Origin of the sequence: Acholeplasma hippikon (genome assembly GCF_900660755.1) — a bacterium.
Lineage (GTDB): Bacteria > Bacillota_I > Bacilli_A > Acholeplasmatales > Acholeplasmataceae > Acholeplasma > Acholeplasma hippikon.
In genome coordinates this window covers 1,095,758-1,153,428 of record NZ_LR215050.1, presented here as the reverse complement: position 1 = coordinate 1,153,428, position 57,671 = coordinate 1,095,758, and the positions used below count along the sequence as shown (strand labels likewise).

The 57,671-nt window shown below is 31.6% G+C and carries 57 protein-coding genes and 1 riboswitch (2 of these 58 running past the window's edge); of the genes, 15 read left to right on the top strand and 42 right to left on the bottom strand.

Annotation, left to right across the window (positions count from 1 at the left end):
• From hprK to EXC59_RS05660, 5 genes are all read right to left on the bottom strand, one after another.
• Positions 1-255, bottom strand: partial view of an HPr(Ser) kinase/phosphatase gene (gene hprK / locus EXC59_RS05680; RefSeq protein WP_051659083.1) — the beginning only. 693 nt of this gene lie to the left of the window's left edge; 255 of the gene's 948 nt are visible here — the first part of the coding sequence; it begins with the start codon at positions 253-255; the stop codon falls past the left edge of the window.
• A 1-nt stretch (position 256) separates the two neighbouring features.
• Complete coding sequence (locus EXC59_RS05675; protein ID WP_035370064.1) at positions 257-748, bottom strand: phage holin family protein; 492 nt, start codon at positions 746-748, stop codon at positions 257-259.
• A gap of 5 nt (positions 749-753) precedes the next feature.
• Positions 754-3,576 carry an excinuclease ABC subunit UvrA gene (gene uvrA, locus EXC59_RS05670; protein ID WP_035370063.1) on the bottom strand — a complete coding sequence of 941 codons (2,823 nt, stop codon included), beginning with the start codon at positions 3,574-3,576 and terminating at the stop codon, positions 754-756.
• On the bottom strand, positions 3,569-5,548 hold the full coding sequence (gene ligA, locus EXC59_RS05665; RefSeq protein WP_035370062.1) for an NAD-dependent DNA ligase LigA: 1,980 nt from the start codon (positions 5,546-5,548) through the stop codon (positions 3,569-3,571). Before ligA ends, uvrA begins: the two co-directional genes overlap by 8 nt.
• A 79-nt stretch (positions 5,549-5,627) precedes the next feature.
• On the bottom strand, positions 5,628-6,764 hold the full coding sequence (locus EXC59_RS05660) for an ATP-dependent helicase (protein ID WP_162164088.1): 1,137 nt from the start codon (positions 6,762-6,764) through the stop codon (positions 5,628-5,630).
• 112 nt (positions 6,765-6,876) lie between these two features.
• On the opposite strand from EXC59_RS05660, the gene EXC59_RS05655 reads away from it, so the two are divergent.
• Positions 6,877-8,274, top strand: a complete 1,398-nt coding sequence (locus tag EXC59_RS05655; protein WP_035370060.1) for a WG repeat-containing protein — start codon at positions 6,877-6,879, stop codon at positions 8,272-8,274.
• A gap of 46 nt (positions 8,275-8,320) precedes the next feature.
• On the opposite strand, the gene EXC59_RS05650 is transcribed toward EXC59_RS05655, so the two are convergent.
• The 9 genes from EXC59_RS05650 to EXC59_RS05610 form a co-directional block, all read right to left on the bottom strand.
• Positions 8,321-10,408, bottom strand: coding sequence for an ATP-dependent helicase (locus EXC59_RS05650; protein WP_035370059.1), 2,088 nt, complete (start codon positions 10,406-10,408; stop codon positions 8,321-8,323).
• Positions 10,409-10,423: 15 nt separating this feature from the next.
• Positions 10,424-12,058 carry a glutamine--tRNA ligase/YqeY domain fusion protein gene (locus EXC59_RS05645; RefSeq protein WP_035370058.1) on the bottom strand — a complete coding sequence of 545 codons (1,635 nt, stop codon included), beginning with the start codon at positions 12,056-12,058 and terminating at the stop codon, positions 10,424-10,426.
• 138 nt (positions 12,059-12,196) lie between these two features.
• The gene (locus tag EXC59_RS05640) at positions 12,197-13,855 is read right to left on the bottom strand and encodes a hypothetical protein (RefSeq protein WP_035370057.1); all 1,659 of its coding nucleotides are present in this window, start codon (positions 13,853-13,855) and stop codon (positions 12,197-12,199) included.
• A gap of 64 nt (positions 13,856-13,919) precedes the next feature.
• The gene (gene tsaD / locus EXC59_RS05635) at positions 13,920-14,933 is read right to left on the bottom strand and encodes a tRNA (adenosine(37)-N6)-threonylcarbamoyltransferase complex transferase subunit TsaD (RefSeq protein WP_035370056.1); all 1,014 of its coding nucleotides are present in this window, start codon (positions 14,931-14,933) and stop codon (positions 13,920-13,922) included.
• Entirely contained in the window at positions 14,933-15,364 is a 432-nt protein-coding gene (gene rimI, locus EXC59_RS05630; protein ID WP_035370055.1) for a ribosomal protein S18-alanine N-acetyltransferase, read from the bottom strand. The genes tsaD and rimI overlap by 1 nt, the downstream gene beginning before the upstream one ends.
• Positions 15,342-15,932: a tRNA (adenosine(37)-N6)-threonylcarbamoyltransferase complex dimerization subunit type 1 TsaB gene (gene tsaB / locus EXC59_RS05625; RefSeq protein ID WP_051659082.1), complete on the bottom strand. Its 591-nt coding sequence runs from the start codon at positions 15,930-15,932 to the stop codon at positions 15,342-15,344. Before tsaB ends, rimI begins: the two co-directional genes overlap by 23 nt.
• Positions 15,929-16,375 carry a tRNA (adenosine(37)-N6)-threonylcarbamoyltransferase complex ATPase subunit type 1 TsaE gene (gene tsaE / locus EXC59_RS05620; protein WP_162164087.1) on the bottom strand — a complete coding sequence of 149 codons (447 nt, stop codon included), beginning with the start codon at positions 16,373-16,375 and terminating at the stop codon, positions 15,929-15,931. Before tsaE ends, tsaB begins: the two co-directional genes overlap by 4 nt.
• Positions 16,372-17,646, bottom strand: a complete 1,275-nt coding sequence (locus EXC59_RS05615; protein ID WP_162164086.1) for a glucose-6-phosphate isomerase — start codon at positions 17,644-17,646, stop codon at positions 16,372-16,374. Before EXC59_RS05615 ends, tsaE begins: the two co-directional genes overlap by 4 nt.
• The gene (locus tag EXC59_RS05610; RefSeq protein WP_162164085.1) at positions 17,643-17,975 is read right to left on the bottom strand and encodes a S1 RNA-binding domain-containing protein; all 333 of its coding nucleotides are present in this window, start codon (positions 17,973-17,975) and stop codon (positions 17,643-17,645) included. The genes EXC59_RS05615 and EXC59_RS05610 overlap by 4 nt, the downstream gene beginning before the upstream one ends.
• Before the next feature lie 245 nt (positions 17,976-18,220).
• Between EXC59_RS05610 and EXC59_RS05605 the strand changes: the two genes are divergently transcribed.
• Complete coding sequence (locus tag EXC59_RS05605) at positions 18,221-18,604, top strand: helix-turn-helix domain-containing protein (protein WP_129614222.1); 384 nt, start codon at positions 18,221-18,223, stop codon at positions 18,602-18,604.
• A gap of 17 nt (positions 18,605-18,621) precedes the next feature.
• Positions 18,622-19,458: an IS3 family transposase gene (locus tag EXC59_RS05600; RefSeq protein ID WP_129614223.1), complete on the top strand. Its 837-nt coding sequence runs from the start codon at positions 18,622-18,624 to the stop codon at positions 19,456-19,458.
• Between the two features lie 46 nt (positions 19,459-19,504).
• On the opposite strand, the gene EXC59_RS05595 is transcribed toward EXC59_RS05600, so the two are convergent.
• From EXC59_RS05595 to cdaA, 9 genes are read right to left on the bottom strand one after another with little or no spacing between them, the layout of a single operon-like run.
• Complete coding sequence (locus EXC59_RS05595; RefSeq protein WP_035368237.1) at positions 19,505-20,035, bottom strand: hypothetical protein; 531 nt, start codon at positions 20,033-20,035, stop codon at positions 19,505-19,507.
• A 2-nt stretch (positions 20,036-20,037) separates the two neighbouring features.
• Entirely contained in the window at positions 20,038-20,838 is an 801-nt protein-coding gene (locus tag EXC59_RS05590) for a DegV family protein (protein ID WP_084145060.1), read from the bottom strand.
• Positions 20,835-21,302 (bottom strand): divergent PAP2 family protein, encoded by a 468-nt coding sequence (locus EXC59_RS05585; protein ID WP_162163873.1) that lies wholly within the window; start codon positions 21,300-21,302, stop codon positions 20,835-20,837. Before EXC59_RS05585 ends, EXC59_RS05590 begins: the two co-directional genes overlap by 4 nt.
• The gene (locus tag EXC59_RS05580) at positions 21,302-21,526 is read right to left on the bottom strand and encodes a NifU family protein (protein WP_035368234.1); all 225 of its coding nucleotides are present in this window, start codon (positions 21,524-21,526) and stop codon (positions 21,302-21,304) included. The genes EXC59_RS05585 and EXC59_RS05580 overlap by 1 nt, the downstream gene beginning before the upstream one ends.
• Positions 21,527-21,547: 21 nt before the next feature.
• Positions 21,548-21,892, bottom strand: a complete 345-nt coding sequence (locus tag EXC59_RS05575; protein ID WP_035368233.1) for a YutD family protein — start codon at positions 21,890-21,892, stop codon at positions 21,548-21,550.
• 12 nt (positions 21,893-21,904) lie between these two features.
• Positions 21,905-22,429 carry a 5-formyltetrahydrofolate cyclo-ligase gene (locus EXC59_RS05570; protein ID WP_035368232.1) on the bottom strand — a complete coding sequence of 175 codons (525 nt, stop codon included), beginning with the start codon at positions 22,427-22,429 and terminating at the stop codon, positions 21,905-21,907.
• On the bottom strand, positions 22,429-24,012 hold the full coding sequence (locus EXC59_RS05565) for a GGDEF domain-containing protein (RefSeq protein WP_035368230.1): 1,584 nt from the start codon (positions 24,010-24,012) through the stop codon (positions 22,429-22,431). The genes EXC59_RS05570 and EXC59_RS05565 overlap by 1 nt, the downstream gene beginning before the upstream one ends.
• A gap of 31 nt (positions 24,013-24,043) precedes the next feature.
• Positions 24,044-24,211 (bottom strand): hypothetical protein, encoded by a 168-nt coding sequence (locus tag EXC59_RS07135; RefSeq protein ID WP_156952784.1) that lies wholly within the window; start codon positions 24,209-24,211, stop codon positions 24,044-24,046.
• Between the two features lie 10 nt (positions 24,212-24,221).
• The gene (gene cdaA / locus EXC59_RS05560; protein ID WP_084145058.1) at positions 24,222-24,959 is read right to left on the bottom strand and encodes a diadenylate cyclase CdaA; all 738 of its coding nucleotides are present in this window, start codon (positions 24,957-24,959) and stop codon (positions 24,222-24,224) included.
• 273 nt (positions 24,960-25,232) lie between these two features.
• Between cdaA and hflX the strand changes: the two genes are divergently transcribed.
• Positions 25,233-26,483: a GTPase HflX gene (gene hflX / locus EXC59_RS05555; protein ID WP_035368228.1), complete on the top strand. Its 1,251-nt coding sequence runs from the start codon at positions 25,233-25,235 to the stop codon at positions 26,481-26,483.
• A gap of 82 nt (positions 26,484-26,565) precedes the next feature.
• A riboswitch (purine riboswitch) is annotated at positions 26,566-26,668 on the top strand.
• Positions 26,669-26,774: 106 nt separating this feature from the next.
• On the top strand, positions 26,775-28,169 hold the full coding sequence (locus tag EXC59_RS05550; RefSeq protein WP_035368227.1) for an NCS2 family permease: 1,395 nt from the start codon (positions 26,775-26,777) through the stop codon (positions 28,167-28,169).
• A 21-nt stretch (positions 28,170-28,190) separates the two neighbouring features.
• On the opposite strand, the gene EXC59_RS05545 is transcribed toward EXC59_RS05550, so the two are convergent.
• Together EXC59_RS05545 and dusB are read right to left on the bottom strand one after the other, a co-directional pair.
• Positions 28,191-29,606 (bottom strand): uracil-xanthine permease family protein, encoded by a 1,416-nt coding sequence (locus EXC59_RS05545; protein ID WP_035368225.1) that lies wholly within the window; start codon positions 29,604-29,606, stop codon positions 28,191-28,193.
• A gap of 163 nt (positions 29,607-29,769) precedes the next feature.
• Complete coding sequence (gene dusB / locus EXC59_RS05540) at positions 29,770-30,771, bottom strand: tRNA dihydrouridine synthase DusB (RefSeq protein ID WP_035368224.1); 1,002 nt, start codon at positions 30,769-30,771, stop codon at positions 29,770-29,772.
• 50 nt (positions 30,772-30,821) lie between these two features.
• Between dusB and hslO the strand changes: the two genes are divergently transcribed.
• Positions 30,822-31,697: an Hsp33 family molecular chaperone HslO gene (gene hslO / locus EXC59_RS05535; RefSeq protein WP_035368222.1), complete on the top strand. Its 876-nt coding sequence runs from the start codon at positions 30,822-30,824 to the stop codon at positions 31,695-31,697.
• 28 nt (positions 31,698-31,725) lie between these two features.
• Here the strand turns inward: hslO and EXC59_RS05530 are convergent, their stop codons facing one another.
• On the bottom strand, positions 31,726-32,283 hold the full coding sequence (locus EXC59_RS05530; RefSeq protein ID WP_162163872.1) for a Maf family protein: 558 nt from the start codon (positions 32,281-32,283) through the stop codon (positions 31,726-31,728).
• A 55-nt stretch (positions 32,284-32,338) separates the two neighbouring features.
• Between EXC59_RS05530 and tilS the strand changes: the two genes are divergently transcribed.
• The 9 genes from tilS (at position 32,339) to EXC59_RS05485 (ending at position 40,758) form a co-directional block, all read left to right on the top strand.
• Positions 32,339-33,559, top strand: a complete 1,221-nt coding sequence (tilS, locus tag EXC59_RS05525; RefSeq protein WP_035368220.1) for a tRNA lysidine(34) synthetase TilS — start codon at positions 32,339-32,341, stop codon at positions 33,557-33,559.
• Positions 33,560-33,564: 5 nt separating this feature from the next.
• Positions 33,565-34,104: a hypoxanthine phosphoribosyltransferase gene (gene hpt, locus EXC59_RS05520; RefSeq protein ID WP_129614260.1), complete on the top strand. Its 540-nt coding sequence runs from the start codon at positions 33,565-33,567 to the stop codon at positions 34,102-34,104.
• Between the two features lie 18 nt (positions 34,105-34,122).
• A complete protein-coding gene (ftsH, locus tag EXC59_RS05515) occupies positions 34,123-36,042 on the top strand; it encodes an ATP-dependent zinc metalloprotease FtsH (RefSeq protein WP_162163871.1) in 1,920 nt (639 codons plus the stop codon).
• Positions 36,032-36,280 carry an RNA-binding S4 domain-containing protein gene (locus tag EXC59_RS05510; RefSeq protein ID WP_162163870.1) on the top strand — a complete coding sequence of 83 codons (249 nt, stop codon included), beginning with the start codon at positions 36,032-36,034 and terminating at the stop codon, positions 36,278-36,280. The genes ftsH and EXC59_RS05510 overlap by 11 nt, the downstream gene beginning before the upstream one ends.
• 54 nt (positions 36,281-36,334) lie before the next feature.
• Entirely contained in the window at positions 36,335-37,822 is a 1,488-nt protein-coding gene (gene lysS, locus EXC59_RS05505) for a lysine--tRNA ligase (protein WP_035368240.1), read from the top strand.
• A 16-nt stretch (positions 37,823-37,838) separates the two neighbouring features.
• Complete coding sequence (locus EXC59_RS05500) at positions 37,839-38,825, top strand: endonuclease (protein ID WP_051658917.1); 987 nt, start codon at positions 37,839-37,841, stop codon at positions 38,823-38,825.
• Between the two features lie 58 nt (positions 38,826-38,883).
• Positions 38,884-39,432, top strand: coding sequence for a DNA-3-methyladenine glycosylase I (locus tag EXC59_RS05495; RefSeq protein ID WP_035368217.1), 549 nt, complete (start codon positions 38,884-38,886; stop codon positions 39,430-39,432).
• Between the two features lie 123 nt (positions 39,433-39,555).
• Complete coding sequence (locus tag EXC59_RS05490; protein WP_035368215.1) at positions 39,556-39,825, top strand: transposase; 270 nt, start codon at positions 39,556-39,558, stop codon at positions 39,823-39,825.
• A 291-nt stretch (positions 39,826-40,116) separates the two neighbouring features.
• A complete protein-coding gene (locus EXC59_RS05485) occupies positions 40,117-40,758 on the top strand; it encodes an IS3 family transposase (protein WP_331865029.1) in 642 nt (213 codons plus the stop codon).
• A gap of 36 nt (positions 40,759-40,794) precedes the next feature.
• Here EXC59_RS05485 and EXC59_RS05480 read toward each other — a convergent pair whose 3' ends face one another.
• The 16 genes from EXC59_RS05480 to EXC59_RS05405 all read right to left on the bottom strand — a co-directional run.
• Positions 40,795-41,259 carry a hypothetical protein gene (locus tag EXC59_RS05480; RefSeq protein ID WP_035369819.1) on the bottom strand — a complete coding sequence of 155 codons (465 nt, stop codon included), beginning with the start codon at positions 41,257-41,259 and terminating at the stop codon, positions 40,795-40,797.
• 135 nt (positions 41,260-41,394) lie between these two features.
• Positions 41,395-41,946, bottom strand: a complete 552-nt coding sequence (locus EXC59_RS05475) for a hypothetical protein (RefSeq protein ID WP_035369821.1) — start codon at positions 41,944-41,946, stop codon at positions 41,395-41,397.
• Between the two features lie 34 nt (positions 41,947-41,980).
• Positions 41,981-42,844, bottom strand: a complete 864-nt coding sequence (gene fba / locus EXC59_RS05470; protein ID WP_035369823.1) for a class II fructose-1,6-bisphosphate aldolase — start codon at positions 42,842-42,844, stop codon at positions 41,981-41,983.
• Positions 42,845-42,926: 82 nt separating this feature from the next.
• The gene (locus EXC59_RS05465) at positions 42,927-44,534 is read right to left on the bottom strand and encodes a CTP synthase (protein WP_035369825.1); all 1,608 of its coding nucleotides are present in this window, start codon (positions 44,532-44,534) and stop codon (positions 42,927-42,929) included.
• A 182-nt stretch (positions 44,535-44,716) separates the two neighbouring features.
• Positions 44,717-45,268: a DNA-directed RNA polymerase subunit delta gene (rpoE, locus tag EXC59_RS05460; RefSeq protein ID WP_035369827.1), complete on the bottom strand. Its 552-nt coding sequence runs from the start codon at positions 45,266-45,268 to the stop codon at positions 44,717-44,719.
• 83 nt (positions 45,269-45,351) lie between these two features.
• Positions 45,352-45,939 (bottom strand): recombination mediator RecR, encoded by a 588-nt coding sequence (gene recR / locus EXC59_RS05455; RefSeq protein ID WP_035369829.1) that lies wholly within the window; start codon positions 45,937-45,939, stop codon positions 45,352-45,354.
• Positions 45,939-46,217 (bottom strand): YbaB/EbfC family nucleoid-associated protein, encoded by a 279-nt coding sequence (locus tag EXC59_RS05450; RefSeq protein WP_232034480.1) that lies wholly within the window; start codon positions 46,215-46,217, stop codon positions 45,939-45,941. The genes recR and EXC59_RS05450 overlap by 1 nt, the downstream gene beginning before the upstream one ends.
• Positions 46,218-46,231: 14 nt before the next feature.
• Positions 46,232-47,920 carry a DNA polymerase III subunit gamma/tau gene (dnaX, locus tag EXC59_RS05445; RefSeq protein ID WP_035369833.1) on the bottom strand — a complete coding sequence of 563 codons (1,689 nt, stop codon included), beginning with the start codon at positions 47,918-47,920 and terminating at the stop codon, positions 46,232-46,234.
• Between the two features lie 58 nt (positions 47,921-47,978).
• Positions 47,979-49,325, bottom strand: coding sequence for a tRNA uridine-5-carboxymethylaminomethyl(34) synthesis GTPase MnmE (gene mnmE / locus EXC59_RS05440; protein WP_035369836.1), 1,347 nt, complete (start codon positions 49,323-49,325; stop codon positions 47,979-47,981).
• The gene (locus EXC59_RS05435; RefSeq protein WP_162164064.1) at positions 49,322-49,894 is read right to left on the bottom strand and encodes an MgtC/SapB family protein; all 573 of its coding nucleotides are present in this window, start codon (positions 49,892-49,894) and stop codon (positions 49,322-49,324) included. Before EXC59_RS05435 ends, mnmE begins: the two co-directional genes overlap by 4 nt.
• Positions 49,895-49,918: 24 nt before the next feature.
• Positions 49,919-50,863, bottom strand: coding sequence for a DHH family phosphoesterase (locus tag EXC59_RS05430; RefSeq protein WP_035369838.1), 945 nt, complete (start codon positions 50,861-50,863; stop codon positions 49,919-49,921).
• The gene (locus EXC59_RS05425; RefSeq protein ID WP_162164065.1) at positions 50,860-51,801 is read right to left on the bottom strand and encodes a DHH family phosphoesterase; all 942 of its coding nucleotides are present in this window, start codon (positions 51,799-51,801) and stop codon (positions 50,860-50,862) included. Before EXC59_RS05425 ends, EXC59_RS05430 begins: the two co-directional genes overlap by 4 nt.
• Positions 51,802-51,892: 91 nt before the next feature.
• A complete protein-coding gene (locus tag EXC59_RS05420) occupies positions 51,893-53,104 on the bottom strand; it encodes a lamin tail domain-containing protein (protein WP_035369842.1) in 1,212 nt (403 codons plus the stop codon).
• Between the two features lies 1 nt (position 53,105).
• Positions 53,106-54,026, bottom strand: coding sequence for a hypothetical protein (locus tag EXC59_RS05415; protein ID WP_035369844.1), 921 nt, complete (start codon positions 54,024-54,026; stop codon positions 53,106-53,108).
• Positions 54,027-54,158: 132 nt separating this feature from the next.
• Positions 54,159-56,912 carry an immunoglobulin-like domain-containing protein gene (locus tag EXC59_RS05410; RefSeq protein ID WP_035369846.1) on the bottom strand — a complete coding sequence of 918 codons (2,754 nt, stop codon included), beginning with the start codon at positions 56,910-56,912 and terminating at the stop codon, positions 54,159-54,161.
• A 55-nt stretch (positions 56,913-56,967) separates the two neighbouring features.
• A protein-coding gene (locus tag EXC59_RS05405; protein ID WP_035369848.1) for an extracellular solute-binding protein crosses the window boundary here: on the bottom strand, positions 56,968-57,671 show its 3' end. Its footprint extends 724 nt past the window's final position; 704 of the gene's 1,428 nt are visible here — the last part of the coding sequence; its start codon lies off the right edge, out of view — the gene reads right to left on this strand; the stop codon is at positions 56,968-56,970.

Genomic DNA, 57,671 nt, shown 5'->3' with positions numbered 1-57,671 from the left:
TTCTTGTTTAATAACGGCTTCAACACGCGATTTTTGAATTACTTCATCAAACAAGCGTAAGAAGTGTGCTTCCTTTGAACCAATTAATAAAATTCTTTCTTTGTCATAAAAGTCTAAGAATCCTGCAAACTCAACTCCTGGTCTCGCTAGCATTTCTACACTGACTCTTCTTGTTATTCCTTCAAACCCTGCAACAACTGCTAACTCCATATGTTTAGCAATCTTTTTTACAGAAATTGATCTTTCAACTGCCATCTTAAGCTCCTCCTTGAATCCACTTTGTTTTTCTTACATAAACAGTGAATAGTGTTCTTACAATCATAAATAAAATCGTAAATGTAAATATATTGAGCGGGTTATTAAAGAATGTAAAATCATGAACGATTAAACTAATAATCCAGAACAATACCATATTAATAACTAAGAAAATAATTCCTAGTGTATGAATGACAACTTTATAAAAGAGACTAATCGTAAGCATCTTTATGGTTGTTTCAAATAGACTATACATGACAACTACAAGGAAAAATCCTTGAATTGATGAAATATCTGCAATTTCAAAAAACTCTTTTGAAAATCCCATCACAATTCCAAAACTAAATAAATTCACTATGACTGTTAAAAGGATGTGAATACTAAAGTTGTTGTGTAAAAAGTATCCTAGTTTATAGGTTCTTTTTTTCTCTCTATCTTCTAACGCCTTATCGATTTCATCGATTATATCTTTATTATCGTTATCATTATTCATATAGATTACCCATTAAGTATTTTCTTTAAATACTGACCTGTATAACTTGCCTCAACTTGTGCCACCTCTTCTGGTGTTCCAGTTGCTACAACATACCCTCCGTTTGCGCCTCCATCCGGACCTAAATCAATGATGTAGTCTGCATTTTTAACAACGTCTAAGTTATGTTCAATGACCACTATTGTTGCTCCTTGATCCACAATTTGATGAAGTACACTCACTAAACGCTTCACATCATCTGTGTGTAATCCTGTTGTTGGTTCATCTAACACATAAAGTGTTGATGGTGTAATACGTTTATATAATTCTGAGGCAAGTTTAACTCTTTGAGCTTCCCCGCCTGATAATGTGTTTGCACTTTGGCCTAATTTAATATAGCCTAATCCCACATCTTTTAAAGTTTTTAATTGTTTGTAAATCTTTGGATGATTTTCAAAGAAATCACATGCATCTTCTACAGTCATATCTAAGACTTCTGCAATGTTTTTACCTTTGAACTTCACTTGAAGTGTTTCGTGATTATATCTTGTACCTCCACATACTTCACATGGTACATATACATCCGGTAAGAAGTGCATTGAAATTTTCTTAACACCATCACCAGAACATGCTTCACATCGTCCACCCTTAACGTTAAATGAGAATCTTCCTTTTAAGTATCCTCTCATTTTTGACTCATTTGTTTGAGCGAAGACATCACGAATATCATCAAATACACCTGTATATGTTGCTGGGTTACTTCTTGGACTATATCCAATCGGTGATTGTGAGATTTCAATAATCTTATCGATTAATCCATAATCCGCAATCATATCATGTGTACCAGCGATATCTTTAGATTTATATATTTTATTTCTTAAGCCTTTCATTAAGACTTCATTTACGAGTGTTGATTTACCAGAGCCTGATACCCCAGTTACTAATGTTAATTTACCCACTGGGAAACTTACATTAATATTTTTTAAGTTGTTTTCTCTAGCACCAATCACTAAGATATCTTTACCTGTACCCTTACGTCTTATTTTGGGTACATCTATCTTTAATTCTCCGTTTAAGTACTTACCTGTTAAACTGTTTGGGTTATTCTTAACTTCTTCAGGTGTACCAGCTGCCATGACGCTACCACCATGAATTCCAGCACCAGGTCCAATATCAATTAAGTAATCTGCACTTTCCATTGTGTCGTGATCATGTTCAACAACAATTAATGTGTTACCTAAATCACGCATCTTTTTCAGTGAGTTAATTAAGCGTTCATTATCTTTTTGATGTAAGCCAATTGATGGCTCATCTAAGACATATAACACGCCTGAAAGTTTAGAACCAATTTGTGTTGCTAAACGAATACGTTGTGCTTCGCCACCAGATAATGTACCTGCTGAACGCGCTAAATCTAAATAGCCTAACCCGACATCATTTAAAAAACTTAGGCGACTATCAATTTCTTGTAGAGCTAAATGTGCAATTTGTTGTTGTTCATTCGTTAATGTTAATTGTTTTAACAGTGGAATTAAATCAACAATTGCATGTTCCATCAGTTCACTAATATTTAAACCATTAATCTTAACAGATAATGCCGCTTGATTTAAACGATGTCCGTGACATACTGGACATGTTGATTCCGTCATGTATGATTCAATCCAAGTTCTAATCCAATCAGATGTAGTTTCTAAGTATCGTCTGTTTAATTGCGTAATGATACCTTCAAATTTTTCATACTTTTCGTGTGAACGACCTGAGTTAGAACGTAATTGGAAATTAATTTTTTCTTTGGTTCCATAAAGAATAATATCAATCTGTTCATCAGATAATTCTCTGATTGGAACATTTGTATCAATACCGTAATGTTTACATACGACTTCAATTTCTTGAAGGTTTAAGTTACCATCATCGGCATATTTAAATGGTAAGATTCCACCATCTAAAATAGCTTTTTCTTTATTTAAAACTAGTTGTTTAGAAACTTCTAGTTTTACACCTAAACCATTACAATGTGGACATGCCCCAATTGGCGTATTAAATGAGAATAAGCGTGGTTCTAATTCTGGAATGGTAAAATCAATACCTTCACAGAAATAGTTTTGTGAGAAGTTTAATATTTGTTCATTATTCACAATAACTCTTGTTCTACCATTCGCATATTTACTTGCAAGTTCCATTGCATCATATACTCTTGAACGCACTTCATCTTTAATAACAACTCTATCAACAATTAATCCGATATCATGGAATTTATTCTTATCTAAATCTTCCATTTCTTCAATTAAGGTTGCCTTACCGTCTACCCAAGCTCTTGTGAAACCATCTTTTAAGAATTGTTGTAATTTGTCTTTATGTGTACCTTTTTGTCTTTCAATTACCGGAGATACAATCATTACTTTACTTCCTTCAGGCAATTGACACACTCTTAATGTCATCTCTTCAATAGTTTGTTTAGTGACTGGTACATCAGTACCTGGGCAATAAGGTGTACCTACTCTTGCATATAAAAGTCTAAAGTAATCATAAATTTCGGTAACTGTACCTACTGTTGAACGTGGGTTATTTGAAGTTGTTCTTTGATCAATTGAAATCGACGGTGATAACCCATCAATTGAATCTACATCAGGTTTTTCATAGTTGCCTAAGAATTGTCTAGCATATGAACTAAGTGATTCCATATATCTTCTTTGACCTTCTTGATAGATCGTATCAAATGCTAAACTCGACTTACCTGAACCAGAAACACCCGTCATTACAACGAGTTTATTTTTAGGAATATCTAAATCAATATTCTTTAAGTTATTCCCTCTGGCTCCCCTTATACTAATAAAATCTTTACTATTCATTGGTCTTTTCCTTAAATTCTTCTTCACTCATAACGTAAACACCAAGGTCTTGTGCTTTTCTAAGTTTTGACCCAGCATCACTACCTGCTAAGAGATAGTTTGTCTTACTTGATACTGATGAAGATACTTTTCCTCCAAGTTTCTCAATGATTGATGATGCTTGGTCTCTTGAAAAACTTTCTAATGTTCCTGTTAGAACAAAAGTCTTTCCACTGAATTCATGATCTTTAGTGGTTTGTACTTGATATGCCATATTGATTCCAAATGATCTTAATTCATTAATCATTTCAATGTTCTTTTCATTACTAAAATATTGAACAACTGAGCTTGCAATTTGTTCACCAATTTCATGAATATCAATTAATGCTTCAAATGATGCATTCATTAAATCATCAATTGTTGGGAAATGCTTTAATAAGAGCTTAGCCACTTTTGCACCCACATGTTTAATACCTAAACCAAAGATGAAGCGATCAAATGTTTGTGTCTTTGATTTTTCAATTGCATCTAATAAGTTTTCTACTTTTTTCTTACCAAATCCAGGCAATTCCATTAACTCATCTTTATATAAATGCAATTTATAGATATCCGGAATGGTTTGTAGATAAGTTAAATCATGGAGTAATAAAACAACTTTTTCACCAAGTGATTCAATATCCATAGCAACTCTACTTGCAAAATGAATAAGTGAAAATACATTTTTACCTGTACAATTTTCATTCATACAGTAATAATCTGCTTCACCTGATTTTCTCTCTAAATGACTTCCACAAACTGGACATGTATCAATCATTTTGAATGGTTCTTGATTTGTTCTTTTATCTAAATTAACACTTAGTACTTCAGGAATAATCTCTCCTGCCTTATGAACTAATACATAGTCATTAATTCTAATATCTTTACCTAAAACATAATCTTCATTATGTAGTGTTGCTCGAGAAACCATTGAACCAGAAATTAAAACTGGTTCTAACTCAGCAACCGGTGTAATAACTCCAGTTCTACCTACTTGAAAGGCAATACCTTTAATTACTGTTTCCTGTTTTTCTGCTTCAAATTTATAAGCGGTTGCAAATTTAGGTGATTTTGCAGTATACCCAATCATTTCATGTAAACTAAGTTCATTAACCTTTACAACAATCCCATCGGTATCATAAGGTAAAGTTTTTCTTAAATCATCATATTCACTAATGTATGAAATTAATTCATCAGCGTTTTTAGCGACTTTAAAATATGGATTCACCGGGAAACCTAAGTGTTTTAAATACTTTAATAATTCTTCTTGAGTCTGAACATATTGTTTTGCATTAACAATTGCATATAGGAAAATAGATAAATCGCGTTTTGCAACAACTTTACTATCTAATTGACGAATCGTACCTGCTGCAGCATTTCTGGGATTTGCAAATAAATCCAATCCTTGTTCTAGACGTTCTACATTTGCTTTTTTAAATGATGCGTGTGACATATAGATTTCTCCACGCACTTCAATATCAATTGGTTCTTTTAAAGTTAAAGGTAATGATTTAATCGTTCTAACGTTTTGTGTCACATCTTCTCCGACTAATCCATTCCCGCGTGTTGCAGCTTTAATAAATTTACCTTGTTCGTAAATTAAAGATACTGCTAGACCATCAATCTTTAATTCAGAAACGATAGAAAAATTATCTACAACTTTATTAACTTTGTTGTAGAATCCTCTTAACTCTTCTTCATTAAAGACATTGCCTAAAGACATCATTGGTGTTGAGTGTGTATGTTTTTGAAATTCATCTAAGATACCACCACCAATTTTTTTAGTTGGTGAATTAGGATCATCATACTCAGGATATTGTTCTTCTAATTCATTTAATTCCTTTAACATCATGTCATATTCAAAATCACTGATTAAAGGTTTATCCTCAGTGTGATATGCAATATTTGCTTCATTTATCATTTTTCTTAGTTCTAAAATTCTATCTTTAATTATCATAATATTCACCTATTTTTTATTATACCACGCAACCGCATGTATCATATTTAATAAAAGTTATTAAATATAAAGGCCAAACTCACTTTGGCCTAATTTTAGTTTCTCTTAAAAACTTTGTTTTATATTTTGAATAAATTAATAGATTTGTCTTCGCTCTAGTCATCCCAACAAAAAGTAATCTTCTTTCTTCCTCTTCTTGAAGATAGGTTCCTTCTTTTTGATAAGGCATAACTTCAGCACCGTAAATAATAACTGTATCAAATTCTAATCCCTTTGACTCATGAAAAGAGTAAAAATTAACATGATAGATATAGTGACTTTCAAGTAGTTTTTTTAGTTCAAACACTTGGTAGTGATTTCTAAATAAGATTGCGATATCTTTATATGTTCTTTTTCTGATTAGATTTAGTATATGATTATTTTGTTCCTCTTCTTTTAAATAATAAATATTAACATTTCCTTCATTTAAATTATTGGTGAATAATGTCTTCTTGAAGCGATTTAAGTTGTGTTTGATTAATTCATTTGATGCAGTAAGTATTTCTTTTTTACTACGATAATTTTCTTCTAGTTTTAAGACTTCAGCATTAAAATCTTTAATATATTGATTAATGATTTCTACCTTTGCACCACGAAACTTATAGATACTTTGGTCCGGGTCTCCAACTGCAAATATCTTACATTTAGCGTGATTAAGTTTCTTAATTAGCTCATACTGTAAAAGGTTTGTATCTTGAAATTCATCAATAAAAATATATTTATATTTCTTATGTCTAATCTTTAGTGCTTCAATGATTAAATCATCAAAATCTAGTAATTCATTATCATTTAAATATTTTTGATATTTTACATATATAACTGGTTTAGCTTTTTGAAATAAACTATTTTTATAGTTTTGAATAGCAAGTATTTCTTCCTCTGTATATTGATCATTATTAAGAAAAATATTTAGTTTTTTCCCTTGACTTAATGCATGATAACAATAACCATGAAAAGTATAAACATTAACATCTTTATTACCTAAACGCTTCTTCATTTCTATACTACTTTTAACTGTAAAAGTAATCGCAAGTATGTTGCTTGGTTTTACTTTAGTAAGTAAATATTTTATTCTTTCTATGATAACTCTTGTCTTACCACTTCCTGCACCAGCAAGTAAGAAGATATGATTGTTATCTTGATAAACCGCTTTTGTTTGTTCATTATTTAACTTCATATAGTTGTACCTCAAACTATATTAGTTAACCTTATAAATTATTACTTTTTTTATGTTTGGTTTTTTTCAATATGTTACAATATATTTGTATTTACAATACGGGGAAAAGTGGATGAAAAGACTATTAATTGTGTTACTCATGATTTTATCTTTAGTAACGCTAATCGGTTGTATAAAAACAAATGAATCTGATGAAAATCCTTTATTTAATAATGGTTTAGCACCAATAAAAACTAAAGAAGGATATGTTTATATTAATAATAAATTTAAGGTTGCATTAAATGATAATTATTTAACTGCTTCTAAATTCTACAAAGGAACTGCTGTTGTTGAAACACTTGAAGGTTATTTTGTAATTGATGAAAAAGGAAATAAGTTATCTGATAATTATCAAATATTAACGCGATATGAATCGATTGATTCAATCATTTATGCCAAGTCAAATAATGAATATGGTTTACTTGATTTAAATGGTAAAGTAATTTTTACAACTAATGAATATCAATTGCATGATGTATTAGATGAATTAATTCTTGGAAGTTCTTCTACTGGGTATGGGGCACTTAATAAAAAAGGAGAAGTTGTTATTGATTTTAAATATAATCCATTCAATGAATTTTCTCATAGTGCAGTCTATTTAACTGATAAATCAAATGAATATCACTATGTGATTGACACAAAAGGGAATATTTTATTTAAAAAATCATTCGATGAGATGGACATTGATAATCTTCGAATTATTGATCAAACAAAGTATATTATTTTTTATGAAGATAAAAATACATATATAAATAATTTGGGTGAGCCTATTTTACCTGTAGGGCACATTCTAACAGGCTATGCAAATAATACACTTATTGTCACTGATTTAACCGCTACCTTACCAATCTCATATCTTGCTGATTTAGATGGTAATATCTTAAATGAAGAGGCTTTTGCACAATCATTGTCACTATCTCCTTCATTTGTTATTGGTCATGATTATATTAATAACTCTGTACAAATATTTGATTATAATGGTAATAAATTATATCCTGAAAAAGTTAGAACGATTCATGATGTTATGCATCCTGATTATTTCTTAGTCGTAAAGTATGAATCAGGTAAGTTTTCTCACTACTACTATCACATTGATGGTACTTTAATATATCATCTTAACGATGTAACTCATGCTGGTAGAATCATCGAAGATAGCATCACAAAGGAACTTTATCTAACAATTCCAGTTGATTCACAATATTCATCATATGTAACTTATAAAATAAAAGGCAAATCTTTAATAATCGCGACTGATATTTTAAAAACACCAATTGAAATCATCTCAAACTTATTTATTTATTATGATGCTCTAAATCAAATAAAAATACGCGATTTAAAAAATGGTGAAAATTTCTTAACTCTAGAAACTATATTAAATTATCAATTATATGATGATGGTTATCTTGTTGTTGAAGGTAAAGCTACATCTGTTATCGATATAAAAAACAATAATAAAATTTATACATTTTAACTCATTAAAAAAACACCTTTCCAAAAAGGTGTTTTCTTTATGTTTATTATATTTTTTTAATACTTGGATGATTTTCTAATAACTTCTTAATACCATGTGGCATCTTGAATGCAATTGTTGCGATACCATCTTCAACACCAACTACAATACCTTCACCAAACACAATGTGATTAACTTTATCACCTGCATTAAGGAATGTTGTATTCTTTTGTGTAGGAGATGATTCAAATTTTCTAGATGTAAAGACTTCTTGAACAGGTCTCATTTCTTTTAAGAAGCGAGATGGGGATGGATTCATCCAGTTACCATAAAGTAGTCTTGATTCAGAACGTGTTAAATATAAACGCTCTTTCGCACGAGTGACACCTACATAGGCGATTCTTCGTTCTTCTTCTAAATCTTTTGGATCAAATGTAGATAATGGTGATGGGAAAATTTCATCTTCCATAACTGTCATAAAGACAACTTTAAACTCTAATCCCTTCACTTGGTGAAAGGTAGAAAGTTTGATTGCGTTTCTATCATCTGCTTTGTCTAAATCGCTATATAAAGCGATTTGGTCAAGTAACTGTTGGAGACGCTCAACGAAATTCCCTTCATAGAATTGTTCACCTTGAACAAAGACTGACTTCAGTTCTTTAATGTTATCTATTCTATCTTCAGAAATATCATCTTTTTCTTCTTCAAGCATTGCGATATAACCTGAATGATATGCAACATACATAACAATTTCTTCAAGAGATTCCATGTAGTTTAGTTTATCTGACATTTCTAGAATTAATGATTTAAACTCATGCAATGCATCTTTTGCTTTACCTGAAAAATCAATATGATCGATTGCCTCAAACATTGAGATTTTTAATTCTTTTGCTTTAGCTTCTAACTTTTGAACTGAAGTTGGACCAATTGCACGTTTAGGTACATTGATAATACGTTTGAAATAAAAATCTAAATTTGGGTTTAACAATACTCTAATATATGCTAAGACATCCTTGATTTCTTTTCTTTGATAGAATGAGATACCTCCATACATAACATATGGAATGTTGTGCTTCATCATGGTATCTTCAAACGTACGAGATAAAGCATTATTTCTATAAAGAATCGCTATGTCTTCATAGTTATAGTGATAGTCACTTACTAATCTTTTAATTTCATTGGCTACCATATTAGCTTCATTAAAATCACTTTGAGCTGACCAAATAACTGGTTCAATACCATCACCTAAATTAGATTTTAAATCCTTTTCAAAAGGACGATTTTGATTTCTTTTAATTAATCTATTTGCATATGAAAGAATATGTGTTGTAGAACGATAGTTTAAATCCAAGACAACTTGATTACCAAAGTCTTTCATGAATTTATTAGCATTATTATAATCAGCACCACGGAAACCATAAATACTTTGATCGGGGTCCCCAACAACAAACACATTTCTATGTTTCATTCCTAGCAACTTAATAATCTCATATTGGATATGGTCTGTATCTTGGAACTCATCAACTAAAATATACTGGAATTTATTTTGATAATACGTTCTAGTTACTTCATCTGTTAATAAAAGTTCATGTGTTAATACTTGTAGGTCATCAAAATCCAATAGGTTGTTTTCAACTAGATTTTTTTGATAAAGTTGATAGATATTTCTTTCATGATAGTCATCAAACTTATCTTCTTTAAAGTATTTATAATCTGAAATCTTATTTCTAATATCATTTACTTTATATTGTTTATTATCCAAGTTTTGACTCTTAATTAAATCTCTAATGATTGCTTTCGCATCATCTTCATCAATAATATTAAAGTTCTTTTTATATCCTTGATTTAATCGGTCAATAAATTCTCTTAAGACTTGCACACCAAAAGCGTGGAATGTATAAATCCATGTTTTTACGGCATGTGGACCCGCCATATCAATGATACGTTCTTTCATTTCTCTTGCAGCTTTATTTGTAAATGTTACCGCAAGAATACTTTCGGGACTAATACCTGCTTGTTCAATTAAATAAGCAACTCTTGTCGTTAATGTTCTTGTCTTACCTGTTCCTGCTCCTGCAACAACAAAAAGCGGACCCTCTACATGGGTCGCAGCTTTTCTTTGTTGGTCATTTAATTTACTTAACCAGTCAGTCATTATAACTCCTTAATCTTACTTATAACTGCTCTTTAAGGCAACAACTTCATTGAAAACATAATGATTTTTATGTTTCTTGTCAAAATAACAGTTAAAGTATCCATTTCTTACGAATTGGAATTTTTCTTGATGTTGAACATCTTTTAATGCACTTTCAATAAAACCATGTTTGATTTCTAATGAATCTTTATTAAAACGTTGTTCAAGTGGTAATGATTGATCATCTAATAATAAGTTCTTATAGAAATTGAATTGTGCAGGAATTGCAGTTGTCGCTTCAACAAAATGGATTGTTCCATCTGGTTTTCTATCTTTGAACCCTGAACCTGATTTTGTTTGTGGGTCATAAGTTGCTAAAACTTCAATAACTTCACCATTTTTATCTTTTATGACATCATAGGCTTTAATGAAGTAAGTGTGGAATAAGCGAACTTCGCCACCTAAACTTAAACGTTTAAATTTATTATCAGGTTTTACTTCAACAAAGTCATCTTTTTCAATGTAGATATTTCTACCAAAGGCAACTTTTCTTCTGCCTAGAATAGATAAATCTGGATTATTTTCAACTTCAACAAATTCTAATTTATCTTCTGGATAGTTAGTGATAGTCACTTTAAGTGGGTTAACTACCGCAAACACTCTCTTCGTTTTAGCTTGTAAGTCTTCTCTAACGAAAGATTCTAACATATCAACAGAAACTTCTGAGTTCACTTTACTTAAACCAGTTGAAAGAATAAATGCACGAATTGCTTCTTTTGTATAACCTTTTCTTCTTAAACCACCAATTGTAGGCATTCTTGGGTCGTCCCATCCGTCTACTAAACCTTGGTCAACTAAGAATTTTAAGTAACGTTTTGACATCACTGTGTTTTCAATACCTAAGCGACCAAATTCAATTTGTCTTGGCACTAAAGGCATTTCAGTTTCTCTAACAACCCAGTCATATAATGGTCTATGGTCTTCGAATTCTAATGAACATAGTGAGTGTGTAATTCCTTCAATCGCATCTTCAATTGGATGTGCATAGTCATACATAGGATAAATCTTCCACATATCACCTGTATTATGGTGATGTGCAAAACTAATTCTATATAAAACTGGGTCACGCATGTTCATGTTAGGGCTAGCCATATCAATTTTAGCTCTTAAAACTTTTTCCCCTTCTTTGAACTTACCTTCCTTCATTGCTTCAAATAGTTCTAAGTTTTCTTCAACTGAACGATTACGATATGGTGAAGGAATACCTGGAGTGACAACGTCTCCTCTAGTTTTTGCGATTTCTTCTGCTGTTTGATCATCAACATAAGCTAAACCTTTTCTAATTAAAAGTTTTGCTCTTTCATACATTTCTGTAAAATAGTTAGACGCAAAATAAACGCCATGTGGTTCATAGCCTAACCATTTAACATCTTCTAAAATACCTTTAACATAAATATCATCTTCTTTAGATGGGTTTGTATCATCATAACGTAAATTAGTATAGCCACCAAATGCTTTAGCTAATTCAAAGTTAGTGATAATTGCACGCGCATGTCCAATATGTAAGAATCCATTTGGTTCTGGTGGGAATCTTGTGATAATGCTACTATGCTTGCCAGTTTTTAAATCTTCTTCCATAATTGACTTAATAAAATTAGATTGATTTTCCATGAATTGCACCTTCTTACTTATAATAAGTTAAACAATTATTCATTAATTGTTTTTTTATAAGAATATCTTATAAATTATCTATTACATTATATCATAGAAAAAAGGACTGAAGATTATATCTTCAACCCTTTTTTTACTTTATGGGATTAAATTGCCTAAATTACTAATATCACCAAGCGAATCTAGTAATTGATCAAATAATAAAGATTGTTGGGTAGGGTCTAAATTATTGATTGCATCTAAAATTCCACTTGTATCATTGCTAGTCGGATTTGCTAAGAAATCTTCAAAGGCATCTAAGACATCTGCATATTCAGGATCTTGTAAAACATCATTTAAAGCATCTGAGATTGCATCTTGGAGTTCCGCTAAGACTGAAGCATTTGTTCCGTTTGGTTCTAATTCAAATACTAAATAACTTCCGTTAACACTGATTTGTTTAACAGTCACACCTTGTGTAGCAAATTCGTTTAAGAAATCTTCTAAAATAATTTGATTTCCTTGGATGATATCTGTTTCGCCTACAAGTTTCAATACTTTTTCAATTGTTGCACTTGATACTGTTTCAGTATCTCCAATACCTACTTCAGTAATTGTAAATACTAAATCTGAAGCATTAACTGAAGGTGTAGTTTTTAAGATAAAACTTGTCTTAAATTGCTTCGTAGGGTCACTTTCCTTAACTATCTTTAAAATAATATTAAAATGAACTTGGTTATTTACAAAGCGAGCAAAGAGTGGCTCTGTTTGAATAAGATAAGCTTCTCCACCTAATTCAATTTTTTCTGAAATATTCATTGAATCTCTTACATAATAATCAAGTAATTGATTAAATGCCATTTCATGCATGTTATATTTTAATGTTGATTCATTTGATAATAAAGTTGATACAAGTAAACTTGATAGTTGACCTGTAAATAATGTTTCAACATCTTGATCATTTTGAAGTTGGCTTGTTAATACATAGCCTGCATCAGTTGATCTTAGTTTACCTAATTCAAGTTTCAATCCACCATGTGTATCCGTAAAGGTTGATTCAATTAATTCTAATTCATCTACCATCGCAAACACAGCATCTAACATTGCGTTTTCATTAGAATTATTAACAAATCCTAAAATATCTTTTGATGTGATAACAACTGTACGTGTGTCTAAGTCAAAGTTACCTAAACCCTGTATAGATTGTTGAATAAATTCATTTATTGATTTTTTGAATATTTGTTTAACTAACCAATTTGCTCCATCATACATCCAAAAGACTGGTAAGTTACCAATATTTACACTTTTAACTGCTAACTTGATAACGGTTTGTGTCGTGCCATCTTCAAGTTCAACTGCATCAATCACTAATCCTAATGTAATTTTTAATGTTGTTTTATAGTATATACCATTAAATCCTGCATCAGCTCCAGCAGTAATTGTTAATTCATCTTCAGCAAATGTAATATTTGCTCCTTTGAAACCACCAAAGTTGCCAAATTTAATTGCATATAACCTGTCTTCTTTCGGAAGAGATTCATCTTCTGACATGAATGAAGGATTATCTTTAGCATATAAAGTCTTCATTGCAGCATTTGCTTCATTTTTAGTGAGCGTGAATTCAAATGATTCTTTACTTGGATCACTTAAAAATAAATCTAAGTTTCTTGCTGCGATATCAGTAAATGATAGTTCCTCTGTGACTAAAAAGTCATCAGCTGGTATTGTATACCCTTTGTACATTATTGCTAATAAAATAAATGGTGATAACGTAATTAGCAATAGTATAATCTTGATTAATCTAAAAATTAATTTCATTTCTCTCCCCCCTACCTTTAATATAATTATAAAGAGTATTTTAACAATACTCTCTATATTTTGCTTAACTATTTATTTTAAAGTGGTCAAAAGCTAAACTTGAGGTACCTTTGATACCGTATTTATTTTCAGCCTGTTGAATTTTGTTTTGATAATATGCAGCAATACCAATCATCGCAGCTTGGTCAGTACAATATTGGAATTCTGGAAATATAACTTCAAAATCGGTAATTGTTGAAACTAATCTATGACGTAAACCTTTATTTGCTGAAACTCCACCAGCAACAATAACTTGTTTAACATTTAATTCTTTTGCTGCTGCATAAGTTTTTTCAACCAATACTTCCGTAACAACATCTTGGAATGATGCACAAACATCTTCAACCTTGAACGTTTCATTTCTTTGTTTCATATTATGTACTAAGTTTAACACGGCACTTTTAAGTCCAGAAAAAGAGAAGTTAAATGGTTCATTTTTTAAATAAGGTTTAGGTAATTTATATTTAATTTCTCCAATATGTGCAAGTTTATCAACAATTGGTCCTGCTGGATAGTTTAATCCTAAGATTCTACCAACTTTATCGTATGCTTCACCTACAGCATCATCTAAAGTTGTACCAAGAATTTCAATATCCATATGATCCTTAATTAATAATAATTCTGTGTGTCCACCACTCACTAATAAGCATAGTGAGGGAAATCTCATTTCGTGATTGATTTGTGATGCATAAATATGTCCAATCAAATGGTTAACACCTATAATTGGTAAGTCATTTGCATAAGCAAAGGTTGCTGCTGCATTAATTCCAACAAGTAATGAACCAATTAATCCTGGCCCCTGTGTCACAGCAACTAAATCAATATCTTTAACTGTTACATTTGCATCTTTCATCGCTTGTTCAAACATGTAAAGCATCATCTCAATATGTGCTCTTGAAGCGATTTCTGGGACAACACCACCAAAACGTTCATGTGTTTTGATTTGTGATAAAACTGCATTTGATAAGACTTCTTTTCCATCTTTAGTAATAGCTACTGAAGTTTCATCGCATGAAGTTTCTACTGATAAAATAATCATTATTTTACCTCCATGATCATCATATAGGCGTCATCATCGCCATAATAATTTTTAAGTGTGCGAATATGTTTTGCACCAAATTGTTCGTATAAATGAATCGCCTTAGTGTTCTTACTTCTTACTTCTAAGACAAGTGACTCAACACCTTCTGACTTCATTTCATACGTAATTGTTTTAAATAATTCTTTGCCAAGACCTAAACCTTGATAAGGCGTGTCAATTAGAAAATTAATAATATCTGCATTTTTATCAATCACACGATATGAAATATATCCAATAATCATATCATCTTTTTCATAAACAAAGATGCGTGAAAATGGATTTTCCAACATCTCTTGACGTAAAAATGAATAACCTAATGAATGGTTAAATATTTTTTCTTCTAATTTAACAATTGTTTCTAGATCTTTAAGATCTGCTTTCCTGATCAAGTTTATTTTCTGCCTCAGTCTTTCTTAAATAGTTTGGTACAATCGCAAACACATCTTTAACTAATATAGCGTTTTTGATGACTCTATTACTATCGATATTAATAGTATCTTCTTTAATGATTAATAATTTATTTTTTTCTTCTTCTGATAAATCATTTAAATTTCTAACGGATTCTTCGCCGATTAATTCACCTTTTTTAAAGACACCTTGGAATCCATCGTTATTTCTAGCGTCATGCCAAATGATTAATTCATCATCATATCCTGAAGCTAAAAATGCTAAACTACTAATTTTCATTAACGGCTTGTTTAAAGTATATGACAACATCTTCGCTGTCATTAATCCAACACGTAATCCGGTATATGAACCTGGTCCAATCCCTATCACAAATTCATCAATTTCTTTAATATCTGTTTTATTTTTCTTTAATAATTCATCAATTAAAGGAACGATAAATGCTTGGTGATCTGATTTACCTTTTCTAAATATTTTGTCGATTAACTTGTTATTTTCGTGTAACATCAACACCATAACATCTGTTGATGTATCAATTAATAAATATTTCATATGTTGGCTTCCCATTCATCGTTTATATGATGTGAGTGAACTTCAATTTCTCGTGTGTCTTCATTAATAAACGTTAACTTCAGTTCGACGTATCTATCTGGTAAGAGTTGATTGACTTGATAAGGCCACTCAATGACTGTAAATCCATCTTCATCATTAATATAATCCTCTAAATCAAAGTCGTTGCCTACTTCATTTAATCTATATAAATCTAAGTGATATAGCGTTACATCCCCAGGATAAGTTTTTAAAATCGTAAAAGTAGGGGAATTGACAATCCCCTTAACTCCTAGTGCTTTAGCGATACCTTTAGTAATTGTTGTTTTACCTGCTGATAAGTTACCATCTAAAAGAATTACTTTTACATCTTTAGGTAAAGCTTTAACAATTTTTTCGCCTAATTCAATTGTTTCTTCTCTTGAGTTTGTTGTAAACTTTCTCATTTCTTCCCTAATAAAGCAAACATGTTCTTCTTATAAGCTTCAACCCCTGGTTGATCAAATGGGTTAACACCTAATAAGTAAGCTGACATCGCACAAGCAATTTCAAAGAAGTATACTAAGTATCCGAAGTGGTAAGCATCCATCTTATCAATTGTTAATAAAATGTTTGGAACATTACCATCTACGTGTGCCATTTGTGTACCAAGTAAAGCCTGTAAGTTAACATAACTTACTTCTTTCCCTGCAATATAATTTAATTTATCTAAATCTGCATCATCAAATGGAATAGCTAATTTATCAGTTTTCTTAACTTGCATAACTGTTTCGAAAATGATTCTTTGTCCATCTTGAATTTGTTGACCTAATGAGTGTAAGTCAGTTGTAAATGATGCTGAGTTAACTAATAAACCTTTACCATTCTTACCTTCTGATTCACCATATAATTGTTTCCACCATTCAGCGAAGAAGCCTAAACGTGGTTCATAGTTTACTAAATATTCAACTGCTTTACCTGATTCATATAAAGCATAACGTGTTGCAGCATATAAGTATGCTGGGTTTTTCTTTAAATCCGGGTCTTGTGCATCATCATAAGCTTTTTGTGCACCAGCTAAAATTTCTTTAACATCAACACCTGCAAAAATAAATGGTAATAAACCTACTGCAGATAATACTGAGAAACGACCGCCAACATTATCTTCAATTACAAATTTTTCATATCCTTCTTGTGTTGCTAGTTGGAATAATGCACCACGTGCTTTATCTGTTGTAGCAAAAATTCTTCTTCTTGCTTCTTCTACACCATATTTAGCTTCAATATGTTGTTTTAAGAATCTAAATGCTACTGCAGGTTCTGTTGTTGTACCAGACTTAGAAATAACATTGATTGCATAGTTTTTCTTGTTTAAGTATTTTAATAAATTCTTTAAGTAATTTGCTGATAAGTGATTTCCAGCAAAGATAATTTCAGGTTTTGATTTCTTGAAAGGTTCTTTAACAAATTCTAAACCAGCTTTAGCTCCTAAATATGAACCACCAATACCAACAACCACTAAAACATCTAAATTCTTAAATTGTTCTTTTAACTTATAGATTCTTTCGACTTCTTCCTTATTATATGCATAAGGTAAATCTAACCATCCTAAAAAATCATTTCCTAGGCCTGTTTTTTCTTTAATCATCTTGTGAACTTCATTTACTCTTGGTTGCAATATTGTGACTTTTTTATCTAAAAATTGTTGCGCTTTTTTGATATCGATTTTTAAACTCATTTTATTTCCTCTTTCTTTTGATTTATCCATTCATTTCTTTTCTTTTCAATGGATCTAAATCCGATTTTTATGTCAACTTGTTGAGAAACACGTTGGTTAACTTGTTGGGCTTGCTTATAAGAAAGTTGCAATTTCTTTGTAGCATCATCAAAATCAATGACTTTGGCATTTACAAAATCACCCACATTAAATAATTTGTTTATATCTGCAACAAAACGATCTGATACTTCTGAAATGTGGATAAGTCCTTGATAATCTTCATATTCAACAAACACACCGTAAGATTGAATACCTGTTATTTTACATGATAAGATAATGCCTTTTTCCATAACCCACTAACCTCTCTTATTTTTCAACTTATTATATCATTTATCATACTCCTTATAAAGGAAAAAAACATGAGAATACACATGAAAACGGTAGAAATTTAGCCTTTTTCTTAATGTTTTCATTATTTTGTGATAAATGCCTTAATTACAAAAAAATACCCACGAATGAAATAGTAAGATGTTAGTAGACACAAAAAACTACTAGCATCTTTTTTTGTATAATTTAAGTAAAAGGAGGCATAACTATGGGAAGACCAAAAGGTGTTAAGAATAAGACTGAATCACGATACTGGAGTAAAGAAGCTAAGTATGAATATGTTAAGCTGGTTCTATCGGGCGAATGTAGTGCACTGGAATTAGGAAGAAAGAATAATATATCTAACGGAATGATTTCAACATGGGTCAGAAAATATAATGAAGGTGGCATAGATGCACTAGAGAATAAGAGAAAGCCAGGGAATCCACTTTCTAAATTTATGCTAAAGAAAAACCTAACAGAATTAGAACAACTCCAATATGAAAACATGAAATTAAGAATAGAGAATGAACGTTTAAAAAAAGGATACACAACCGAGGAGGTGATGGAAATAAAGTTAAGAAGAAAATCCAAAGCGAATACGAAATCATAGCTTTATTAAGTAAAGAAATGAATATTGAAAATTTATGTATATATATGGGTGTATCACGATCAGGATATTATAAATGGATAAAAAGAAAAGGTACCTTAAACAGGTACCAAATTAACAGATTATGGTTAATCGAAGAAATCAAAGAAAGTTATAAGAAGCATAAAGTATGGGGTTATAAACATAGAGCGGAGCATATTAGGAATAAAACAAAACGATACTTTTCAGACCTTTTATGCCATCAGTGCTGTAAATTATTAGGTATTCGTTCAAAAGCAAGAATGAAGCGCCACAAGTCCGGAAAAGAACACGAGATATATCCTAATTTACTACATGATTTTCATACAAGTCGTCCATTTGAGAAAGTATGTACAGATACAACAATACTAACGCATAAAAGTGGTAAATATGACTGGAATCTATATATTGATTTATTTGATCATACGATTATATCTTACGATATTAGACGCAGTAATTATGGTGCAAGTCCTTCAAATCACTATACAGCTGCAAAAAACTTTTTAAGACAAAAACAAAAAAGAGGATATATGAACCTTGACACGATTGTGCATTCTGATCAAGGAGCAATATATACCTCAAGAGGATTCAACTCTTTATTTAATCATACCATAAAAAGATCAATGTCGAGAATAGCAACCCCTACAGATAATCCAATTATTGAATCCCTAAATGGTTGGATCAAAGATGAACTTAAATATGACTATAATTTTTATCACAGTGATAATCCATTAGAGATTATAAAAAAGTATGTTGAGTATTTCAATAATGAAAGATTAGCATACTCATTAAGATATAAAACCCCAATACAGTATAGAACTGAATTGAGGTTTAAATAATTTTTTATGTCTACAAAGTATTGACTACTTCAACGAAGGGTATTATTTAATCAATTCTATTCATTCTTAATGCTGTGTAAGTAATAATTGATACTGGGAAAATTAAATCGATCAATGCGTATGCAAGTATAAATACAGAAGATAAATTAATATTTCCAATAACTGCTCTAAAGATTGATAGGAAATCACTCGCTGTAAAAATTGCTGCCGGAAGTGCCAAGATAATAATCATGTATGTTGTATTATTTTTTCTAAACGAATTACTTAAAAAACTTTGAGCAAATAAATATAGAGCAACATAGAGTACAATTTGAGCAATCCCTGGAAGTGATAGTGCAACACTTGGATTTTGTGCAAACCCTAAAATAATTCTAACAATTAATACAGCTGCCGAAAGTACTAAAACAATTCGACTTCGATCAGTATGATCCATATAAAGTGCCGCAAGGAATAACACTAAGTATAGATTTGAAATAATAAAATCAAAATCTCCAATAAATATTCCAGCATATAATACTGATGCTAATACAATTGCAAACATGACAAACATAATTCTTTGACGTAACGAACGTTCCATCGTTATTCACCATAATTTCCGTATAAAATTCCTACGGACCCTTCTTTTAAATAATACGCTACAACAAGTGGCACAACGCCATAATTTGAAATTTCAACATCTTTATTAAAAGTGTGAATTTCATGTTGTAGGATTTTTGCATCTTCCATTTTATTTGCGGCAAACACTTTAATATATGGTTTATCACCAATCTTAATATTACGATTAATATATTCATTCATAAAATGTAGTGTTTTTGATTTAAATATTGTTTTGTATTTAAAGAATTCACCTTTGAATAAAACGGCTTCATAAAGCGGTAATTTGATTTTAGCAACTCCTAAATTAATAACTTTTTCTTTTAAAAATAAAATGTTTACTTTTTCAATACTTTCATAAATTATTTGAATTAAATCTTTTATTTTTTTGTCTTTATTAAAATTTATAATCTCTAGCAAATATTCAATACCTGGTCCAAATGACTGCGTATCAATAATATAAATATTCGGATCATTTAATATTGTTTTCGCTAAATTTGCTTGATTGATTGTATCTATAAAATATGTAGAACTTGCTAAGTAAATCACAGTCTCATAGCCAAGTGCTTTTTGTTCTTTAAATACTTCTATGAAACTTTCTGTTTTAACTGGAATAGGTTTTAATTGATCCTTCTTATTAATTTTTCTATATTTTTCTTTATTATTTTCAATATAGAGTTTTTCATTCATCATGAAAGAAAGCGATACGATACTCGCATCTTGAAATATTCTTTCCTTGAAATTTAAATTGATAAGTGAATCAACGACTATCCCAAATGTTCTCATATCAGTCTAAAAAGCACAAACCCAAGTACTGCAACTAAGCATCCTAAAAGAATACCCGCTAACACTTCTTTTGGTTTATGTCCTAATGATTCTTTAAATTTTTTTTCTTCAATATCGATATTTTCAATTAAGTTTAATCTAAGTTTAATTTCATTTAATGCTCTAGCATGTTTACTTGCCTCATAACGAATGCCCATTGAATCATGAACAACGACTAAAGCTAAAACAAAACTAATTGCAAACTCTAATCCAATCTTGCCAGTATCATAAATTTGAAATAAACCGATTGCTGTAACTAAAGATGTAACTAATGCACTATGGCTTGATGGCATTCCACCTGTGGAAATTAAAATCGACTCATTAGGTTTTTTGTTAATTGCGAAGTCGATAAAGAATTTTAAGACTTGCGCAATCACCATTGCAGAAATCGTAATAATAATGACAGCGTTTGCTGTTGAAATCATTAAACTGTAACCACGGCAATGATACCTGGTACATTTTCAAGTAACATTGACTCAATTCCCTGTTTTAATGTGACATCAATTGCAGAACATCCATCACATGCTCCACCCATCTTTACATAAACGATGCCGTCTTCAATATTTACTAACTCGATTTCTCCACCATCTCTTTGGATATAAGGTCTTAATTTACTAATGATCTTTTCTACTTGTTCTCTTTGTTCCATGTTTTTTCTCCTACAAATAAATTATTCTGCTTGAACGACTTCTACGATTTTTTCTTCTCCTTCAAGCACCTTTGTTTCTTTCGCTTCTTTAGCGTTTTCTTTTCTGATTCTCTTTAAGACAAAGAATGGACAGTTATGATTACATGATTCATTAATATAATCAGGAATCTTTTTATAACCATTTGTACCTTTGGGATCTTGAGAGAATCCTTTTAATCTTAAGATGTCTGATGCAATATCACCAACGATATATGTATATCTATCAAAAGCTACATCTACATATTTTTCAGTAAACTTTTGAAGATCAAAAGCATCACGATAGTTTTTAATTAATTCAAAGTTACCAAACTCTGTTTCAATAATCATTTTTAGCTCCTCTTAACCCATCAAATAACAATCTAATGCTACATCGTGGTCTTCTTCCTTAAAGTCAATTTCTTCATCTTTATAAATTATACCAATTTTATAAGGATTCGGGCATTTTTTGAAGAATTTATCAAAATATCCTTTTCCAAATCCTAATCTAAAATTTCTTTTATTCATTGCTAATGCTGGAACAATCACTAAGTCTAATTGATTTGAAACATCTACTCTACCTACTGGTTCATATACATTAAAATTACTGCATTCAAAAACTGTATCTTTTGTATACTCAATATAAATCATTTTATCGTCTACAATTTTAGGAAATGCATATTTTTTATTTGGGTATTTTTCAATAATTTCTCTTAAGTCGATTTCTACTGAAAGAGGATAATATAAACCAATAAATCGTGCTTCTATAAACGTTGGATTTTTATCCAATTCAGCCAAAATATGCAGTTTAGCTGCATCGTTTTGTTCATCTAAGTTGCTGTTTCTTTTATTGATAATAATCTTTCTTAAATCGCTTTTTGAAGTCATTATTTTATATCCTTATAGTAACAACCTTGACCTTTAAATTGTGGTAGTTGGGCTGTTTTTAATGCACGCATTGCATTTTGATATAAATCTTGTGCATTGACTGCATCATCATACATCTGTGCAACACCAATGAAGGTTTCAACCTCAGCTGTTATTGCACCATATTCCATCACCATATTTAAGTGATTATCTTCTGCGCGGATTCCGTTATATAGTGATGCCATTTTTCTAGCATCTGTAATTGTTAAAGCAAACTCTAGACCTGATAATCTATAAAGATCAGAGCTTTCTGTTACAAATGATTGTTTAACTTTTGCAATATATTGAGCCATGAGCATGTTACCAACTTCACGGCCATGCATTTCATTAATTTGTGGGATATTTGACAATTTCAAGATTGCAAGTTGGAACGGTCTACCATTTTTAATTAATGATTTCAAATCTGGTAACAAATGATTTTCGTCTTTAATTGTGTCTAGAACTTCAATGCCTGATTTTCTAAAATGACTCGTATTTACAGGACTAATAATCCCCATAATGACTGCATTTTTCTTATCCTCAAATAAACGTTTACCTTTTTCCTTCACCCACATTTGTTGTCCGTTAACATTTAAACGATAACTTACAACATAAATTTGTTTATTCGGTGTTAAATCACTCGTTATTTGAAGATACTTTTGTAAATCTTGTGGCTCTATTAATTTTCTATAATCTGCTAAACTTAATTCGTTTGTAGGTAACTTTAATTGTTCAGTTACACTATCATTTAACCAAATTGTCTTTTCATCTAAATCAATATAGAATAGTCCCTCATCCGATAATTCTAATGTAGCAATAAATTTATGACGAATAGATTCGAGTTCTCTATCTGTTGCTTTCAATTCTTTTTCAACCGCAAGTAACTCTTCTTCTGTGCGTTTTTCACCGATACACATTCTTCCTTTATATTTTCCTAAGACAAATAAAGGTTGCATATTCATATGAAGTATCGTTGTATCGCCTCTGAAATTTTGGAAGTTAAGTTCCATTTCTTCACTTTCATTTGGACTTACTCGCTTTTTATAATCAATGAAATACTTTTCTAACGTTCGGTCGTTAATATCGTCCCCATTCATCTTAGTGAATCTCACTTTTGATGAAAAAACTGACATAAATTTTTTACCACTCACTTCTTCTTTATCTAGATTTAATTCTCTTAATAAAGAAGTTGAAATATCTTTAATTCTTTCTTTTTGATCGACAATATAGTAAACATTCCATTTTGTATTTTTAATACCTTTAACAAACAACTGGTATTGTGAACCTTTTGTGATTGCGTTTTTAAAAGTTTTATAAAGTGCTAATAAGAATGCTCCATAAGTTAAATATAAATACACAATATATGCAATTAAATAATCTTCACTTGTTAGAATTAAAGATTCATAAAAGAATAGTAAGACAACAAATATCGTTAAATTAATAAACGAGAAAGTTAATCTATTTTTAAGTAAATTCTCTTTAAGAATGGATTCAGTTATAACAAGGATGATGATGAAGACCGCGATGATAACTCCAAATACTGGATGTTGAGCAAATACTTCCATAGTTCCCCCCGTTTAGTCTGTTAATATTTTTTTAAATGTAATAAATGATGAAAACAGCTGTTGTAATGACTAGTGCTAATACATAAATTAACCATTTATGTTTATCAAAGAATTTAACAATAACATTTGAAATGTTTCTTGACCCTACGAATCTTACGGGTTCAAAAATGAAGTTTAGAATTTGTTTAATAACTTTCATCATATGCTCCTTACTTCATGAATAATGATAAATACTCATTTAGAGCATTTTCATCTTTCATTTTTGTCATGACCCCATTAATCGCAATGCTAATACTTCCTGTTTCCTCAGAAACAACAACTGTTAATGAGTCTGTAATTTCAGAAATACCCAATGCTGCACGGTGACGAGATCCAGTTGTTTTATCAAAGTTCTCATTGCTTGAAAGAATAAAGTAAGCTCCCGCACACACAATTTTATCGCCTCGAATAATTACAGCACCGTCATGTAATGGTGTGTTTGGTGTAAAGATGTTAATTAGTAATTCACGTGAAACATCTGAGTTTAACTGAATGGCTCTTTGAGAATATTGATCAAGTGTATTATGTTTTTCAATTGTAATCAATCCACCAATACTCTCTTTAGAAAGTGCCATTGCAGCTTTGATTATTTCATTTTTGGTTTTCTCACTACTCATTTGAACAACACCGCTCTTTACAGTTTCTTTCCATAAAGACTCAAGCGTTAATCGAATATCTGGTGCTGCAACAACAACCATAAAGATAAAGAATCCCATTGGAAAAATTTTGAAGAATGTATCAGATACTTCTAAATTTAATAATTTTGCTATTGCTGTTAACACTAAAATTCCTAAGTAGAACATAAACATTGAGAGAATTCTCTTGTTATGTAAAACAAATTTTAAGATTAGTAAAACAAGAATAAATATGATGTAAAAATCTAAAACCATTTGCCAAGTTATTTTCATGTTTAAAACTCACTTTCGTTTACAACTTTAATTAAAGTATAACATATTATGTTATCTTTAGCATAAGAAACTCTAGTCATATGTTATAATTTTCTTAGTGACAACTTGAGAAAGTCTCAATTTGTATTTTCCATAGATAAGGTGATACCCATGAACAATTTAGATCAAAAAATATATCAAATTTAAAATAGAGAATATATCATTCTCAAATCGTTTTTGGCCATAACCAAAATTAGTGTAGTATTAAACTACAAATCGCATGGGGAGTAATTAATGCAGACATTAGATAGAGCTTTACTTGTTGCTCTAAATTACAGAACAAGTTTACAAATTACAAAGGAATCAGTTGATGAACTTGAAGAATTAGCGTTAGCTTGTAATATTAAAACAATCGATAAAGTCATTCAATCAAGTGACTCAATTGATCCAAGATACTATATAGGTAGTGGAAAAGTTGAAGAAATTAAAAAAATGATTGATGTATTAAACATTGATTTAGTTATCTTTGATGATACTTTAGCGGCTGGTCAATTAAGAAACCTAGAAAAATATTTAGATGTACAAGTCATTGACCGTTCATTCTTAATTCTTCAAATCTTTGCAGAACGTGCAAAGACAAAACAGGCAATGATGGAAGTTGCACTCGCACAAAAACTATATATGCTACCAAGACTCGTTGGAATGAGTAATTCATTGTCACGTCAAGGTGGTGGTTCTTTTAACGCTAAAGGGCCTGGTGAAACCAAATTAGAACTTGATAGACGTCGTTTAAGTGCTGAAATTTCACAATTAAAATATGAAATATCACAAATAAAAAAAGAACGTCAAATTAACGTTCAAAAACGAATTCAAAATCAAGTGCCAGTTGTCGCATTAGTCGGATATACCAATGCAGGTAAGTCTTCACTAATGAATTATTTCACAGAACAGTTTGGTGAAAATAAAACAAAAGTATTTGAAAAAGATATGTTATTTGCAACCTTAGATACAAAAGCAAAACGTATTAAAAAAGATAATCATCCAGCATTCATCTTAATTGATACTGTTGGTTTCATTAACAAATTACCTCATGAACTCGTATCTTCATTTGAATCAACATTATCAGATATTACTTCGGCAGATTTAATTCTTCATATTATTGATGGTAAGAATCCTTCTGAACTACAAATTCAATTAACTAAACAAATATTAAAGAGTTTAGGCGTTGACCAAATTCCACGATTACTTGTTGTTACTAAACGTGACTTAAGAATAAGTGCACCGGTATTAAATGAAGAATATATCTATATATCCAATAAAACTGGTGAGGGTATGGATGAACTATTTCAAGCAATAGATTCCAATCTTTATCCAGAAAGTAGAATTTATACATTTGTGATTCCGTTTAATAAAGGAAACATCTTCCAACAACTTAAAGAACATACTAGAGTTCTAGATAGTGAATATGTTGAAGACGGCATTAAAGTACGCGTTGTTTTAACTCCGGTCCAAGCAGCACAATATAAAAAATATATCAACGAATAATGAAGAAGGCGTTTTCATACATCGCCTTCTTTTTTTCTATATTACTTTCCTTGCAAGGACCGTTTTTGCATGATATACTCTAACCGTGTTTGATAAGTTTTGTCGTATAATTGGCTAAATATGGTAGCCAGAGTTTCTACCACTTCACCGTAAAAGAAGTGACTACGATGAACAACTTTTTCTTTTTAAGTTGTCATGTAGATAGAAACCTTTTGTACCTTCAGCAAGTCAAAAAGGTTTTTTTATTTTTCTGACATTCTTTTCAAACCAATAAAGAAAAAGGAGAGTACTATGAACTCAATTAAAAAGTTCTTTAAATTTGAAGAACGCAAAACGAATTTCAAGTCTGAAATTATCGGTGGACTTGTGACATTCTTAGCAATGTCTTATATCTTAGCTGTAAACCCAAGCATGATCAGTGCATCTGGTATTCCATTAGGAGGAGCATTCTTAGCAACTGCTATTGGTGCTGCAATCGCAACTTTAGTTATGGCTTTTGTTGCAAACTATCCAGTTGCCTTAGCACCTGGAATGGGAGTTAATGCCTTCTTCACTTTCACAATTGTAATGACAATTGGTTATACATGGCAAGAGGCATTAGCTATTTCATTTATCGGTGGTGTAATCTTCGTTGCTATTACATTCACACCATTACGCCAAAAATTAATTGAAGCAATCCCTGCTGGATTACGAGCTGCAATTGGCGCTGGTATTGGTTTCTTCATTGCATTTGTTGGTTTAAATAATGCAAAAATTATTGTTGCTGATCCTGCAACATTAGTAAAAGTGGGTAATTTAACTGATCCTTCAGTTTTAGTTGCTTTATTCGGTATTATCTTAATTATTGTTTTACATAACCTAAAAAATAAACTTTCAAGATTCTCATTTATTATTTCAATTGCTGCAACAGCATTACTTTATGTTATCTTAAGTTTAGCTGGTGTTAAAGGTCTTCAAGAAGTGAATATTGATCCTAACGGATATGCTGGTTTAGCCGGTTTTAAAGAATCTTTCTTTGGCTTTGTGAAGGGATTTGGAACTTTATTTCAAGATACACAAGGTGGTTTATCTTCTTCTGCTAAATTAACAACTTTACCAGTTATTTTATTTGCCTTAGTATTCGTTGATATCTTCGATACTGCTGGTACATTAGTTGGTGTAACAAAAGTTGCTGGTATTCAAAATGAGGATGGTTCTATCCCTAACTTAGAAAAAGCATTATTTGCTGATGCTATTGGTACTTTAATTTCTTCATCTTTAGGAACTCCAGAAATTACTTCATTTGTTGAGTCTTCGACAGGTGTTGAATCAGGTGCTAGAACAGGTTTTTCTAATATTGTTGTAGCTATTTTATTCTTATTATCAATTTTACTTTATCCATTAATGCCAATCTTTAATATCTTCCCGATTACTTCAATGGCTTTAGTTTTAGTCGGTGTCTTAATGGCTGGCCAAATTGCTGAAATTGATTGGTCAGATAAAGCTGTTGCCTTAGCAAGTTTCTTAACAATTATTGGTATGGTTCTATCTTATTCAGTTGCTGACGGGATTGCATTTGGATTTATTTCTTACGCTGTAGCAATGCTTGCTCAAAAACGTGGTAAAGAAGTTCATCCATTAATCTATATCTTCTCAGTTGCGTTTGTTGTTTACTTTATTTTATATTCTAAAGGATTCCAATTATAACAGTATATAAAAAAGGTGTTGCTATGCTGAAGCAACACCTTTTTTATTTGTTATTAAGTTTAAGAAGATATTTAAAATGATACCTCCGATAGCAGCTACTCCAATTCCAGGAAGCACAAAGTTGTGACTTACAGGAATTTCTGATACACCCAATCCAACAATACCGATGAAACCCATCACGGCGATTACCTTTGGATCAAAAACATCTACTTTCTTATCAATCATTAAAGCTATACCTTGAACTGCAATTGCACCGAATAGGTATAATGAGATACCTTGAACAACTGGATTTGTTAATATTAAACTTAAATTACCAATATTTAAAACCTCTAATAAAATTCCTGCAATAATCGCAATCACTCCAGTAATCATAAATACATATGATGAGAAGTTTTTTGTTACTGCTGAGGCACTAACATTTTCCCCGTAGTTTGTTCCTGCAGGTCCGCCTAACATAACTGCAATAATATCGCCAACACCATCACCAATTAAGTTCATATCTAATTTATTTTTAATACCGTATCCTTCTTTACCTTTTTGATTTGCTAAGGAATCTACATATAAATCAATTTGATTTACGTGTGCTGCTGATTCAGGTATCGTTGCAAAGGCAATCGGGAAGATTGCAATGATTGCAATTCCAATTAAGTTAGGTGATTCAAAAGCAGCTTTAATCGTTACCCATGGCATGACATCAACAATTCTTACTTGTTGATGAGAAATAATCCCTTGAAAATAGGATTGGTAGTTACTAAATGAGAATCCGTTTCCTTGATTAGGAACCCACAGTAAATAACTTACCACGATACCGACTGCTAATCCTAAAAGGATTGGGATTTGAGAGATAAATCCTTTTTTAAGTTTTACTGTCAATATGGCAATTGTTAGGAATGTTACTAGTGATACAAAAACGCTAATCCAATCGACTCCATTTGAACTAACATTTAAGATGTTGGACATCACATTTCCTGATAAACTTAAACCAATAATCATCGCAATCATTCCTGTAATATGACCTGGAAGGACTAAATCTATTTTATCTTTGCCAAAAAACCTAATTAAAAGGCCTGCACCAATCGACATTAATCCTGAGATTACGGAAGCGATAAGTACAGACCCCAATACTGAAGCACTGGAACTGTTTTGATCAACCGCATAACTTACAACAATTGAAACAGCACCAATATATGAAAATGATGAACCATAATAGAGTGGAATTTGAAATTTGGTAATTAATAGGAAACCAATTGTTGCCACTCCACTAGCAAGAATAGCTGCTGAAATAGAATATAATTCTAATCCAAAACCATTCATAATAATCGCTGCAAGCACCGTTGCAGGTAACATAACCAAGAATTGTTGTAAAGCAAATACTAAAGCTTTACCAAAACTAGGTCTCTCATCAGGTAAATACCCAATCACGTTTTCTTTTTGCATTCTTTCTCCTCCTTGAATATAATTTTCCAAAAAAAAAAGACACTTGAAGTGTCCTATTATGAGACTGTTAAAATCCATAATGAGGCAGGGTGTGTCTTCTTTAGGACTTACATTCCTAGAAAGTATATCAAAGAACTTTTTAATATGCAAGCAATCTAGTAAATTAATTTTCGCCTTTAATTATTTCGTCTTCTTTAAATTGACTGAAGTACTGATTAACATGTTCTACAAACTCGGCTCGAGATGTACATTTTGCAAGTTTAGCTCTAACTTCAGTAACACTTGGTAATCCTTTTAAATACCATGGTCCATGTGAACGCATTTCTAACGATGCTACATGTTCACCTTTCATTGCTGATAAGTCATCAAAGTGTCTAATCATTAATTCTTTTACTTCATGATATCTTCTTGGTGGAATTGGTTCATTATTTAAGTAAGCATTGATTTCTCTAAAAATCCATGGGTTACCTAATGCACCACGTCCAATCATCACCGCATCACAACCTGTGTACTCTAACATGTACTTAGCAGATGGTCCATCAACGATATTTCCATTACCAAAAACAGGAATAGAAACTGCTTCTTTAACCGCTTTAATGATATCTAAGTTTGGTTCACCTGAATATCCTTGGGCACGTGTTCTACCATGAACAGTAATTGCTGATGCTCCAGCTTTTTCAACCATTTTAGCAACTTCTACAGCATTTATTGAATTTTCATCCCAACCTGTTCTAATTTTTACAGTAACTGGTTTAGAAATTGCTTCTTTGACTGCTTTAACAATTTCATATGCTTTGTTAGGGTCCTTCATAATTGCTGATCCTGCTTGTGCAGAAATGGCTACTTTTGGAACTGGACATCCCATGTTTATATCAATAAAATCACAGTTTGAATGTTCATCAATAAATTTAGCTGCTTCAACCATTGTTTTTACATCGCTACCAAAGATTTGTTGAGCTGCAGGTTTTTCTTCTGGTGTCATGAAAAGCAAATCTAATGTCTTTTCATTTTGAAAAAAGACAGCCTTATCAGATACCATCTCAGCAAAAACAACGCCTGCACCATACTCTCTAGCGAGTAATCTAAATGGTGAGTTTGAAACACCTGCCATTGGCGCTAAGATTAATTTGTTTTTTATTTCATATTTTCCTAATTTAAAACTCATTTTATTCACCTTTGATATTTTATCATATATAATGATTTAAGAGGTGTTTTATGAAAGACTATACAGTAATTGCGCTTGCATACGATGATCAAGTGCGTATTTATGCATCAAACAGTACTAAACTTGTGGAAAAATCACGTAAATTCCACAATACACATCCAACAGCATCAGCTGCAATGGGGAGATTTTTAACTGCTTCTGCAATGATGTCTTTAATGTATAAAGATGGAGAACGCTTAGCGTTAAAAATTGAAGGTGATGGACCAATTGGTCAAATGACTGTTGATGCGCATGATGGCGTGGTTAAATCTACAATTAAAAATCCATATGTTTACATGGTATATGAAGATGGTCCAAAAAAAGGCAAGCTTAATGTTGGTGCTGCAGTAGGTTTAGGTTATTTACATGTAACAAAAGACTGGAACGGTAACTTCTTCACTTCATCAGCTCCACTTCAAACAGGAGAAATCGCTGATGATTTTACATACTACTATGCAACAAGTGAACAAACACCTTCTGCTGTAGGTCTTGGTGTTTTAGTAGATAAAACTCAGAAGATTTTAGTTGCGGGTGGTTTCATTATTCAAGTATTACCTAATTGTAAAAATGAAACTTTAGATAAATTGGAAGAATCATTAAAAAAAGTTCCTTCAGTAACAGATTTTTTAATGCATAATCCATCGCCAGAAGCATTAATAGATACCTTATCAAATTCAACTGCTAGAATTCTAGAAACTAGAGAAATTAAATATCACTGTGGATGCAGAAAACCTAAATTTAGAAGCGCTCTTGGAAGGCTTGATAAGGCCACTTTACAACAAATTATCGAAGAAGATAAACAAGCTGAAATTGTTTGTCAGTACTGTAATAAAAAATATATTTTTAATGAAGACGAACTAAAAGAAATCCTTAATAAAAAGAAATAAAAAATGCCTATCGTTTGATAGGCGTTTTTCATAATAAGTCTTTTAATTTTTTTAGTACTTCTTTTAAAGGCAATCCCATGATGGTATGAAAATCTCCATCATAACTTTTAACAAATTTAGACCCTATGCCTTGAATAGCGTAAGCTCCTGCCTTATCCATTGGTTCTTTTGTTTCAATGTATGCATAAATTTCTTCATCAGTCATCTTATTAAAGGTTACTTCAGAACGTTCATAAAATGATTCAATCAAATCACCTTTTATAATGCATACTCCTGTTAACACAGAGTGTTTCTTTCCGTTTAATTTTTTTAACATACGGAAAGCATCTTCTTCATCTATTGGTTTATTTAAAATTTCATTATTGTATACAACGATTGTGTCAGCAGCTAGAATAACATCATTTTTATAATCATTTACTAACGATAGTGCTTTATTTTTAGAAAGCAGTTGAACATATTCTTCTACTGCAATATCTTTTGTACTAATCTCTTTTTCATTAAACTTTGGAGATGCTGTGATGAAGTCTAAACCAGCTGATTGTACTAATTCAATTCTTCTTGGTGAAGTTGAGGCTAATATTAACATTTTTTGGCATCCTTTACGTGATATAATATAAATATATTTATATTTTGGGTGACATATGAACTTACATTTTAATTTAAATAAGAAAAATAAATATATCGTTGCAGTAAGCGGCGGAGTAGACTCAATGGTGCTTTTACATGCACTTATTTTAGCGCATTACGATATTGTTGTAGTTCACTTCAATCACCAAAAACGAGCAGAATCATTTTTAGATCATGAACTAGTTGAAAGTGTGACATCTAAATATAAAATTCCCTATCATTATATCAAACTATCAATCAAAAATGGCAATTTTCAAGAAAAAGCAAGAGAACTTAGATATAAACACTTAACTGAAATAGCTGATTTATACCAAACAAAAGATATCATTACTGCACATCATTCAGATGATTTAATTGAAACTGTTTTAATGAAAATCATTCGTGGTTCTAACCTATTAGGCTATTCTGGTATTAGAGAAAAGACCAACTACAACGGATATATCTATCATAAGCCTTTAATTTCATATACAAAAGATGAGATTTATACTTTTGCCTATGAGAATAATATTTTATTTAACGAGGATATTTCCAATAAATCTGATGATTACTTTAGAAACAGACTTAGAAATAATGTCTTGCCTATTTTGAAAGAAGAAAATGACCTTGCATCTCATTTTGCAAACTTTAGCAAACAAACCTATTTAGCAAGTGATTTCATTCGCTCAGAAACCAAAAAATTTTTAAATGGTTCAAAATCATTCAATCTAGATCAATTTAACAATCTACATGAGGCTGTCAAAACTGATATCATTAGTTATCTTTTAGAACAAGCAAATGCGCTTCGTTCATTTGAAAAAATCTATAAAATCATTAATCAATTATCTTCTAAAAAGCCGAATATTGAGATAAAAGTAAATAAGACACATATCCTAATTAAACAATATAACGAGGTAATCTTAAAGGAATTATCGGAACTTCAAAATAACACTTTAAACGTTAATTTGTATATTTCCCACAAAAAAACCGAAGCACCTAATAATTCAATAGAATTATGTTATAATAAATTAGATTTTCCAATTAAGATTCGAACTAGATTACCTGGGGATGTACTAGCATTTCCGTTTGGTCATAAGAAATTAAAGAACTTCCTTATTGATAAGAAAGTTCCAAAGTACTTACGTGACAATCTGATTATTGTGGTTGATCAAAGTGAAACCATATTATGGATTCCTGGATTATACATAAACAAAACATTGGGAGATTCAAACCAAATTTATCTATCTATAAAGGAGTAAAAATCATGCATCAAGATATAGAAGAAATCTTAGTATCAGAACAAGAAATCTTAGAAATTAGCAAATCAATGGGTGCTCATATTTCTAAAGATTACGCTGGTAAAACACCAATTTTAGTTGGATTATTAAAAGGATGTATTCCATTTATGGCTTCACTAGTCAAATATATTGATATCCCGGCTCAAATGGAATTTATGGCAGTATCATCTTATCATGGTGGTATTTCATCATCTGGAGACGTAAAAATTAAATATGATTTAGAAACATCTGTAAACGGTAGAGATGTTGTTATTGTTGAAGATATCGTTGACACTGGTGCAACATTATCAACAATCACAAAACTACTTCTTCATAGAGGCGCTAAATCAGTTAAGGTAGCAACACTACTTGATAAACCGGCAGGTAGAAAAGTTGAGTTTGTTCCAGATTATATTGGAAAAACAATACCTAAAAAATTCGTCGTTGGATTTGGTTTAGACTACGAAGAATTATATAGAAATTTACCCTACGTTGGAGTGTTAAAACCTAGCGTATATCAAAAATAGAAAGGATAGAAACAAAATATGAATGTACAAAAAAATCCAAAAAGATCACCTTTTCGTTCAGATTTATTAGTTATTTTCATAATCTTACTTGCTGCTGTTGGTTTCTTCTTCCTTTTAAGCAATATGCAAAAAGGACCTTATCCATTAACAGAAAGTGAATTACTTGTAGCTATCGAAGAAGATAAGATTTCATATATTGAAATTGAATTCCTTGGTGGAGACAATCAAAATATTTACAAAGTAAGTGGTCAATTTACTGTTTCAAATACACCAGAGGGTTATAAAGGATTCACATTTAATATTCATGGTGACCGCTTAGAATTAATTTACGAAGCAGTACACAACTATAATATTGCAAACCCTACAACACCAATTGAATTACAAGTAAATGAACATGTATCAATCGATATTTGGTCAATTATCTCAACAATCTTAATGATTGCAATTCCAGTGGTTATGGTGTTTATATTATTCAGAAGTATGACTTCACAAAACAATAGAGCTCAAGACTTCACTAAGAATAGAGCTAAATTATCAAGAAGTAAAACAGTTAAATTTGATGATGTCGCTGGTGCTGATGAAGAAAAAGCTGAGATGGTTGAATTAATCGACTTCTTAAAAAATCCTAGAAAATATGCTGAAATGGGTGCTAGAATTCCTAAAGGGGTTCTTCTTGTTGGTTCACCTGGTACTGGTAAAACTTTACTTGCTAAAGCAGTTGCTGGTGAAGCAGATGTTCCATTCTTCTCAATTTCAGGTTCTGACTTCGTAGAATTATACGTTGGGGTTGGTGCTTCACGTGTAAGAGACCTATTCAGAGCTGCTAAAGAAAATGCTCCATGTATCATCTTCATCGACGAAATCGATGCTGTAGGTCGTCAACGTGGTGCTGGTTTAGGCGGTGGAAACGATGAACGTGAACAAACACTTAACCAATTATTAGTTGAAATGGATGGATTCAGTGCAAACTTAGGTATTATCATTATGGCTGCTACAAATAGACCAGACGTGTTAGACCCTGCGTTACTTCGTCCAGGTAGATTTGATAGACAAATCACAATGCAAGTTCCTGACCAAAAATCTAGAGAAGCGATTCTTAAGGTTCATGCACGAACTAAGAAATTAGATCCATCAATCAAATTAAGTGATGTTGCGATTAGAATTCCAGGATTCACTGGTGCTGATATCGAGAACTTGCTTAACGAAGCTGCATTACTAGCGGCAAGAGAAAATAGAACAGTTATTACAATGCAAGATATTGATGAAGCAGCTGACCGTGTAACTATGGGCCCTGCTAAGAAATCAAGAAAATATACTCCAAAAGAAAAAGAAATGATTGCTTATCATGAAGCTGGACATGCTGTCATCGGCGTTAAAGTTAGACATGCAACAATCGTTCAAAAAGTAACAATTATCCCTCGTGGACAAGCTGGCGGATATGCATTGCATATGCCTGCTGAAGAAAAATTCACTCAATCTAAGACTGAATTACTTGCAGCTATCACTTCTGCTTTAGGTGGACGTGTTGCAGAAGAAATTATGTTTGATGATGTATCAACTGGTGCTTATGGTGACTTCCAACAAGCAACTCGTATTGCACGTGCAATGGTTACTGAATATGGTATGTCTGCATTAGGACCAATCCAATACGAATCACAACAAGGTAGTGTATTCTTAGGTAGAGATTACTTAAAAGATAAAAACTTCTCTGATGCAGTTGCACTTGAAATCGATAAAGAAGTTAGAAGAATTATTACAGATTGTTACGAAGAAGCTAAACGCGTTATCCTTGAAAATAAAGATTTATTAGACAACATCGCTAAGTACTTAATTAGAGTTGAAACATTAACTCGTAACGATATTGATGAAATCGTTGCTACTGGTAAATTAGCATGGTGGGATAATCAAAATCCGGAGTCTACTGAAGTTGCGAATTGATAAATATTTAAAAGTATCAAGGATTATTAAACGTCGTACAGTTGCAAAAAATGTTGCTGACGCTGATAGAATTTATATTAATGGCTCATTAGCTAAACCTGGTAAAACAGTGAAAATCGGTGATATTGTTGAATTACACCTCGGTTTAAAGGTGATTTCAATCAAAATCACCTCACTTACACCAAGTAAAGATGCTGACATGTATGAATTAATATCAGAAGAAAAACGATCGGTTTGATCGTTTTTTCATGGAATATATATTAAAATAAGGATGTATTTAAGGAGGTACAATATGTTTCCTGAAGATTTAAACGAACAACAAAGAATTAGACGCGAAAAAATGGAAGAACTTAGAAGTTTAGGTGTGGATCCATTTGGTTCAAGATTTGTAAGAAGCCACACAGCAATTCAAATCCATAACGAATTTGGTGGATTTGACCACGATCAATTAGAAGAAAAGAAACAAGAAGTTACTGTTGCTGGTCGTATCATTTTAAAACGTGAACAAGGTAAAGCTGGATTTATCCAAATCCAAGATAGAGATTCTAAAATCCAAGTTTATGTTAGATTAGACCATGTTGGTGAATTTGCTTATAATATTTTCAAAAAATCTGACTTAGGTGATATCGTTGGTATCAAAGGTATTCTATTCAGAACCAAAACTAACGAGTTAACTGTTAAAGCCGATGAATTCATTCACTTAACTAAAGCATTAACTCCACTTCCTGATAAATTCCATGGTTTACAAGATAAAGAAGAGGCTAGACGTCGTCGTTATGTTGACTTAATTGTTAATGAAGATGCACGTAGAGTTGCTAAATTACGTTCTAAGATTATTAGAGCAATCCAACACTACTTTGATAGTAAAGACTTCATGGAAGTTGAAACTCCTGTTTTACACCCAATCTTAGGTGGTGCTGCTGCTAGACCATTCGTTACACACCACAATGCATTAGATATGGACTTCTACTTACGTATTGCTACTGAATTACCTTTAAAACGTTTAATCGTTGGTGGTTTAGAAAGAGTATATGAAATTGGTAGATTATTCAGAAATGAAGGTATTGATGCTAAACATAACCCTGAGTTCACTACTGTTGAAGCTTACATGGCTTATGGTGATGTAACTGACATGATGGATTTAGTTGAAGAATGTATGTCAAGTGTTGCAATGGAAGTTTTAGGAACTTATGATGTTGTATTTGATGATGTAACTATTCACTTAAAAGACTTCAAACGTGCCCACATGGTTGATTTAATTAAAGAACAAACAGGTGTTAACTTCTTTGAAATCAATGATTTAAATGAAGCAGTTGCATTAGCTAAGAAACATAATGTTCCACTAGAAAAACACTTCACATTAGGTCATATCATTGAAGCCTTCTTTGCTGAATTCGTTGAGGACACATTAATCCAACCTACAATCGTTTATGGTCATCCAGTTGAAATCTCACCTCTTGCTAAGAAAAATGCACAAGACCCAAGATTCACTGACCGTTTCGAATTATTTATTAAGGGTTCTGAATATGCAAATGCATTCTCAGAATTAAATGACCCAATTGATCAACGTCAAAGATTCGAAGCACAATTAGAACAAAAATCTAAAGGTGATGAAGAAGCTTCAGAAATGGATGTTGATTTTGTTGAATCATTAGAATATGGTATGCCTCCTACTGGTGGTATCGGTATTGGTATCGATAGATTTGTTATGTTATTAACAAATACTCCAAACATTAGAGACGTTATCTTATTCCCACATGCTAGAAACAAAACTAAATAATTGTTAGGAGCCTTAAATGAAGAAAATACTTCTTATAGTCTTACTCTCATTTTCAATCATTCTTACTTCTTGTCAAAAAACTAAAGAAGTCACAGATTATCCACAAAATCAAAAAGAAACATATGAAATTGCCTTCTATGATGGTGATACCTTACTAGAAAAATCATCATATGCATTAGGTGATTCAATCACAATCATTCCTAATACAAATAAAGAAGGATTTGATTTTATTGGTTGGTATGTTAATAAAGATTTCACAGGAAATCCTTCACAACTAGAATTCATTTATGTATCACAAGATTTAAATTTTTATGGTAAATGGGTATCAAATGGTATTCCAGATATCAATTACGATTTTACTGGTTATTATACTTCACTAAAAGATTTATCTGGAACTGCATTAAAAGATGCTGTAACAAAATTAGTTAAGTCAGCCGGTAAAGCAACCGGTTCTACTGCTCAAGTTAAAGAAGCCGATGCATGGCAAGGCAGCCACTACTTAATTTATACTGGCTTAGGTGCTTATGGTAATCGTGAGCATGTATGGCCAAACTCAAAATTAGGTAATGCCCCTGAATATGATTTACATAACCTTCGCGCAGCAAATGTAGGAGTCAACTCAACACGTGCGAACTACCCATATGGTACAGGCAGTGGTCAATGGAAATTATCTTCTGGTAAATTCTACCCTGGAGATGAACATATTGGTGATGTTGCTAGAATCGTTTTATATATCTCACTTAGATATAATTTAAATATTGATGTTGTTGGTAACTTAGACATGTTCTTACGCTGGCATGAACAAGACCCTGTAAATGAATTTGAATTAACTAGAAACAATCGTATTCAAGGTATTCAACAAAATAGAAATCCTTTTATTGATTTCCCTGAATTAGTTTATGTTGTTTATGGTAAAGCTCAAGTATCTTCAAGTTATGTAACAATTACAAATTACATCTTAAGACCTCAAACTTATTCATTTAACACAATCTTTATACAATAAAAATAGTCTCGCCTTAGGCGGGACTTTTATTTTGGTATAATAACGATGAGGTGATTATATGGAACGATGTGCATGGGCTAATCAAAGTGAAACGGAAAAAAAATACCATGATGAACTTTGGGGTAAACCTTTATATGACTCAAAAGCGTTATTTAAGATGCTCATTCTAGAGAGCCAACAGGCTGGTCTAAGTTGGATTACAATTTTAAATAAGTGGGAAGCATTTGAAGATGCTTATGATCATTTTGACCCTGATAAAATCATTCATTACGATGATGCGAAAATAAATGAGTTAATGAATAATACGGGAATTATTAGAAATCGTATGAAGATTGATGCCACTATTCATAATGCGAAGATGTATTTTAACGTTGAAAAAAAATATGGTTCTTTCAGTGATTTTATATGGTCCTTTGTAGATTATAAACCTATTATTAATCATTATCAAAGTTTAAAAGAAGTACCAGCAACCACACCAATATCTGATAAATTAAGTAAAGCACTTAAAAAAGAGGGCTTTAAATTCTTAGGTCCAACAACTGTTTATGCGTTTATGCAAGCTGTTGGTATGGTTAATGATCATATGGATAATTGTTTCTGTAAATAAAAAACTGCTAAAAGAAACTATTTAATTAAAACGGACAATAATAAAAAAAGCCTAGAGTTATATGCAAACTAATGCATGTAGCTCCATTTTTTGTTTAAGATAGTTTTTAAAGGAGGAAAGAAAATGAGAGAAAGAAAAACAATCAAACATAGACAATATACAATTGAAGAAAAAAATGAAATAGTAATTAATTATCTAACTGGTAAATCAAGTGGTTATACTACTTTAGCAAAACAATTAGATATAGATTCATCTGTGGTTCGAAGATGGGTTAAACAATATCAAACATTTGGAACAACAGTAGATAGATGTGGTATAGCAACCAAAGAAACAACACCAAACAAAGGTAGACCTAAACAACCAATCAAGTATGAAGATATGAGTAAAGAATAATTAATTGAAGAGTTAAAGGTATATGAAGATATAAAAAAACAGATAGCTTACTTAAGGAATCAAAAGAAAAGTATCAAATAATTGATAAATTAAAGTGTAGGTATTCAATCAAGAATTTATGCCAAAGGTTAAAGTGTTCACGAAGCGGTTATTATGATTGAATCGCCCTAGGTAAGCCAAAATATAAATCCTACAATGAAGCAATAAACAAAACTATATTAGACCAATATTTTAAGGATAAAAGACAAGGAATCGAGCGGCTCCAAATGAATATAAAAAGTACACGGCCTCATCCTGACAAGATATTCCGTGTACCGTTATATGAGACTGAATCAAGTTCAGTCAATCATTAGGAAGAAAAAGTTTAGATGGGGCGCTAGACCACACATCAAGATACCTAATCTCCTCAAGAGAGATTTTACCACAGAACGCCCAAATGAAAAATGGAGTATAGATATTAGTTATCTTTTCTGTAAAGAGCGCATACTCTATCTATGTGCAATAAAAAATATGTATGACAAAAGTATAGTAAGTTATAAAATATCTAGATTTATGAGCCATGATTTCGTGTTAAATACAGTAAAAATGGCGATTAGTGATGTCCCGCAGCATCAAAGATTAGGATTAATTATTCACTCTGATCAAGGGGCACAATTCACATCACAAGTGTATTCAAATTTATTAAAAGAAAATAACATTAAACAGAGTGCATCATTTAAAGGAAGCTGTGTGGATAATAGTCCAATAGAATCTTGGTTTAGTTCATTAAAGAGTGAATGTGTGTATTTGAACGATAAAATGAGCGAATCTGAAATGATTTTAAAAGTTGAGGATTATATTAAGTATTACAATGAAGTAAGATTACAAAAGAAAATAAAAGAGCTCGCTCCGATTCAATATCGAAAACAAGCTCTCTCTAGGTTTTTTATTTAATTGTCCGTTTTAAGGGAACTAACTCAAATAGCAGTTTTATTTTTGTTTATATTTTTGAATCATTACACCGATTTTTGAACGTTTGCCATAGGCAATAACGTAATCTTCTTTTAATTCTACATCATCTACATCTAATTGGATCATTGTTTCAGTCCCTATGATTCTAAAGAGCTGGCCTGAATAAGTTACCTTATTGTATCCTTTCTTAGAAAGATTTTTTGATTGGAATGAAATGAACTTCGCGTTTACCTTTTCATATTTATCTTTTTTTAAATCTTTTAAATCTTTGCTTGAAGTCGAAATAAAATAAATATTAAATGACAATAAAATGAGAGCTGCAATAATTAAGATGATGCTGAATATACGCCATGATGGGTCATTTTCTAAAAAGATAACATCATAAATACTAATACCCATTACAGATAATGCTGCTAAGCCAACAAAAATGTTATATCTTAGTCTACCTTGAAGTTTAATTTTTAACAATTCTAATTTAATCATTTTTTATACATCCTTAAATCTCTTTAAAGCCTTTTTTAAGGCATTTATCGTCTACATTCTATTTTAACCGATTAGTAACTCATTTCCAAGGAAAAACGTTAAAATGAGTAAAAAAGGAATGATTTACATCATTCCTTAAATAATACCTAATTCATCTGCAATTTCTAAGAAAATTGTATCTATTGGATAATAGCTTACTTTTAATTTCTTAAAGATTTTTAGTGATTCTTCATCTAAACGTTTAAACATATCTTCTTCAATTTTTTGTTTGTTGTTTAGTTTTTCTATAACTTCTTTTTCAAAGTCAAGGAAGAATTGCATTGCTGATTCATCGACATTAGATTGACTCATTAAATCATTTTGAAAATCGATTGTATTTAGCAATAAATTAACGCTCTTAGCATCTAGGTTTAGTGCTAAGTAATCATTGTTATAAACCGCTTTAAGAATTTTCTTGATTTCTTCTATTTGATCATATACATAATAGAAACCAGTTTCGAAAATCTCATGATCGTCATCACTATATTTCGGATCATCAATTAATTTATCATACATGTAATCTATTACATTTAGTACATTTTCAAATCTGATAATTAGAGGCGAATCTAATTGTTTTAAGTTGTTAATTAATTCACTATGCTCTAATTTCCAAGAAGCATATTCGTGATATATTAATTCATCACGCATGAAAATTCCTCGATTCTAATGTTGTTATTTTTAATTAAGCTTTGTTAACTGATCCGAACATTTCTAACTTTTCAGCAACAACTTTCTTCATTGCTTTATATCCTGGATCTAATAACTTACGTGGGTCGAATCCTTTAGATTCTAAATCTTTACCAGCTAAGATGTATTCTCTTGTAGCTGCTGCGAAAGCTAATTGTAATTCAGTATTAACGTTGATTTTAGCAATACCTAATGAAATAGCTTTTTTAATTTGGTCTGCAGGGATACCTGTACCACCGTGTAATACTAGTGGAACTCCGTTTGTAACTTTAGCAACGTTTTCTAAAACGTCGAATCTTAATCCTGGCCAGTTTGCAGGATATTTACCATGGATATTACCGATACCAGCAGCGAATAAATCTACTCCTGTTTCAGCAATGATACGGCATTCTTCGATGTCAGCGACTTCACCTAAACCGATAACTCCGTCTTCTTCTCCACCGATTGAACCAACTTCAGCTTCTACAGAAACTCCACAAGCGTGAGCTACTGCAACAACTTCTTTAGTCTTCTTTAAGTTTTCTTCAAATGGATAGTGTGATCCATCAAACATTACTGATGTGAAACCAGCGCGAATAGCTTTGAAAGCTCCTTCGTAAGTACCATGGTCTAAGTGAACTGCTACTGGAACAGTAATCTTCATTGCTTTGTCTAAAGCTGTAACCATAGCCATAACGTTTTCGTATCCACCCATGTATTTAGCTGCACCTTCAGATACACCTAAGATAACTGGTGAATTTAATTCTTGAACAGTTGATAAAACTGCTTTGATCCATTCTAAGTTATTGATATTGATTTGAGCAACACCATAACCTTCAGCTCTTGCTTTTTGTAACATATCTTTTGCTGATACTAACATATTATTTCTCCTTTGAATATGATTTTAGCCATAGATATTATATATCTATTTGTCTACTAATACAAATAATTAGAGTATTTTTTTATTTAATTTTGTGATTTTGTAGAGTTGCCCCAATAAAATCTCTAAATAATGGATGTGGTCTTAAAGGTCTAGATAAGAATTCTGGATGATATTGAACTGCAACATACCAAGGGTGTTTTGGAAGTTCAATCACTTCAACAAGATTTCTTTCTTTATTAATTCCACTAATAACCATATCTTTTGATTCGAAAATTTCACGATAAGTATTATTAAATTCATAACGATGGCGATGACGTTCTTCAATGTGTTCTACACCATAAGCGCGTTTAGCTACTGAACCATCTTTTAACTCACAACCAAATAATCCTAATCGTAACGTTCCACCTAAATCTTCTGGGTTCTCTGGTTGAATCGTAATGATTGGATTTTTAGTATTCGGATCAATTTCAGTTGTATTTGCATCTAAAATACCTAAAACATTTCTAGCATATTCAATTGATGCTAGTTGCATACCATAACAAATCCCGAAGAATGGAACGTTATTTTCTCTTGCATACTTGATTGCAGCTAATTTACCTTGTGTTGCACGTTCTCCAAATCCACCAGGAACTAAGATACCATCACAACCATTTAATGCTTCTTTCACATTATCATCATTTACTTTTTCTGCATTTAGCCATTTGATTTTTACATGTGTGTTATGGAAATAACCAGCGTGTTTTAATGACTCAGATACTGATAAGTATGCATCTTGTAAAGTAACATATTTACCAACTAAACCAATCGTTACAGAATGTTTTAAGTTTTTAATTCTATAAATTAAATCTTCCCATGGTTTCATATCAGGTTCATTTGAGTTTTCTAAGTTGAAATGTTTAAGAATATAATCATCAATACCTTGTTTTCTTAAGTTTAAAACGGCTTCATAAAGCACTTCTACATCTATTGATTCAAACACACCTTCTTTAGGCACGTCACAAAATAACGCGATTTTTTCTTTGACTTGATCAACAATCTTCACTTCACTTCTTAAAATGATTACATCTGGTTGAATACCTAAAGATCTTAATTCTTTTACGGAGTGCTGTGTTGGTTTTGTTTTAATTTCGTTAGATGCTCTTAAGAATGGTACAAGTGTATTATGAATATACATTGTATTTTGATAACCAAAATCACGTCTTGCCTGACGAATTGCTTCTAAATATGGAAGCGACTCAATATCTCCTACTGTTCCACCAATTTCCGTGATGATGACATCAGCACCTGAATGATTTGCTGCATCAACCAACTTTGATTTTATTTCATCTGTTACGTGTGGAATCACCTGAACAGTTGCCCCGTGATAATCCCCGCGACGTTCTTTGGCTAACACTGATTGATAGATTTTACCAGTTGTCACTGATGATTCTTTTGATAAATTTATATCAATAAATCTTTCATAGTGGCCTAAATCTAAATCTGTTTCCGCTCCATCGTCGGTGACAAAAACTTCTCCATGTTGATATGGACTCATTGTACCTGGATCAATATTAATATATGGATCAAACTTTTGCGTAAATACTTTAAGTCCCCTAGACTTTAATAACTGACCAATTGCTGATGCAGATATACCCTTTCCTAGTGAAGATACCACTCCACCTGTTACAAATATGAATTTTGTCGCCATATGAAACGAACCTTGCCTTCCTTTAAATCATTATAAAAAATATAAAAGTCTCCCATGACAGGAGACTTTCGTTTTTAGGTGTGCCCTTATTAATTCTATCAAACTATATATGAGAACTCAACCAATATCCTATAAAATGAAATATTATGTTTTTATCAAACAAAAAAGAGGCTAAAAACCTCTTAATTGTCGTACATATCCTCGTAGTCGTCCATGATGTCATTATAGTCATCTTCATCATAGTCAGAATCATCGTCTAAATCTAGATCAACGTCATCCAAGCCTTCGTCTTCATCAGTAGATTCTAAATCTAATCCAACGTCAACATAAGCTTTTTCTTCAATGACTTCTTCATCAAGTTCTTCTTCATCTTCGTAGTCATCTTCTTCTTCATCTGATTCAATATCATCTAAGTTAAACTCAGAGAAGTCAATTTCATCATCTTCAATTTCTTCAATTTCTTCTGGTTGAATAAATGCATATCCATCTTTATCCCAAAATTCTAAATTGCCATCTTTTAATGACCATTTATCATCCCCGACAAAAACGAATTTACCGCTTAAAGTAATATCCATGTAAAGTTGAGTCATTGCATCTACATCTTCAGGATCTAATCCTTTTTGTTTTGCAGCCGTCTCAATTAACTCATAAATGGAGATTGGCTCTGCACTGTTTTTAAGAATTTCTTCTATAATGTCTAACAAGGACAATTCATTCATATTTACGTCAGCCATTTTACACCCTCCTAAAAAAACCGTCTATATTGTATATTAAAGTGTGCAATAAAGCAACACCTTTTTTCATAAAAGTGAATTATTTAGTATTTTTGTCTATTTTCAACAGCCTTAATGAGGGTAAGTTGGTCTGCATATTTTAATTCTGCACCAACAGGAAGCCCGTAGCCAAGTCTCGTGATTGCAATTGTATCTGTTTGAAATAATGTTTTTAAATACTGGGCAGTTAGTTCACCTTCAACTGTTCCATTTGTTGCGATAATTAATTCTTTCGCTTCTTTAACTCGTTTACTCAAAGAATCGATATTCAAATCCTTTGGTTCGATACCTTTTGAAAAGTCGATTAGACCACCTAAGACATGATAGCTTCCAAAAAAGTTTTCTGTTCTTTCGATTGCATAAACGTCTTTTGAATCTTGAACAACCATGATTGTATGTTGATCACGATTATGATTACTGCAAATTTCACATGTTTCAGAATCTGTTAATAATCCACAGACATTACAGTACTTAATTTTTGATTTTAATTCCACTAAGTGTGTTCCAAACGCATTTAAATCTTCATCATCCCAATTGGTTAAGTGAAGTGCTAAACGTTCAGCGGTTTTCTCACCAATACCAGGAAGTTTTTTAAGGTCTGAGACTAAATCAAGAATGACTTTTGGATACATTAGAATCCAAAACCGCCCATACCACCAGTGAATTGGCCCATTGTTTCTTCTTGTCTCTTATCGATTTGTGCTAATGCATCATTTACTGCTAATAAAATAGCATCTTGTAACATTTCAACTTCATCTAATAACGCTTCATCAATTTTAACATCAATAACTTGTCTTGTGCCTTGTACAACAACTGTTACGCCTGAAGCTTTACCAGTGAATTCTGTTGATTCTAATTCTTCTTGTGCATCTTGCATTTGTTTTTGAATTTTTTTTAATTTATTTAACATATTTGGATTCATAATTATTCCTCTACTTTCACTAATTCTTTTCCAAAATATTCTTCTGCGAATGATACTAATGGATCTTTTGCTTGTTCCTCTACTGTTTCTCCTTCGAAAACTTCATAGAGATGTAAATCTATTGGTTTAAGTTTAGGTTTCGTTGTACCTACATTATACTGTTCAGCATAATCGCTCTTTAATCTTAACCAATCTGGTTTTAAAAGTACAGTATAATCTTTAATTAAGTTAGATTTACTATTAATAATTTGTAAAACCTTTTCTTTTACATCGGGTTTTAACATTGCATGTGCAGAAATGAAATCATCATATACAATTAACATTTTATTGTTGCCGACTGCTTCTAATGAACCTTCACTTAATAATTCTGCTACACCTTTTAAGAGTGGTTGATCATAATCTTTTAATGCATCCCAGCCCTTTTTAAGTAAAGCACGTTTCTCTCTGTCCCCGTTATTTAAAATTTCTTCAATTTCTTTTACCGTAACAAGAGGTTTTCTATTTTGTTTAACTTCTTGAACTTTTTCTTTAACTGGTTCTTTAACAACTTCAACTACTGGTTGTTTATTTAGCTTATCCTCTAAATTATGTAGTTGCTGTTTAAGCGTGTCAATCTTCGTTTCTAGCTCAATTAAATTAATTGATTCATGATTAATCATTTTTAATATGGCTAGCTCTAAGTATGCACGTTTAGTTGTTGTATATTTTAAGTCCTGTTGCAAGTTGTTTAATATATCTAAATAAGCATAAATTCTTTGTGTACTTAAGTGTTTAAGTTCGGGATATTTTGTTTCATCTTTAATCTTATCTAAAAGAATATCACGTAAAGCTAAGATTAAATCTGAAACCATTCTTGTGATGTCTTTACCTTCACTTAATACACGGTTTAAGAAATCTAATGCCTTTTGGGGTTTTGAATCAATGATGTAATTTAAAAGTTCTGTGATAAATCGTTTTGATAATCCACCTGAAACTTTATAAACATCTTCTTCACTAATTTCATTTTCAGAAAAAGAAACCACTTGGTCTAATAGTGATAATGCATCACGCATACCACCTTCAGAAGTTTGTGCAATCGCATAGATTGCATCATCTGTTATTTTTAAATTTTCTTTATCTGCAATTTTTCTAATATTGTTTTCAATATCAATAGAATCAATGTTTTTAAAATCGAATCTTTGACAGCGTGATAGAATCGTTGCAGGTACTTTATGAATTTCTGTAGTTGCTAGAATGAAAACCACATATTTAGGTGGTTCTTCTAGTGTCTTTAAGAGTGCGTTGAATGCCGCTGTTGTTAGCATGTGGACTTCATCGATGATATAAACTTTATACTTACCAACACTTGGTGCGTATTTTACTTTATCTCTTAAATCACGAATTTCATCAACACCATTGTTTGATGCAGCGTCAATCTCAATGATATCAGGTACATCACCTTTATCAATACCTTTACATACACTACATTCTCCACAAGGATCAGCAATTGGTGCTTTCTCGCAGTTAAGTGCTTTAGCAACAATTTTAGCAATTGAGGTTTTACCGGTTCCTCTTGGACCTGAGAAAATATAAGCGTGCCCAAACTTATTATTTTTTAGGGCATTTTGTAAAGTTTGTACAACAACTTTTTGGCCGTAAACTTCACTAAATGTCTTTGGTCTATAGGTTCTATATAATGCAACATAACTCATATTTTTCACCCTTTCAATCGCTTTTGTTTAATTATTATAACATAATAATTGCTAATTTTTATTTTCCTAAACAGAATTTAGAGAATAATTCAGTTAATAAATCACCGTAATTGGCATTACCTAAAATTTCTCCTAGTAAGTTCCAAGCACGCGTTAAATCAACCGCATATAAATCAACCGGCATATCCATGTTAATTCCATCAACCACACTCTCAAGTGCAGTTCTTGCTTCTTTTAATTTTTGAATATGTCTAACATTTGATAAGTAGTTGAAATCTTTATCATTTAACTTATCTAGTTTTAGTGTTCTTAGAATTTCTTTTTCTAAGTTTTCTAAACCATCTTTTGCTAAACTCGATATCTCAACAACTGTTTCAATTTCTAACTTCTTAGGTAAATCTTTTTTATTTCCGATGATAATACGATTATAGTTCTTTGTTTCTTCTAATAAGTCTTTATCTAGATCGGTAAGATTTTTACTTAAGTCTAAAACCAGTAAAACTAGTTCTGCTTGTTCTAACGCTTTCTTACTTCTTTCAACGCCAATCTTTTCAACAAAGTCATCTGTTTTTCTAATCCCTGCAGTATCAATTAACTGTAAAGTAATACCGCCTAAGTTAACATATGCATCAATGGTATCTCTTGTTGTACCTTCTACATCAGAAACAATTGCGCGCTCTTCATCTAATAAAGCATTTAATAATGAACTCTTACCAACATTAGGTCGCCCAACAATGACTGTTTTCACACCTTCTCTAATGTATTGGGTCTTTTTTGAATGAACTAAAATATCATTAATCTCTTCAATTAAGCCAATCACTCTTGGATAAATGATTTCTTTGCTCATCACAATTGCATCATCATACTCAGGGTAATCAATGTTAACCTCAATTTGAGCAATCATTGTTAAGACTTTTGATTTTAATTTTTCAATCATATCAGAAGTTTTTCTTCCCAATGCACGGTTAGCAACCTTAATTGCATTTTCGTTAGTTGCGTGAATTAAATCCATGATTGCTTCTGCTTGTACTAAGTCAATACGCCCATTTAAATAAGCTCGCTTACTAAACTCACCTGGTTCAGCCATTTTAATCCCAGTATCTAATACACGTTCTAGTACCTTTTGCGTAATTAAAACACCACCATGAGTAGAAATCTCAACGACATTTTCTTTTGTAAATGATTTGGGCGCAATAAAAACACTCACCATAACTTCATCTAAAATTGATCCATCTTCATTTAAGATGTGACCATAGTGAATGGTGTGACTTTTTACCTTTGTTAAATCCTTACCCTTAAATATTAAGTTTACTTTTTCCATCGCTTCATCGCCTGAAACACGAATAACTGAAATACCCGCTGTTCCAATTGGTGTTGCAATAGCTGCTATTGTGTCAAATTTCATTTTTCTTCTTCACTAACCTGAACTGTAATTTTTTTATTTGGATTTAATCTTGCACCAATACTATTTTTGTTTGATCTTAGTGGATTAAGTCCTCGTTTTAAATCTCTTATTGTAATAAAGATAACAACAAATAATCCAAAGAATGCACCTTCCCATAAATGGCCAGAACCGCATACTATACCTAATAAAGCACTGAACCATAAAGTTGCAGCTGTTGTTATTCCGTGAATGATATTTTTGTTATCTTTCATAATTACGCCAGCACCAATAAACCCAATACCAGAAACAACTTGTGCAATAACACGTTGTCCTTCTGGGTCAAGCCCGGCATTAATTTGATCATAATACATAATACGTTGTACCAATGAAATCATTAATGCACCTAAACCAACTAAAACGTGAGCTGAAATCCCAGCAGCTTTTCCAACATTTTGTCTTTCCAATCCAATATAGAATGTGACGCCAAACACAATTGCCATTGGAATCACAATCACAAATAACCATTCTTCCAACGTTAAGAAATCTGATACTAAATCAAAACCTTCTGGAAGATCAAATAAGAAATTCATCTGTTACTACCCCCTAAATAGTAATTATAAAACTTCGTGTACTGCGTTAATAAATGAATCTAATTCATCCCAACTATAAAGTGTAGCTCCACTCGCTTTCGCATGTCCGCCACCTCTAAATTGATTTGCAACTTTATCAATATCTGGTCCATTAGAACGTAATCTTACTCTAATTTCGCCTTTATCTTCAATAAAGATTGCCCAAACTGGGAATCCTTCAATACCACCTAACATATTCACAACTGAACTTGCTTCTTCATATGAAAGATTATATTGATTTCTAATATCTTCAGTAATCTTTAAGTAAACAAAGCCTTTGTCGGTTGTAATAAAGTTACCATATACGTAACCTTTAAACTTAATAACTTCTAATGATTCGCTTGATAAATGTTTGTCAATTTCTTCTACATCTGCACCTTTAGTTAGTAAAAGACCTGCCATATTGTGAGTTAATTCAGTTACACCACGATATTTGAAGCGACCAGTATCTGTTAAGATTCCTGTGTACATTGCAACCGCTCCTGGTTTAGTAATCTTGAATTTTTTAATCTTTGTTGAGAAGTATGCCATCATTTGTGCACATGAAGGGAAGTTTGTGTCTACCCATCGTAAGTCACCATATTGATCAATTGGAATATGGTGATCAATTTTAATTACTTCTAAACCTAACTTATAGTTTTGGTTAGAAACGCGTTCAGCTGTTGCTGTATCAACAACAATTGATAGTGCATCTTTGTAGAAGTCTTCACTTAAATCATTTGGAACAATAATATCAGGTGTACCAACAAATGATACATATTCACTTGTTTCACCAGTCACATAAACTTCTTTGTTAGGAAATGCGTTTTGAATCATATTTTTTAATCCAAATTGTGCACCGTAACAATCTCCATCTGGACGCTTGTGACCATAAATAATAATCTTGTTATGTTTTTTAATCTTCTTATAAATTTCTTTTAGAACGTTCATGCTCTTTCTCCTGCTCTTTCATTTAAATCTTTTATCATTAAGTTAACTTCATCCATAGATTTTAACGTTGCACCACATGCATTTGCATGTCCGCCACCGCCATATTTTTTTGCAAGATCAACAATTGAAATACCGCGACTTCTTAATTCAGCAATATATAGGTCGTTTTCATCTTGGGTGAAACTTGCCCAAATAAATACTTCTTTAATGCCCGACATTTGATTGACCATACCACGGGATACAGATTGAAAATCCAATCCACTTTGCTTAACTAATTCTTTTGAGTTAATTCTATATGCAACTAAGTTTTCTGTTAATTCAAAGCTTTGGAACATTGATTTCACTTTTCGTCTTGCTAAATCTTCTAAATACAAGAAGTCATAAAGTTTTTGAATATCCGGTTGTTGTTTCATGATTTCTGATGCCATTAAAAATGCGTGTGAGCCGTTTTCGGGTTTAATATACATAAATCTACCGGAATCACCAATTATACCTGAAATCAAGTGATTTGAGGCTTCCTGGTTTAATATAAGCTCATTATTAATTGCTAATCTTGTGATTAGTTCTGCACAAGAAATGACACTTGAATCTTTATAAAAAATATCTGGATTTAAGTCTGTGTCGTTTAAGTGATGATCAACAACAATTAACTCTTTACCTAATGTATAGCGTTCATCTGATACTAATGCTTTTACAGAGGTATCTAAGACAAAGACTAAGCTATCTTTATAAATTTCATCACTAATTTCATCCATTTTTGTATTAAATGGATAGGGTGATGCGTCTCCAACAACATATATCTTTTTCTCTGGGAAATTGAATTTTAAGACTTCTTTCAATCCCATTTGAGATCCATATGCATCTAAATCTGGTCTTGTATGACGGTGAATAATAATTGATTCATATGATTTAATTTTTTTTAAAATTTGTTTTTCCATTCTAAATCACCTAACCTCCATAAATCTATATAGTATATCACAGAATAGATAAAAAAGATACATGGTATATACCATATATCTTTCTAATTAATTACCAAGGAAGAGGTAAATGTGGTTTCCAGTTTGGATTTGTCGTAGCTAATGCACCAACACCACCATTAGCTTGATAGTTCCAGTCAGGAGATTTTTCTCCATTTGGGTTTGTTGGATAACCATGGATTCCCCATCCATTAGCTTTCGCATTCTCTTCAGCAAATTTTAAGAATGTTAAATATGGAATATCTTTATATGTCAATAGTAAATCATATGACTCAAAACTTAATGGTACTTGAGTTAATCCTTCTGCAGCAATCATAAATTGGCTTAGGTGACCATTTACCCACACTAATGAAAGGTTTCTTCCATTACCTTCTGTTAATGAATAATTTGGAATAGATTGTAGTTGTAATGTCTTAGTTGAAGCATTAACTAATAAGTATTCTTTATTGTATTTACTTGCTACATAGCCCCATGGTTGTGCATTTACATAACTACCGTTAACTTCTGGTGTGTTAATGTAATAATAACGAACAGAGCCACCAGGGAATCCATCTTTAGCAACAAACCAAGCTGTATCACCATCAGCAATACTTTGTAGTGTTGTTGTGATAACACCGCCATTTCCAACAGTTGGACGTGTGGGATTAACATAAGTTGTTTCTAAATATCTTTGTTCAAGTTTTGGACCCTTTAAGATATCTTCTACAGTTTTAATTTCATGATTATCATTTTTTAAATATTGATAAGCATTTGGAACATATGAAATAAATTTAGTAAATTTATATTCCATTGATGGAGCATACTCTTCTTTAAGTCCTGTTCTAATGATTGTTAAATTAAATGCAAATACTGAGTCAGAACCAATTGTACCAACTAAGTCGATGCCCTTCTTATTGTATGCTAATTCAATTGCGTCATTACCATTAAATGGCAAGAAGTTTTCATAAACTAAATCTATTTTCGCTTTTACATTTGAATCAGTATGGAAACTACTTCCAATAACATAATAGCCTTCTGATTCAATTGAACCTGTTAAGGCAATCGTTTGATTGACTTCTTTAGATCCATTTGTGTAAATTTGAATTGAATAATTTTTTAATTCAATCGCTTTTTCAGATGCGTTATATAATTCAATTAAATTATCTTCTTGCGCTTCTGATGTATACACTTTTGAAATCACAAGTGGTTTTGCTTCGTTTTTGCCACAAGCAACTAGTACAAATGCTGCAAAAACAAAAATAATACTTAATAATGTTTTCTTCATATTATTCTTTTTCCTTTTCTTTTTGTTTGTATGATTCAATAACTTCTCTCTCTAATTCTTTTTTATGTTTGCGCTTTTCTTTTAAAGTACGATAAACATATTTATGGAAAAAAATAAAGTAAGTTATGATTAAAACGATTACTAATACAATCGCTATGTTTCTTACATATAGTATATTATAATACTCAAACTTTTTTAACATTTCTGAATTGTAATAAACGTGAGAATCTTCTAAATCAAATTTGACTTTAGTTTCATTAATATCATCAAGATGTCTATTAAATGACGGGTCAAATTGGTCAGAACTTTGATCAAGCTCATCACTTGATAAATGAATAAATAATTTTTCTGTTTCATCAACTAATTTATAATTAATTTGAATCATCTCAATCGCTATTTCATTTGGTGCAGCTAACTTATTAAAATTGATTACAATGACCTTTAATGAATCATCATACATTGTCACAAACGTCTCATTAAATGACTTTTTAGAGACTGAACCAACAGTTACTGTTTGATTAAATTGAATAGTTGCATGAATTTCAGAGTAATCATAGTTGTTCTCATCTAAGAAAAGATGATCATCAACAATTTTTAAGTCAGTAATTAATATGACTAATGAATATGTCTCAAAGCTATTTCTTTTTTGATGTGCTGCATAAATTTTAACATTTGCTTGATTCAAACTACTTGTGAAAGATGATTCAAATAGTGGTTCATCATAAAGACGAACTTCCGTCTTATCTCCAGAGTTTGCAATCATTGTTGCAGTTAAGAGATCTAAATCATTTTCTATTACTTCAGATTCTACTTTATCTAAAAACTCAACTGCTTTTTGAGCTTCAGTGTATAGCCCTGCAATATAGGTAGTGATTGCAATGAGTAAAATGTAAATCGATATAAATAACCAGTTTTTTCTCATTTTTTGTTTCCTAGCTTTTTAGTTTTTACTACTTCTTTATTATATATTAATATGTAATATTAATCAATTTTACAAAGAAAAAAGGATACCTCTAAGAGATATCCTTTTATTTATGACTTATTTGTGTGAAAATTAACCTAAGATTTTAACGTTGTCAACCCCGATTGCGTAGTCAGTGTTACCTGTTTTAGTTGCACTTGGAGCGTTGTAAACGATTCTATATTTACCGCCACCTTGTACATCAAATGAAACAGTTACTAATTCATCTTTTGTTAATTGGCTAAATACGTTTGCACCAACTTTTACCCATTCGCCGTCAACTAATTTTTCAATTCCTAAGTAAGAATCTTCTAAAGCTTTAGTTTGAGCAACGTTATTTTGGTTCCAAGCTGCAAATGAGAATTCAATCTTTGTCATATCTTTGAAAGCATCAGCAGTTAAATCAAGAATTGCATATGACTCTTTAGCGCTTCCGATTGGAGCAAACACTAAGAATTGACCTGAAGTTTTCCAAGGATCATTAGATGCGTTTGCATTGATTTGTGCTCTGTTCTTTTCAATTGAGATTTCTTGTTCTCCTTCGTTGTACTTAATAGTACCAGCACTGTATCCAGTTTTTGCAACATCACCAAATGTGAATGTGAATAATAATGATTCTTTATCATCAGCTGATCTAGCTACAACAGTAAATGTTAATGTTACAGTTTCTTCACCATTTGTTAATACGGCTGTTAAAGTAACTTCTTTAGAAGTTGCAGGAGCTGTGAACTTACCGTCAGCAGCAATAATTCCTGCTTCAGAAGCTGTCCAAACTACTGTTGAACCGTATTTGAATGTTGAAGGTAAATCAGTTCTAATGTCTGATGGAACGACTAATGATAATTTATCTAAGTTTAATTTTTGAGCTTCAGTTAAAACAACTTCAGTACCAGCAACAACTTGACCTACTTTAGTTACTGCTAATTGTGGAGTTGAGTTTCTCCATGTTAATAATGCTGAGTTGAATGATAACCAATCACCTACTTTAACTGCTAATAAGAAGTCTGATACTTCTTTAGCAAGTGGTTGTCTTGAATCCCAGAAGAATTTAATTGTTCTTTCAGTTACAACGTCAACTAATACTAATTCAACATTGCCAAATGTGTTTGCAACGATTTCAGTTACTTTTAGGTTAGCTACTGAAACTACGCCAGATTGTAATGGCATTAATGTCTTAGCATCCCATTTAGCATAAGTTAGTAAATCAGCAGCTGTTGGAACAATTGGAGTCGCATCAGCAACTTCTTTGAATTCAACGTTAGTTAATTGAACTAAATCATTGAATACTGTTCTTGAACCGATGAATTCAACAACTTTACCGTTTAAAGCGTTGATTAATTCTGCATTAGCAGCAGTTTCATAAACTGTTACAGCACCTGAAGCATCAACGATAGAGATTTGTCTGTTACCGTTGTAGCCTAATACTGTACCTTGTACTCTGAACTTGTAAGTGTTACTTGTTGCAGCTTTAACTTCTGCAGCAGTTGATAGAGGAATTTCCCCTACTAAAATTGAGAATTCTTTAGTGCCTGCAGCATCACCTAAAGTATAAGTAGCTTTTAATTTAACTTCTTGTCTTGCACCTTCTGGTAATGTAACCGCACCAGTTGTTAAGTTAACTAATGCATTTGAAGCAGCATCTTGATTAGCAAATGACCAAGCAACGTTAACACCTTCTACAGTTGTAGGTAATGTTAATGTTGTGTTAGCTTTGTAAACTTCTACTGGTAATTTAGTAGCGCTCTTAGCTAAGTCAACTTTTTGTTCGTTGTTTAAGTTTGCAGTAATACCAGTTGGTCCACCAACATAGTAGATTGCAAATGCTAAGTTATTTGATCTATATGTATAAATAATTACATCCATAGTTACTTCAAATCCAGCGAATGAACGTAAGTAAGCTAAGTCTGATGTGTTGTAGTACACTAATAAACCGTTAGCTGGTTGAGTAGATGTACCTAATACTAATGTTTCAGCGTCTTTATCAATGATATAAGTGTTGTAGTTTGATGAGTCATTTGGAATCATGTAAACTTTACCAGTAATTGTTGCATAAACTGGTTCGAAGTTACCTGAAGCTACTGTCGGATAATCATGATGTCCAGCTTCTGTAAATTCATTGATTACATCTTCTACTGATTCAATTTCTTGTTTAGTTGGGTATTGTGGAGTTGCACCAGTTTGTTCAACACCAGTTGATTTAACGATTTCCCAAATACCGAAGTACCATTCTAATGCACCAGTAATTGTATAAACTTTACCAATTTCATATGTAGTTTGGCTTTGGTATAATTGAACGATACCTGTTCCGTCATAACCGAAGAATACGTCACCTTTAGCAAATACTGTAACATTTGGAATAGTTACTGAGTATGTACCACCATCGTACGCTTCATCTCTAATAGCTAAAACGTCAGCAATTGTATTAATTTCAATTACTTCAACTGTGTTTTCTTTAACTGTTAAAACGATTGACCAAACTTTTTCTAATGTTGCGTCTGATAACTCTGCTTTAATTGTTAATTTAGCACTGATTTCAACTTTGGCATCGCCTTCACCCATGTTTGGACGATTAACTGTAGCAGTCATTGTACCATCTGGGTTAGCAACGAATGAGATTACGCCTTCTTCTTTAGAAGACCATTCTGCTTTTACGCCACCCGCTAAAGTCGTAGGAACTACGAAGTTAACTGTAATGTTTGATGGATCAGAAATGATCGCACCCATTTTTGAATATGCACTATCTAATGCTACTTGATTTTTATCCGTTGGTTGCTCATCTGTTTTTTCACAAGCAATTAAGAATAAAGCAAGTAAGAACAATGATACTACGCTTAAAACTCTTTTCATGTATTCTTTCTCCTTATTTTTTTGTAACTTTTTAAATTAATTTATTAGATTAATTTTAGTTAGTAACGAAATTATATTTCTTTTGATATTCGCTATTGATGTATGCATTTAATGCGTCTTCATTTGGTGCGTTGTAAGCGAATATTGAAACTAATAAAGCACCTACTTCAGTTCTAGCTTTAGAACTTTGTGAGAATACTGCTTGTGTAAAGAAGATTTCACCGTTGTTTCTGAACATGTCGATAGCTTCTTTAACTAATTTGTTTTGAGCTTCTGCAAGTGTTGTTGGATTGTCTTTAATACCATCAACATAATCTTTCCAGATTTGTGTTTCATATGCTGAGTAACGAATTGGAGCATATCCTGAAGGAATAGCGAATTGTGCTGTGTTTTCTGCTGAAATCATGAATTTAGCAAATAACCAAGCAGCAATCATTCTTTGTTCGTCACCTGAATTGAATAAGTTAATGTTTGGTCCTTGTTGAACTTGAGCACCTTTACCATCTTTAGATGGAAGTGGAGCTACACCAACTCTCATATCTTTGTCAAATAATTCTTGGTTGTAAGCATAACGAGTACCGCCTGTTGAACCTACATACATGTATAATCTTGAACCAGTCTTGAAAATATCTGATGTATAAGCTTCACCATTTAATGTACGAGTTAGCATTAAACCTTTGTCAACTTTATCTTTGAAGTATTTAACCATTTCTTTTGATTGATCATTGTTGAATAATACTTCACCTTTACCTGTTTGTT

Coding starts and splice junctions, on each gene's coding strand:
- EXC59_RS05675 (WP_035370064.1), bottom strand. CDS start 748: ATGAATAATGATAACGATAATAAAGATATAATCGATGAAATCGATAAG.
- uvrA (WP_035370063.1), bottom strand. CDS start 3,576: ATGAATAGTAAAGATTTTATTAGTATAAGGGGAGCCAGAGGGAATAAC.
- ligA (WP_035370062.1), bottom strand. CDS start 5,548: ATGATAATTAAAGATAGAATTTTAGAACTAAGAAAAATGATAAATGAA.
- EXC59_RS05660 (WP_162164088.1), bottom strand. CDS start 6,764: ATGAAGTTAAATAATGAACAAACAAAAGCGGTTTATCAAGATAACAAT.
- EXC59_RS05655 (WP_035370060.1), top strand. CDS start 6,877: ATGAAAAGACTATTAATTGTGTTACTCATGATTTTATCTTTAGTAACG.
- EXC59_RS05650 (WP_035370059.1), bottom strand. CDS start 10,408: ATGACTGACTGGTTAAGTAAATTAAATGACCAACAAAGAAAAGCTGCG.
- EXC59_RS05645 (WP_035370058.1), bottom strand. CDS start 12,058: ATGGAAAATCAATCTAATTTTATTAAGTCAATTATGGAAGAAGATTTA.
- EXC59_RS05640 (WP_035370057.1), bottom strand. CDS start 13,855: ATGAAATTAATTTTTAGATTAATCAAGATTATACTATTGCTAATTACG.
- tsaD (WP_035370056.1), bottom strand. CDS start 14,933: ATGATTATTTTATCAGTAGAAACTTCATGCGATGAAACTTCAGTAGCT.
- tsaB (WP_051659082.1), bottom strand. CDS start 15,932: ATGAAATATTTATTAATTGATACATCAACAGATGTTATGGTGTTGATG.
- tsaE (WP_162164087.1), bottom strand. CDS start 16,375: ATGAGAAAGTTTACAACAAACTCAAGAGAAGAAACAATTGAATTAGGC.
- EXC59_RS05615 (WP_162164086.1), bottom strand. CDS start 17,646: ATGAGTTTAAAAATCGATATCAAAAAAGCGCAACAATTTTTAGATAAA.
- EXC59_RS05610 (WP_162164085.1), bottom strand. CDS start 17,975: ATGGAAAAAGGCATTATCTTATCATGTAAAATAACAGGTATTCAATCT.
- EXC59_RS05605 (WP_129614222.1), top strand. CDS start 18,221: ATGGGAAGACCAAAAGGTGTTAAGAATAAGACTGAATCACGATACTGG.
- EXC59_RS05600 (WP_129614223.1), top strand. CDS start 18,622: ATGAATATTGAAAATTTATGTATATATATGGGTGTATCACGATCAGGA.
- EXC59_RS05595 (WP_035368237.1), bottom strand. CDS start 20,035: ATGGAACGTTCGTTACGTCAAAGAATTATGTTTGTCATGTTTGCAATT.
- EXC59_RS05590 (WP_084145060.1), bottom strand. CDS start 20,838: ATGAGAACATTTGGGATAGTCGTTGATTCACTTATCAATTTAAATTTC.
- EXC59_RS05585 (WP_162163873.1), bottom strand. CDS start 21,302: ATGATTTCAACAGCAAACGCTGTCATTATTATTACGATTTCTGCAATG.
- EXC59_RS05580 (WP_035368234.1), bottom strand. CDS start 21,526: ATGGAACAAAGAGAACAAGTAGAAAAGATCATTAGTAAATTAAGACCT.
- EXC59_RS05575 (WP_035368233.1), bottom strand. CDS start 21,892: ATGATTATTGAAACAGAGTTTGGTAACTTTGAATTAATTAAAAACTAT.
- EXC59_RS05570 (WP_035368232.1), bottom strand. CDS start 22,429: ATGACTTCAAAAAGCGATTTAAGAAAGATTATTATCAATAAAAGAAAC.
- EXC59_RS05565 (WP_035368230.1), bottom strand. CDS start 24,012: ATGGAAGTATTTGCTCAACATCCAGTATTTGGAGTTATCATCGCGGTC.
- EXC59_RS07135 (WP_156952784.1), bottom strand. CDS start 24,211: ATGAAAGTTATTAAACAAATTCTAAACTTCATTTTTGAACCCGTAAGA.
- cdaA (WP_084145058.1), bottom strand. CDS start 24,959: ATGAAAATAACTTGGCAAATGGTTTTAGATTTTTACATCATATTTATT.
- hflX (WP_035368228.1), top strand. CDS start 25,233: ATGCAGACATTAGATAGAGCTTTACTTGTTGCTCTAAATTACAGAACA.
- EXC59_RS05550 (WP_035368227.1), top strand. CDS start 26,775: ATGAACTCAATTAAAAAGTTCTTTAAATTTGAAGAACGCAAAACGAAT.
- EXC59_RS05545 (WP_035368225.1), bottom strand. CDS start 29,606: ATGCAAAAAGAAAACGTGATTGGGTATTTACCTGATGAGAGACCTAGT.
- dusB (WP_035368224.1), bottom strand. CDS start 30,771: ATGAGTTTTAAATTAGGAAAATATGAAATAAAAAACAAATTAATCTTA.
- hslO (WP_035368222.1), top strand. CDS start 30,822: ATGAAAGACTATACAGTAATTGCGCTTGCATACGATGATCAAGTGCGT.
- EXC59_RS05530 (WP_162163872.1), bottom strand. CDS start 32,283: ATGTTAATATTAGCCTCAACTTCACCAAGAAGAATTGAATTAGTACAA.
- tilS (WP_035368220.1), top strand. CDS start 32,339: ATGAACTTACATTTTAATTTAAATAAGAAAAATAAATATATCGTTGCA.
- hpt (WP_129614260.1), top strand. CDS start 33,565: ATGCATCAAGATATAGAAGAAATCTTAGTATCAGAACAAGAAATCTTA.
- ftsH (WP_162163871.1), top strand. CDS start 34,123: ATGAATGTACAAAAAAATCCAAAAAGATCACCTTTTCGTTCAGATTTA.
- lysS (WP_035368240.1), top strand. CDS start 36,335: ATGTTTCCTGAAGATTTAAACGAACAACAAAGAATTAGACGCGAAAAA.
- EXC59_RS05500 (WP_051658917.1), top strand. CDS start 37,839: ATGAAGAAAATACTTCTTATAGTCTTACTCTCATTTTCAATCATTCTT.
- EXC59_RS05495 (WP_035368217.1), top strand. CDS start 38,884: ATGGAACGATGTGCATGGGCTAATCAAAGTGAAACGGAAAAAAAATAC.
- EXC59_RS05490 (WP_035368215.1), top strand. CDS start 39,556: ATGAGAGAAAGAAAAACAATCAAACATAGACAATATACAATTGAAGAA.
- EXC59_RS05480 (WP_035369819.1), bottom strand. CDS start 41,259: ATGATTAAATTAGAATTGTTAAAAATTAAACTTCAAGGTAGACTAAGA.
- EXC59_RS05475 (WP_035369821.1), bottom strand. CDS start 41,946: ATGCGTGATGAATTAATATATCACGAATATGCTTCTTGGAAATTAGAG.
- fba (WP_035369823.1), bottom strand. CDS start 42,844: ATGTTAGTATCAGCAAAAGATATGTTACAAAAAGCAAGAGCTGAAGGT.
- EXC59_RS05465 (WP_035369825.1), bottom strand. CDS start 44,534: ATGGCGACAAAATTCATATTTGTAACAGGTGGAGTGGTATCTTCACTA.
- rpoE (WP_035369827.1), bottom strand. CDS start 45,268: ATGGCTGACGTAAATATGAATGAATTGTCCTTGTTAGACATTATAGAA.
- recR (WP_035369829.1), bottom strand. CDS start 45,939: ATGTATCCAAAAGTCATTCTTGATTTAGTCTCAGACCTTAAAAAACTT.
- EXC59_RS05450 (WP_232034480.1), bottom strand. CDS start 46,217: ATGTTAAATAAATTAAAAAAAATTCAAAAACAAATGCAAGATGCACAA.
- dnaX (WP_035369833.1), bottom strand. CDS start 47,920: ATGAGTTATGTTGCATTATATAGAACCTATAGACCAAAGACATTTAGT.
- mnmE (WP_035369836.1), bottom strand. CDS start 49,325: ATGAAATTTGACACAATAGCAGCTATTGCAACACCAATTGGAACAGCG.
- EXC59_RS05435 (WP_162164064.1), bottom strand. CDS start 49,894: ATGAATTTCTTATTTGATCTTCCAGAAGGTTTTGATTTAGTATCAGAT.
- EXC59_RS05430 (WP_035369838.1), bottom strand. CDS start 50,863: ATGAACGTTCTAAAAGAAATTTATAAGAAGATTAAAAAACATAACAAG.
- EXC59_RS05425 (WP_162164065.1), bottom strand. CDS start 51,801: ATGGAAAAACAAATTTTAAAAAAAATTAAATCATATGAATCAATTATT.
- EXC59_RS05420 (WP_035369842.1), bottom strand. CDS start 53,104: ATGAAGAAAACATTATTAAGTATTATTTTTGTTTTTGCAGCATTTGTA.
- EXC59_RS05415 (WP_035369844.1), bottom strand. CDS start 54,026: ATGAGAAAAAACTGGTTATTTATATCGATTTACATTTTACTCATTGCA.
- EXC59_RS05410 (WP_035369846.1), bottom strand. CDS start 56,912: ATGAAAAGAGTTTTAAGCGTAGTATCATTGTTCTTACTTGCTTTATTC.